The sequence below is a fragment of the Pseudomonas cichorii genome (genome assembly GCF_003700275.1).
GTDB lineage: Bacteria > Pseudomonadota > Gammaproteobacteria > Pseudomonadales > Pseudomonadaceae > Aquipseudomonas > Aquipseudomonas cichorii_B.
This window is the reverse complement of record NZ_RBRE01000039.1, coordinates 112,236-167,642: the sequence shown is the minus strand read 5'-3', so window position 1 is coordinate 167,642 and position 55,407 is coordinate 112,236. Positions and strand designations below refer to the sequence as shown.

58 protein-coding genes and 1 riboswitch (2 of these 59 running past the window's edge) are annotated in these 55,407 nt (G+C 60.1%); of the genes, 26 read left to right on the top strand and 32 right to left on the bottom strand.

All coding sequences use genetic code 11. The features are described 5' to 3' along the window. The 3 genes from ALQ04_RS10520 to ALQ04_RS10510 all read left to right on the top strand — a co-directional run. On the top strand, positions 1 to 183 hold the 3' portion of the coding sequence (locus ALQ04_RS10520; protein WP_122315728.1) for a hypothetical protein. The gene continues 42 nt to the left of window position 1, outside the view; the window shows 183 of its 225 coding nt (coding positions 43-225); the start codon falls outside the window, past its left edge; the stop codon is at positions 181 to 183. A gap of 254 nt (positions 184 to 437) precedes the next feature. After that, positions 438 to 959, top strand: a complete 522-nt coding sequence (locus tag ALQ04_RS10515) for a hypothetical protein (protein ID WP_122315695.1) — start codon at positions 438 to 440, stop codon at positions 957 to 959. Positions 960 to 1,071: 112 nt separating this feature from the next. Next, complete coding sequence (locus tag ALQ04_RS10510; RefSeq protein WP_122315694.1) at positions 1,072 to 2,355, top strand: OmpP1/FadL family transporter; 1,284 nt, start codon at positions 1,072 to 1,074, stop codon at positions 2,353 to 2,355. Positions 2,356 to 2,439: 84 nt separating this feature from the next. On the opposite strand, the gene ALQ04_RS10505 is transcribed toward ALQ04_RS10510, so the two are convergent. The 13 genes from ALQ04_RS10505 to cobO all read right to left on the bottom strand — a co-directional run bounded on the left by ALQ04_RS10505 (position 2,440) and on the right by cobO (position 13,368). Then, positions 2,440 to 2,991: a glutathione peroxidase gene (locus ALQ04_RS10505; RefSeq protein ID WP_122315693.1), complete on the bottom strand. Its 552-nt coding sequence runs from the start codon at positions 2,989 to 2,991 to the stop codon at positions 2,440 to 2,442. A gap of 57 nt (positions 2,992 to 3,048) precedes the next feature. Then, the gene (locus tag ALQ04_RS27240; RefSeq protein ID WP_259644984.1) at positions 3,049 to 3,171 is read right to left on the bottom strand and encodes a hypothetical protein; all 123 of its coding nucleotides are present in this window, start codon (positions 3,169 to 3,171) and stop codon (positions 3,049 to 3,051) included. Further along, positions 3,168 to 4,376, bottom strand: a complete 1,209-nt coding sequence (locus ALQ04_RS10500; protein ID WP_122315692.1) for an MFS transporter — start codon at positions 4,374 to 4,376, stop codon at positions 3,168 to 3,170. Before ALQ04_RS10500 ends, ALQ04_RS27240 begins: the two co-directional genes overlap by 4 nt. A gap of 194 nt (positions 4,377 to 4,570) precedes the next feature. Continuing rightward, positions 4,571 to 5,305 (bottom strand): adenosylcobinamide-GDP ribazoletransferase, encoded by a 735-nt coding sequence (locus tag ALQ04_RS10495; protein WP_122315691.1) that lies wholly within the window; start codon positions 5,303 to 5,305, stop codon positions 4,571 to 4,573. A gap of 1 nt (position 5,306) precedes the next feature. Next, on the bottom strand, positions 5,307 to 5,879 hold the full coding sequence (gene cobC / locus ALQ04_RS10490) for an alpha-ribazole phosphatase family protein (protein WP_122315690.1): 573 nt from the start codon (positions 5,877 to 5,879) through the stop codon (positions 5,307 to 5,309). Next, positions 5,876 to 6,928 carry a nicotinate-nucleotide--dimethylbenzimidazole phosphoribosyltransferase gene (cobT, locus tag ALQ04_RS10485; RefSeq protein ID WP_122315689.1) on the bottom strand — a complete coding sequence of 351 codons (1,053 nt, stop codon included), beginning with the start codon at positions 6,926 to 6,928 and terminating at the stop codon, positions 5,876 to 5,878. The genes cobC and cobT overlap by 4 nt, the downstream gene beginning before the upstream one ends. Beyond that, entirely contained in the window at positions 6,925 to 7,446 is a 522-nt protein-coding gene (gene cobU / locus ALQ04_RS10480; RefSeq protein WP_122315688.1) for a bifunctional adenosylcobinamide kinase/adenosylcobinamide-phosphate guanylyltransferase, read from the bottom strand. Before cobU ends, cobT begins: the two co-directional genes overlap by 4 nt. A 1-nt stretch (position 7,447) precedes the next feature. Then, positions 7,448 to 8,908, bottom strand: a complete 1,461-nt coding sequence (locus ALQ04_RS10475) for a cobyric acid synthase (RefSeq protein WP_122315687.1) — start codon at positions 8,906 to 8,908, stop codon at positions 7,448 to 7,450. Further along, positions 8,905 to 9,906: a threonine-phosphate decarboxylase CobD gene (gene cobD, locus ALQ04_RS10470; RefSeq protein WP_122315686.1), complete on the bottom strand. Its 1,002-nt coding sequence runs from the start codon at positions 9,904 to 9,906 to the stop codon at positions 8,905 to 8,907. The genes ALQ04_RS10475 and cobD overlap by 4 nt, the downstream gene beginning before the upstream one ends. Next, a complete protein-coding gene (gene cbiB / locus ALQ04_RS10465; RefSeq protein ID WP_122315685.1) occupies positions 9,899 to 10,807 on the bottom strand; it encodes an adenosylcobinamide-phosphate synthase CbiB in 909 nt (302 codons plus the stop codon). The genes cobD and cbiB overlap by 8 nt, the downstream gene beginning before the upstream one ends. Then, positions 10,804 to 11,454 carry a 5,6-dimethylbenzimidazole synthase gene (gene bluB / locus ALQ04_RS10460; RefSeq protein ID WP_122315684.1) on the bottom strand — a complete coding sequence of 217 codons (651 nt, stop codon included), beginning with the start codon at positions 11,452 to 11,454 and terminating at the stop codon, positions 10,804 to 10,806. Before bluB ends, cbiB begins: the two co-directional genes overlap by 4 nt. Further along, complete coding sequence (locus ALQ04_RS10455) at positions 11,451 to 12,746, bottom strand: cobyrinate a,c-diamide synthase (protein WP_122315683.1); 1,296 nt, start codon at positions 12,744 to 12,746, stop codon at positions 11,451 to 11,453. Before ALQ04_RS10455 ends, bluB begins: the two co-directional genes overlap by 4 nt. Positions 12,747 to 12,756: 10 nt before the next feature. Beyond that, positions 12,757 to 13,368: a cob(I)yrinic acid a,c-diamide adenosyltransferase gene (gene cobO, locus ALQ04_RS10450; protein WP_122315682.1), complete on the bottom strand. Its 612-nt coding sequence runs from the start codon at positions 13,366 to 13,368 to the stop codon at positions 12,757 to 12,759. 92 nt (positions 13,369 to 13,460) lie between these two features. After that, a riboswitch (cobalamin riboswitch) is annotated at positions 13,461 to 13,682 on the bottom strand. Positions 13,683 to 13,787: 105 nt separating this feature from the next. Between cobO and ALQ04_RS10445 the strand changes: the two genes are divergently transcribed. Continuing rightward, positions 13,788 to 15,107, top strand: coding sequence for a sorbosone dehydrogenase family protein (locus ALQ04_RS10445; RefSeq protein ID WP_122315681.1), 1,320 nt, complete (start codon positions 13,788 to 13,790; stop codon positions 15,105 to 15,107). A gap of 72 nt (positions 15,108 to 15,179) precedes the next feature. Here ALQ04_RS10445 and ALQ04_RS10440 read toward each other — a convergent pair whose 3' ends face one another. From ALQ04_RS10440 to ALQ04_RS10415, 6 genes are all read right to left on the bottom strand, one after another. Further along, positions 15,180 to 15,722, bottom strand: coding sequence for a C40 family peptidase (locus ALQ04_RS10440; protein WP_122315680.1), 543 nt, complete (start codon positions 15,720 to 15,722; stop codon positions 15,180 to 15,182). 84 nt (positions 15,723 to 15,806) lie between these two features. Continuing rightward, positions 15,807 to 16,481: a C40 family peptidase gene (locus ALQ04_RS10435; protein ID WP_122315679.1), complete on the bottom strand. Its 675-nt coding sequence runs from the start codon at positions 16,479 to 16,481 to the stop codon at positions 15,807 to 15,809. A gap of 75 nt (positions 16,482 to 16,556) precedes the next feature. Further along, complete coding sequence (locus ALQ04_RS10430; protein WP_183142151.1) at positions 16,557 to 17,321, bottom strand: NAD-dependent deacylase; 765 nt, start codon at positions 17,319 to 17,321, stop codon at positions 16,557 to 16,559. Further along, on the bottom strand, positions 17,315 to 18,019 hold the full coding sequence (gene hda / locus ALQ04_RS10425; protein WP_122315678.1) for a DnaA regulatory inactivator Hda: 705 nt from the start codon (positions 18,017 to 18,019) through the stop codon (positions 17,315 to 17,317). The genes ALQ04_RS10430 and hda overlap by 7 nt, the downstream gene beginning before the upstream one ends. A gap of 182 nt (positions 18,020 to 18,201) precedes the next feature. Beyond that, positions 18,202 to 19,275, bottom strand: coding sequence for an AI-2E family transporter (locus tag ALQ04_RS10420; RefSeq protein ID WP_122315677.1), 1,074 nt, complete (start codon positions 19,273 to 19,275; stop codon positions 18,202 to 18,204). Positions 19,276 to 19,323: 48 nt separating this feature from the next. Beyond that, a complete protein-coding gene (locus tag ALQ04_RS10415; RefSeq protein WP_122315676.1) occupies positions 19,324 to 20,397 on the bottom strand; it encodes a DUF2066 domain-containing protein in 1,074 nt (357 codons plus the stop codon). Positions 20,398 to 20,451: 54 nt separating this feature from the next. Here ALQ04_RS10415 and ALQ04_RS26715 point away from each other — a divergent pair, with 54 nt between their 5' ends. The 5 genes from ALQ04_RS26715 to ALQ04_RS10395 all read left to right on the top strand — a co-directional run bounded on the left by ALQ04_RS26715 (position 20,452) and on the right by ALQ04_RS10395 (position 23,813). Then, the gene (locus tag ALQ04_RS26715) at positions 20,452 to 20,742 is read left to right on the top strand and encodes a hypothetical protein (protein ID WP_147466580.1); all 291 of its coding nucleotides are present in this window, start codon (positions 20,452 to 20,454) and stop codon (positions 20,740 to 20,742) included. A 128-nt stretch (positions 20,743 to 20,870) separates the two neighbouring features. Then, positions 20,871 to 21,929, top strand: a complete 1,059-nt coding sequence (purM, locus tag ALQ04_RS10410; protein ID WP_122315675.1) for a phosphoribosylformylglycinamidine cyclo-ligase — start codon at positions 20,871 to 20,873, stop codon at positions 21,927 to 21,929. Further along, positions 21,929 to 22,579: a phosphoribosylglycinamide formyltransferase gene (gene purN / locus ALQ04_RS10405; protein ID WP_122315674.1), complete on the top strand. Its 651-nt coding sequence runs from the start codon at positions 21,929 to 21,931 to the stop codon at positions 22,577 to 22,579. Before purM ends, purN begins: the two co-directional genes overlap by 1 nt. An 8-nt stretch (positions 22,580 to 22,587) precedes the next feature. Continuing rightward, positions 22,588 to 23,301 carry a DUF3108 domain-containing protein gene (locus ALQ04_RS10400; protein WP_122315673.1) on the top strand — a complete coding sequence of 238 codons (714 nt, stop codon included), beginning with the start codon at positions 22,588 to 22,590 and terminating at the stop codon, positions 23,299 to 23,301. A 332-nt stretch (positions 23,302 to 23,633) separates the two neighbouring features. After that, complete coding sequence (locus ALQ04_RS10395) at positions 23,634 to 23,813, top strand: hypothetical protein (protein ID WP_122315672.1); 180 nt, start codon at positions 23,634 to 23,636, stop codon at positions 23,811 to 23,813. Positions 23,814 to 23,870: 57 nt separating this feature from the next. Here ALQ04_RS10395 and ALQ04_RS10390 read toward each other — a convergent pair whose 3' ends face one another. The 5 genes from ALQ04_RS10390 to cysM all read right to left on the bottom strand — a co-directional run bounded on the left by ALQ04_RS10390 (position 23,871) and on the right by cysM (position 30,004). Continuing rightward, the gene (locus tag ALQ04_RS10390; RefSeq protein ID WP_122315671.1) at positions 23,871 to 24,410 is read right to left on the bottom strand and encodes a DUF2058 domain-containing protein; all 540 of its coding nucleotides are present in this window, start codon (positions 24,408 to 24,410) and stop codon (positions 23,871 to 23,873) included. A 30-nt stretch (positions 24,411 to 24,440) separates the two neighbouring features. Next, positions 24,441 to 25,274 (bottom strand): nucleoside triphosphate pyrophosphohydrolase, encoded by an 834-nt coding sequence (mazG, locus tag ALQ04_RS10385; RefSeq protein ID WP_122315670.1) that lies wholly within the window; start codon positions 25,272 to 25,274, stop codon positions 24,441 to 24,443. A 74-nt stretch (positions 25,275 to 25,348) separates the two neighbouring features. Beyond that, on the bottom strand, positions 25,349 to 27,589 hold the full coding sequence (relA, locus tag ALQ04_RS10380) for a GTP diphosphokinase (RefSeq protein WP_122315669.1): 2,241 nt from the start codon (positions 27,587 to 27,589) through the stop codon (positions 25,349 to 25,351). A 157-nt stretch (positions 27,590 to 27,746) separates the two neighbouring features. Further along, entirely contained in the window at positions 27,747 to 29,102 is a 1,356-nt protein-coding gene (gene rlmD / locus ALQ04_RS10375) for a 23S rRNA (uracil(1939)-C(5))-methyltransferase RlmD (protein ID WP_122315668.1), read from the bottom strand. Continuing rightward, the gene (gene cysM, locus ALQ04_RS10370; RefSeq protein WP_122315667.1) at positions 29,102 to 30,004 is read right to left on the bottom strand and encodes a cysteine synthase CysM; all 903 of its coding nucleotides are present in this window, start codon (positions 30,002 to 30,004) and stop codon (positions 29,102 to 29,104) included. The genes rlmD and cysM overlap by 1 nt, the downstream gene beginning before the upstream one ends. 269 nt (positions 30,005 to 30,273) lie before the next feature. Between cysM and ALQ04_RS10365 the strand changes: the two genes are divergently transcribed. From ALQ04_RS10365 to ALQ04_RS10350, 4 genes are all read left to right on the top strand, one after another. Then, on the top strand, positions 30,274 to 33,027 hold the full coding sequence (locus ALQ04_RS10365; RefSeq protein WP_122315666.1) for a response regulator: 2,754 nt from the start codon (positions 30,274 to 30,276) through the stop codon (positions 33,025 to 33,027). A 108-nt stretch (positions 33,028 to 33,135) separates the two neighbouring features. Further along, the gene (locus ALQ04_RS10360) at positions 33,136 to 34,131 is read left to right on the top strand and encodes a 2-hydroxyacid dehydrogenase (RefSeq protein ID WP_122315665.1); all 996 of its coding nucleotides are present in this window, start codon (positions 33,136 to 33,138) and stop codon (positions 34,129 to 34,131) included. Positions 34,132 to 34,157: 26 nt separating this feature from the next. Further along, positions 34,158 to 34,595: a hypothetical protein gene (locus tag ALQ04_RS10355; protein ID WP_122315664.1), complete on the top strand. Its 438-nt coding sequence runs from the start codon at positions 34,158 to 34,160 to the stop codon at positions 34,593 to 34,595. Beyond that, positions 34,592 to 34,996: an META domain-containing protein gene (locus ALQ04_RS10350; protein WP_122315663.1), complete on the top strand. Its 405-nt coding sequence runs from the start codon at positions 34,592 to 34,594 to the stop codon at positions 34,994 to 34,996. The genes ALQ04_RS10355 and ALQ04_RS10350 overlap by 4 nt, the downstream gene beginning before the upstream one ends. Positions 34,997 to 35,063: 67 nt before the next feature. Here ALQ04_RS10350 and ALQ04_RS10345 read toward each other — a convergent pair whose 3' ends face one another. Next, positions 35,064 to 35,531: a TlpA disulfide reductase family protein gene (locus ALQ04_RS10345; RefSeq protein ID WP_122315662.1), complete on the bottom strand. Its 468-nt coding sequence runs from the start codon at positions 35,529 to 35,531 to the stop codon at positions 35,064 to 35,066. Between the two features lie 119 nt (positions 35,532 to 35,650). Here ALQ04_RS10345 and arsC point away from each other — a divergent pair, with 119 nt between their 5' ends. From arsC to ALQ04_RS10325, 4 genes are all read left to right on the top strand, one after another. After that, entirely contained in the window at positions 35,651 to 36,004 is a 354-nt protein-coding gene (gene arsC / locus ALQ04_RS10340; protein WP_122315661.1) for an arsenate reductase (glutaredoxin), read from the top strand. After that, a complete protein-coding gene (wrbA, locus tag ALQ04_RS10335; protein WP_122315660.1) occupies positions 36,001 to 36,606 on the top strand; it encodes an NAD(P)H:quinone oxidoreductase in 606 nt (201 codons plus the stop codon). The genes arsC and wrbA overlap by 4 nt, the downstream gene beginning before the upstream one ends. After that, positions 36,599 to 37,009 carry a DUF2069 domain-containing protein gene (locus ALQ04_RS10330; RefSeq protein ID WP_122315659.1) on the top strand — a complete coding sequence of 137 codons (411 nt, stop codon included), beginning with the start codon at positions 36,599 to 36,601 and terminating at the stop codon, positions 37,007 to 37,009. The genes wrbA and ALQ04_RS10330 overlap by 8 nt, the downstream gene beginning before the upstream one ends. 70 nt (positions 37,010 to 37,079) lie before the next feature. Next, positions 37,080 to 37,751 (top strand): DNA-3-methyladenine glycosylase I, encoded by a 672-nt coding sequence (locus ALQ04_RS10325; RefSeq protein WP_122315658.1) that lies wholly within the window; start codon positions 37,080 to 37,082, stop codon positions 37,749 to 37,751. Positions 37,752 to 37,758: 7 nt separating this feature from the next. Here ALQ04_RS10325 and ttcA read toward each other — a convergent pair whose 3' ends face one another. After that, positions 37,759 to 38,583 (bottom strand): tRNA 2-thiocytidine(32) synthetase TtcA, encoded by an 825-nt coding sequence (gene ttcA / locus ALQ04_RS10320; RefSeq protein ID WP_122315726.1) that lies wholly within the window; start codon positions 38,581 to 38,583, stop codon positions 37,759 to 37,761. A 227-nt stretch (positions 38,584 to 38,810) separates the two neighbouring features. On the opposite strand from ttcA, the gene ALQ04_RS10315 reads away from it, so the two are divergent. After that, on the top strand, positions 38,811 to 39,410 hold the full coding sequence (locus ALQ04_RS10315; RefSeq protein WP_122315657.1) for a Yip1 family protein: 600 nt from the start codon (positions 38,811 to 38,813) through the stop codon (positions 39,408 to 39,410). Between the two features lie 122 nt (positions 39,411 to 39,532). Then, the gene (locus tag ALQ04_RS10310) at positions 39,533 to 40,027 is read left to right on the top strand and encodes a SprT family zinc-dependent metalloprotease (RefSeq protein WP_122315656.1); all 495 of its coding nucleotides are present in this window, start codon (positions 39,533 to 39,535) and stop codon (positions 40,025 to 40,027) included. Positions 40,028 to 40,094: 67 nt separating this feature from the next. Here ALQ04_RS10310 and ALQ04_RS10305 read toward each other — a convergent pair whose 3' ends face one another. The 4 genes from ALQ04_RS10305 to ALQ04_RS10290 all read right to left on the bottom strand — a co-directional run bounded on the left by ALQ04_RS10305 (position 40,095) and on the right by ALQ04_RS10290 (position 44,184). Continuing rightward, positions 40,095 to 41,438: a dicarboxylate/amino acid:cation symporter gene (locus ALQ04_RS10305; RefSeq protein ID WP_122315655.1), complete on the bottom strand. Its 1,344-nt coding sequence runs from the start codon at positions 41,436 to 41,438 to the stop codon at positions 40,095 to 40,097. 366 nt (positions 41,439 to 41,804) lie between these two features. Further along, positions 41,805 to 43,148: an ATP-binding protein gene (locus tag ALQ04_RS10300; protein ID WP_122315654.1), complete on the bottom strand. Its 1,344-nt coding sequence runs from the start codon at positions 43,146 to 43,148 to the stop codon at positions 41,805 to 41,807. Continuing rightward, complete coding sequence (locus ALQ04_RS10295) at positions 43,145 to 43,822, bottom strand: response regulator (protein WP_122315653.1); 678 nt, start codon at positions 43,820 to 43,822, stop codon at positions 43,145 to 43,147. The genes ALQ04_RS10300 and ALQ04_RS10295 overlap by 4 nt, the downstream gene beginning before the upstream one ends. Before the next feature lie 11 nt (positions 43,823 to 43,833). Next, positions 43,834 to 44,184: a hypothetical protein gene (locus tag ALQ04_RS10290; protein WP_122315652.1), complete on the bottom strand. Its 351-nt coding sequence runs from the start codon at positions 44,182 to 44,184 to the stop codon at positions 43,834 to 43,836. 165 nt (positions 44,185 to 44,349) lie between these two features. Between ALQ04_RS10290 and ALQ04_RS10285 the strand changes: the two genes are divergently transcribed. Next, entirely contained in the window at positions 44,350 to 45,138 is a 789-nt protein-coding gene (locus ALQ04_RS10285; RefSeq protein WP_122315651.1) for a dienelactone hydrolase family protein, read from the top strand. A gap of 208 nt (positions 45,139 to 45,346) precedes the next feature. Then, on the top strand, positions 45,347 to 46,072 hold the full coding sequence (locus tag ALQ04_RS10280) for a 4'-phosphopantetheinyl transferase (RefSeq protein ID WP_221033397.1): 726 nt from the start codon (positions 45,347 to 45,349) through the stop codon (positions 46,070 to 46,072). A 1-nt stretch (position 46,073) separates the two neighbouring features. Here ALQ04_RS10280 and ALQ04_RS10275 read toward each other — a convergent pair whose 3' ends face one another. Further along, the gene (locus ALQ04_RS10275; protein WP_122315649.1) at positions 46,074 to 47,684 is read right to left on the bottom strand and encodes an ATP-binding protein; all 1,611 of its coding nucleotides are present in this window, start codon (positions 47,682 to 47,684) and stop codon (positions 46,074 to 46,076) included. A gap of 4 nt (positions 47,685 to 47,688) precedes the next feature. After that, entirely contained in the window at positions 47,689 to 48,426 is a 738-nt protein-coding gene (locus ALQ04_RS10270; protein WP_122315648.1) for a response regulator, read from the bottom strand. A gap of 677 nt (positions 48,427 to 49,103) precedes the next feature. On the opposite strand from ALQ04_RS10270, the gene ALQ04_RS10265 reads away from it, so the two are divergent. The 5 genes from ALQ04_RS10265 to ALQ04_RS10245 form a co-directional block, all read left to right on the top strand. Further along, on the top strand, positions 49,104 to 52,016 hold the full coding sequence (locus ALQ04_RS10265) for a ribonucleoside-diphosphate reductase subunit alpha (protein ID WP_122315647.1): 2,913 nt from the start codon (positions 49,104 to 49,106) through the stop codon (positions 52,014 to 52,016). Positions 52,017 to 52,216: 200 nt separating this feature from the next. Beyond that, a complete protein-coding gene (locus ALQ04_RS10260; protein WP_122315646.1) occupies positions 52,217 to 52,387 on the top strand; it encodes a YhfG family protein in 171 nt (56 codons plus the stop codon). Further along, positions 52,387 to 52,986: a putative adenosine monophosphate-protein transferase Fic gene (locus tag ALQ04_RS10255; RefSeq protein WP_122315645.1), complete on the top strand. Its 600-nt coding sequence runs from the start codon at positions 52,387 to 52,389 to the stop codon at positions 52,984 to 52,986. The genes ALQ04_RS10260 and ALQ04_RS10255 overlap by 1 nt, the downstream gene beginning before the upstream one ends. Before the next feature lie 629 nt (positions 52,987 to 53,615). Then, positions 53,616 to 54,863, top strand: a complete 1,248-nt coding sequence (locus tag ALQ04_RS10250; RefSeq protein ID WP_122315644.1) for a ribonucleotide-diphosphate reductase subunit beta — start codon at positions 53,616 to 53,618, stop codon at positions 54,861 to 54,863. Positions 54,864 to 55,039: 176 nt separating this feature from the next. Next, positions 55,040 to 55,407, top strand: partial view of a PAAR domain-containing protein gene (locus ALQ04_RS10245; RefSeq protein ID WP_122315643.1) — the 5' portion only. 148 nt of this gene lie beyond the right edge of the window; 368 of the gene's 516 nt are visible here — the first part of the coding sequence; the start codon lies at positions 55,040 to 55,042; its stop codon lies beyond the right edge, outside the window.

Here is a 55,407-nt window from a genome sequence, read left to right as displayed (position 1 = left end):
ACTCACGCTTTCGCTCCAATGGATTGCCTGATAATGGCGGCCCGAAAAGGCTCCTTCAGCTTTACCATCGTCAATGAGCACGGCATTGCCCGCCATAGCGAACGCCTGTACCCCGATCAGTACTCCAGCGCCGAGCCGCTGCAAGCGGTGATCGAACGAACCCGCCAGGCACTGATCGCCTGAAGCTGCCGGTTGCATCCAAAGCCCTGCCCTGAAAAAGCGGGGCTTTTTAATATCTGCCTGACAGCACTTAATCGCCAACCGTTCTATGCGCCCGGGGTGTAAAACCTAAAACGATGTAAAACATCATTTTACATTCCAAATATGAGACTACACTTCAACTCAAGCGGCCTGCGCCGCTTCCAGCGGACCCGATCCGATTCACCGCTGCCACGCATGAGGGTCCGCTGGTCATTACCTTGCGAGCTGACTGTATTATGGGTATTGCAGCCATAGAATTGTGCCGTCACGTAATTCGCCCCACCCTGATTTACCTGGATCGCCAGAATTCCTGCGCCGAATCCCTGCTTCTGGGCATAGCGGCAAGCCAGTCCTCGCTGGGCGATGCACTGGACAGCAGACGTGGACATGGTTTGTATCGTATTCCCGCCCTGCGCCACCGCCAGCTCTGGGACAACTACCTGGCACTTGATCCGGATCTGGCCAGCCGCGTGCGCGGTCTTGCCAGCCAGCATGCCTTCCTGAGCGGACCGCAGCTGGAACTGACCGTCAACCTGCGCTACGCCACTGCCATCGCCTGGATGATGATCGAAGCCCAGACCACCACCCTGCCGACCCGAGACGATCCATTGGCGATGGCCAGAATCTGGCGGCAGATATTCCAGCCGCAGGGACGATTACGCGACTTCGTGACGACCTGGCATTCCTGCGTCGCCCCTATTTATTTCCCCTCGCAATACCCGACGTTGCGAAAAAGCAAACTTCTGGAAAAATCCTGAAATATTATCGGATTGTCCTACAAAAATAGCTCTAAATCGGGCTATTCAGGCTATAGCGCGTTCTTGAAAATGTTGGTAATTTCCGACCCGTGATCAACAAGGAGTTCTAATAATGAAAATAACGACAAAAGCAATTCACAGGACAACACTGGGTTTAGCCATTGGCCTGGCATCTTCACAAATTTTCGCTGCCGGCTTCGCCATCAACGAACAAAGTATCAGCTCCATGGGTACCGGTTTTGCCGGCCGCTCCTCCTCCGCTGAAGACGCCAGCACGGTATTCGGTAACCCGGCCGGCATGTCCAAGCTCAAGCGCGAACAAGTCAGCGTTGGCGCAGCAGCCATCATCGCCAAGACCGATATCGACAATGGTCGCAGCACCTTCCCCGGTAGCAATGACGGCGACATGGTTCCGGTCGTCGGCGTGCCGATGGGCTACTACGTCAAACCCCTCGATGATCAATGGGCGGTAGGTCTGGGTGTCTATGTGCCTTTCGGTCTGGTCACTGACTATGAAAAAGGCTTCGCCGGCCGCTACTGGGGCGACAAGAGCCACGTACAGGTCGTCACCTTCCAGCCGACCGTCAGCTACGCCTTCAACGACAAGGTTTCCATCGGTTTCGGCCCGACCATCAACCGCATCGAGGGTGAACTGACCTCCGCGACGATCAACGTTGCCACGCAAGGCACCAATGACGGCCAGGTCAAGATCAAGGGCGATGACATCGCGCTGGGCTTCAATGTCGGCATCCTGGTCCAGGCCACCGACACCACTCGCCTGGGCCTGACCTACCACTCGAAGGTCGACTACAAGCTCGAAGGCAAGACCCAGGTCAAAGGCCCGAGCTTCAGCATCTTCAACGGCCAGAAATACGACGCCTCGCTGGACATCAGCACGCCTGAGTCGGTGGACTTCTCCATCACCCAGCAACTGGACGAAAACTGGACCGTCTACGCTGGCAGCACCTGGACACGCTGGAGCCGCCTGAAAGACATCACCGTCACCAACAGCGGCGTGCCGGCCGCTCTGGGTGGTGCCAACGGTGCGATCGGTCGCATTTCCGAAGAGCAGGACTGGCATGACACCTGGGCTCACGCCATCGGCGCTTCGTACAAGATCAACAAGGAGTGGACTCTGCGCACCGGCTACTCGGTCGATCAGTCGCCCACCAACAATGCTCATCGTTCCCCACGCATCCCGACCGGTGATCGTCAGATCATCAGCTTCGGTGCCGGCTGGAGCCCAAGCGACGCAATCACCATCGATGTCGCCTATTCGTACCTGTGGGAAGACGAAGCCAAGATCCGCAACGCCAGTACCACCAAAGGTACCTACAGCGCTGACTACAAGAACAGCGCCCACGGTATCGGTACGTCGCTGACCTATCGCTTCTGATAACACGCCGCAGCAGGTTGAAAAGCCTGCCTGACGGTCATGAAAAAGCCCGCGATCATCACTGATCGCGGGCTTTTTCGTTTCCTAGGGCTTTGAAGCGATAGCCTTCTCGATAGCTGCGATCAACTCCGGATCGTCAGGCTTGGTCATGCTCGAGAAATTGGCGATCACCTTGCCCTGGCGATCGACTACATACTTGTAGAAATTCCAGCGCGGCGCACTGCTCTGTTCAGCCAAAACCCTGAACAGATTGATCGCGTCATCGCCACGCACCGGCTGCGGCTCGGTCATGGTAAAGGTCACGCCATAATTGACGTAGCAGACCTTGGCCGTTTCCTCGCCATCCTTGGACTCCTGCTTGAAGTCATTGGACGGCACGCCCAGCACTTCGAGCCCTTGTGCCTTGTAACGCTGGCTCAACTCTTCAAGCCCCTTGAACTGCGGGGCGAAGCCACAGAAGCTGGCGGTATTGACCACCACCATAGGCTTGCCGGCAAAACGCTGGCAAAGGTCGATATTTTCCTTGGCGCGCAACTTGGGCAATTCGCCCTGCAACAAGGGCGGACAATCGGCAGCCATTGCTGCACCGCTCATGGCGAGCAATAGAACAGGGATAGACATCCAGCGTATTTTCATCAAGGCATCCCTACATTATTTTCTGGCTAGACACGCTACTCCTTGCCGCGCCAGCACTCAACAGGCGCCAAGCCCCAGTTGCAGGGCCGAGAGTCCGACCTGTTGCCAGGCCCACCAAAGCAACGCCAGCACCACGGTGCCGGTCAACAAAGCAGCAAGCAGCGGCCAGGCGCGATTCACGCCACACCACCTTGAGGCTGCAACCGGGCCACCGGCTGCTCGCGCACCGGCCAGTTCAGGGCGGCAGCCATCAGGCTGAGCAGAATCGAAACCTGCCAGATCACATCGTAACTCCCGGTATGGTCATACACGAGGCCGCCCAGCCAGCCACCTAGGAAGGCGCCCAACTGGTGGAACAGGAAAACAATACCACCGAGCATCGACAGATTGCGCACGCCGAACAGCGTCGCCACCGTACCGTTGGTCAGCGGCACCGTGGACAGCCACAACAGGCCCATCGCCACGCCAAACAGATAGGCTGTGGTCTGGCTCAAAGGAACCCAGAGGAACAGCACTATAACCACGGCTCGCAGCAGATACAGCGTCGTCAGCAGACGCGGCTTGGACATACGCCCACCGAGCCAGCCAGCCGTATAGGTACCGAAGATATTGAACAGCCCGATCAGCGCCAGCACCGTGGTCCCGACCTTGGCCGGCAAATGCTGATCCACCAGATACGCGGGCAAGTGAACCCCGATGAACACCACCTGGAAACCACAGACGAAAAAACCCAGGGCCAGCAGCCAGAAGCCGGAGTGCGAACAGGCTTCGCGCAGGGCTTCGCGCAGTGTCTGTTCATTGCCGAGCGAGGCAACCGGGTGGTCCTTGAGCATGCCCACCAGTGGCAGGATAAAGGCCACCATCACGCCCAATACCAGCAAGGCACTCGACCAGCCCAGCCAGCCGATCAGCCCCAATGTACCGGGCAGCATGGCGAACTGGCCGAACGAACCGGCGGCACTGGCGATCCCCATGCCCATGCTGCGTTTCTCGGCAGGCAAGGCGCGTCCGACGACGCCGAGGATGACCGAAAACGATGTTCCGGACAGGCCGATGCCAATCAGGATACCGGCACTCAGGGAAAGACTCGCCGGGCTATCGGCCATGCTCATGCACATCAGGCCCACGGCATACAGCACGCCGCCGATAAACACGACCCTGGCCGCGCCGAAGCGATCCGCCAGTGCACCGGCAAACGGCTGCGCCAGGCCCCACATGAGGTTCTGCAGGGCAATGGCAAAGGCGAACACCTCGCGGCCCCAGCCGAAATCGGCGCTCATGGGCGCCAGAAACAGACCGAAACCATGCCGCGTCCCGAGGGACAGCGCCAGGATCAACGCACTGCCGAGTAAAATCCAACCGCTGGTACGCCAGACCGATGTCATTGTTTTTATTCCCTGTGAGGCTCGACGGCCAAATTGCGTGGATATACCCGCAAATAATTACAACGCGAAATTACGCCTCGCAGGCACAGGATGTCAATCAAGGAAAATACCGGGCCTCTTCGCGAATGAATTCGCCCCCCACCAAGACAGGGGAAGCCTGGCTTGCCTGTGACAACAATCGTTCAGACGATGAATTACAGGGTGATTGCCAGCGCCAGCAGGACTGCCAGTTCCAGCAACTCCAGCAACGCTCCGGCGGTGTCGCCGGTGGTGCCGCCCAGCCGGCGCAGCATCAAGTGGCGCAGCCAGAAGAAGCTGCCGGTTGCGACCAGCAATGCAATCAGTCCAGCCCATCCGGCCAGCATGACGCAAGCGCCCGCGCTGAGCAGCAGTACCCAGCGGGCGCTATGGCGCGGTAAATGATCGGCCAATGCCTGGCCCAATCCGCCTGCCCGGACATAAGGGGTAGTGAGGAACAGCCCCAGCATGGCGCTACGCCCGATCAATGGAGCCAGCAACAACGCGATGCTGTTGTGGGTTTCGATCAAGGCCAGGATCGCGGTGAATTTGAGCAGCAGCACCAGAACCAGCGTCACCACGGCAATCGGCCCGCTGCGCGGATCCTTCATGATGCTCAGGGTGCGCTCACGGTCGCCAAAACCGCCCAGCCAGGCATCGGCGCTGTCTGCCAGGCCGTCCAGATGCAAACCGCCACTGAGCAACACCCAGGCCGTCAGCAGCAAGGCCGCATGCAGCAGGAGCGGCGTGCCGTCGAGCACCGCGTTCAAACCCAGCAACAGCGAACCGAACAGCACACCCACCAGCGGGTAGAACAGCAATGAACGACCCAGTTCCCGAGGCTCGGGCATGCCCGGCAAACGAATCGGCAGGCTGCCGAGAAATTGCAGGGCGATCCAGAACGGCAACATCTCAGGCCTCCGTCAACACGCCGCCAGTGGCGACCTTGATGCTCAACAACGCGCCGTGGCCCACCACGACCTGCAGCAACTGCTCGCGAGGCAGCCCCCGCGCCTGGGCCAGCAACAGACGCATCACTCCGCCATGACTGACCAGCAACAGCCGCTCGCCGGCATAGCGCGACTGCAACGCTTGCACCGCGCCCAGGACCCGCGCCGAAAAGTCCGCCACCCGCTCACCGTTGGGCGGCGTAAAAGCGTAGGGATCGTCCCAGAAATGTCCCAGCCCTGCAGCGTCGGTTTCCATCAACTGCGCTGCGCTACGTCCTTCCCAGTCGCCGAAATGCAGCTCCTGCAAACCAGGCTCCAGATGCAGCGGCAGCTCAAGCCGCTCGGCCAGTTCCTCGCTGAAGCGGGCGCAACGCTGCAAGGGCGAACTGATGATCCGCTGCCATGGCCCGGCCTGCGCAACAGCTTCGCGCATCTGCTGCCAGCCGGTCGCGGTCAAGGCATCGTCGAGGCTGCCGCGCATGCCGCCGCCCAGTTCGGTTTCACCATGACGCAGCAGATCCAGATGCAAGGTCATGCCGGACGATCCGCCACCGCCGCTTCGGCAAAAGTCGCCATGCCGTTGTGCAGTTCACAGGCCAGCCGCACCAGCGGCACCGCCAGGGCTGCGCCGCTGCCTTCACCCAGGCGCAAACCCAGGTCCAGCAGCGGTTCAGCCTGCAAAGCCTCCAGCAGATGGCGATGTCCAGGCTCCGCGCCGCGATGACCGAACAGCAGCCAGTCGCGGCAGGACGGGTTAAGACGCACCGCCACCAGTGCGGCCACGCTGCAGATGAAACCATCCACCAGCACCGCGATGCCTTCCTGGGCACAGGCCAGATAAGCCCCAACCAGCGCGGCAATCTCGAAGCCCCCCAGACAGAACAGGCTGTGCAGCGGATCACCCGCCTGCTCAGCATGCAGCGCCAACGCCCGCTCGATGACTTCGCTCTTGTGCCGGACGCCTTCGGCGTTCAGGCCAGTGCCGGGTCCGACCAGCAATTGCACTGCGCACTCCAGCAACGAACAGGCGACCGCACTGGCTGCAGTGGTATTGCCAATCCCCATCTCGCCGCCAATGAACAGTTCGCTGCCTGCCGCCTTGGCGCGCAGCACACTGTCACGCCCGGCCTGCATCGCCGCCAGGCCCTGCTCGACAGTCATTGCCGGGCCATGGGCGAAATTGGCAGTGCCCGCACCGATGCGCAAATGCCGCACACCGGGAAAGTCCACGGGCGAGACGGTGCCCAGGTCCACCACATCCAGTTGCGCCGACAGTTGCCGGGCCAGCACGCTGATCGCCGCACCACCGTTGACGAAGTTATGCAGCATCTGCCCGGTCACTTCCTGCGGATAAGCCGAAACGCCCTCCGCCACCACTCCGTGATCACCGGCAAAGATCGCGATCCACAACTGGTCGGCCTGGGGCTTGACCCGGCCCTGCAAACCGGCGAGCTGTACCGCCAGACGCTCCAGTTGCGCCAGGGAACCGGCCGGCTTGGTCAATTGCTGCTGACGGGCCAGCGCGGCTTCGCGCATCGGCACATCAATGGCCCGGGCAGGCTTGAGCCACCAGGAAATATTCATAGTGCGGTTCCTTTCAAAGTCAGGGGCAAGCCGGCAACGGTCAACACCACGCGCTGGCAACGTTCGGCCAAGGCTTGATGCAACAAACCCGCTTCATCGACATAGCGGCGGGTCAGCTCACCCAGCGGCACCACGCCCAACCCGGTTTCGTTACTGACAAAAATGATTTCGCCCGGCAAATCGCCCAGGCACTGCAGCAACGCCTCGCGCTCTTGAGCCAGACGCTCGGGAGCGTCGAGCATCAACAGATTGGTCAGCCACAGGGTCAGGCAATCCACCAGCAGACAGTGCCCGGCAGCAGCGTTTTCACGCAGGACCCGCGCCAGCTCGACCGGCTCTTCGACCAGCCCCCAACTGTCGGGGCGACGTTGCCGGTGACTGGCCACGCGCTGACTCATCTCGCCGTCGAGCGGCTGGCTGGTGGCAATATAAATGACCTGCAACGCCGATTCCGCCGCCAGCCTTTCAGCCAGGCGACTCTTGCCGGAGCGGGCACCGCCGAGGATCAATTGCAGCATTTCAACGCGCCTCCAGGCCGCACAGCTCGCGCAGCAACGGGCCATCCAGATGCTTTTCCACCAGATCGGCCAGACGCTCGATATCCCGCTCGCGCAGCGCGTGATAATCGACCTGTTGCACATCGTGCAAACCCGCCCAGCGCAGCAATGCGCTACAGGCCGCAGGCGACTCGAACAGACCATGCAGGTAAGTGCCGAAAATCTGCCCGTCAAGGCTTTGCGCGCCGTCACAACGACCATCGTCCAGATGCACGGCGGCATTTTCCAGTGCTGCGCCGCTGGTCACACCGGCATGGATTTCATAGCCGCTGACTGCGGCATCTTCCAGCGCCAGGCGCCCGCGCACATTGCGCAACTGTTTCTCGGCTTCCAGCACCGTGCTCATCGGCAGCAGCCCAAGGCCAGGGCTGGAACCCGCCGCGCCTTCAAGACCCAGCGGATCGTGCAACTGCTCACCCAGCATCTGCAGGCCGCCGCAAATGCCCAGCAGCTTGCCGCCATAACGCAGGTGCCGGGCAATCGCCGTGTCCCAGCCATTGGCGCGCAGATAAGTCAGGTCGCTGCGCACGCTTTTCGAGCCCGGCAGGATGATCAGGTCAGCGGGAGGTACCGGCTGGCCGGGGCCGATGAACTGCAGGTTGACCTGCGGATGCAGGCGCAGCGGATCGAAATCAGTATGGTTGCTGATGCGCGGCAGGACCGGCACCACGACATTGAGCACCTGCTCGACCTTGTCGGTCTGGCGTTGATCCAGGCCATCCTCGGCCTCCAGATGCAAGTCCATCACATACGGCAATACGCCCACCACCGGCTTGCCGGTGCGTTGCTCAAGCCAGTCCAGGCCGGGTTGCAGCAGTGCAATGTCGCCACGAAACCGGTTGATCACAAAACCCCTGATCCGCGCCTGCTCGCTGGGCGACAGCAACTCCAGCGTCCCGACCAGATGCGCGAACACCCCGCCGCGGTTGATATCGGCAACCAGCAACACCGGGCAGTCCACCGCTTCGGCAAAGCCCATGTTGGCGATGTCGTTGGCGCGCAGGTTGATCTCTGCGGGCGAACCGGCGCCTTCGACCATGATCACCGGATACGTCTCACCCAAGCGCTGATGCGACGCCAGCACCGCCTGCATGGCGATCTCTTTATAGCCGTGATACGCCACCGCATTCATGGTGGTGACGGCGCGGCCATGAATGATGACCTGCGCGCCGGTATCGCTGTTGGGTTTGAGCAGCACCGGATTCATGTCGGTATGCGGTTCCAGCCCGCAAGCCTGGGCCTGTACCGCCTGGGCGCGACCGATTTCCCCGCCGTCGGCCGTCACCGCGCTGTTGAGCGCCATGTTCTGCGGCTTGAACGGCACCACCTTGATGCCCTGCCGGGTCAGCCAGCGACACAAAGCCGTCACCAGCGTGCTCTTGCCGGCATCGGAAGTCGTGCCTTGCACCATCAATGTGGTCATGGGTGTTCCTTGCGGTATTCCAGCAGTACATTTTCCAGGCGCAGCCAATCGGCTTCGTCACAAGGCAGGCCAAAGCGCAGGCTGGCGCCCGAACCTTCATCTGCGAACAGGCGCAGCAACACACCGCGCCGCGCACAAAACTCATAAAGGGCTGGCGCCTGTCCGCTAACTACCCACTGGAACAGCGCACAGCCGCCCTGCGGACTCAGGCCGTGATTGCCCAGCAGGGTCGCCAGACGCTGGCTGGCCTGTTCGCAGCGCACGCGTTGCCGGGCATGACCGGCACGGTCTTCCAGGCACACCTGGCCCAGAATCCGTGTCGGCCCGCTGACCGCCCACGGGCCGATTTCCGCTGCCAGCGACTTGAGCAGGCCCGTTTCAGCCAGCACAAAGCCCAGTCGTACACCGGCCAGACCGAAGAACTTGCCGAACGAACGCAACACGATCAGGCCGGTACGCCAGCTTTCAGCCGCAAGGCTCAGGCCCGGCGTGTTGTCCATGAACGCTTCATCGACCACCAGCCAGCCACCGCGCTCGACCAGCCGGGCATGCCATTCCAGCAAACGCTGTGTGGTCAGGTGCAGGCCGGTGGGATTGTTCGGGTTGACCACGACCAGCACGTCGAGACTGTCGAGGAAGTGTTCCACTTCATGCTCGCGCACTTCGCGTACCAGAAATCCGCTCTTGCGCCAGGCATGAGCGTGCTCGGCATAGCACGGCGACAAGACCCCGACCCGGCACGCACTGCGTATCCGTGGCAACGCCTGGATTGCCGCCTGCGAGCCGGGCACCGGCAACAGATGAGGCACGCCGTAATAGGCGCAGGCCGCGGCTTCCAGACCATCGTCGGTTTCCGGCAAACGCGCCCAGGCTTGCGGCGCAATCTCGGGAATCGGCCACGCCCAGGGCGCAATGCCGGTCGACAGGTCGAGCCAGTCGGCCCGCTCGATAGCGTAATGCTGCGCTGCGGCGCGCAGGCGACCACCGTGCTCAAGCATAGAATTCGGCTCCGATACAGAGAACCAGCAACCACAACCAGACGCCACGCTGCACCAGTTGCCAGCCACGATCGATCGAGTCGGCATCGGCCGCTGCGCCTTCGCCCAGTTGCGGACGCTGATGCACTTCGCCGTGATAGATCGCTGCACCACCCAGTTCAACACCCAGCGCGCCTGCACCTGCAGCCATCACCGGCCCGGCATTGGGGCTGTCCCAGGTTGGGCCTTGAGTACGCCAGCAGCGCAAGGCCAATCGGGTCTTGCCCAGCACCGCGTAGGTCAATGCCACCAGACGTGCCGGAATGTAATTGAGCAGATCGTCGATTCTTGCCGCGGCCCAGCCGAAACGCTCGAAGCGTTCGTTGCGATAGCCCCACATGGCGTCCAGCGTATTGCTCAGGCGATACAACACCACGCCCGGGGCACCAGCCACGGCAAACCAGAACAGCGCGGCAAACACTGCATCGCTGCCGTTTTCCAGCACCGATTCGGTGGCCGCCCGGGCGACTTCGGTTTCGTCCAGTTCGGTAGTCTGGCGACTGACCAGATACCCGACGCGCCGCCGCGCTTCTTCCAGATTGCCAGAGCGCAGGGCCTGGGCCACCGGCTGTACATGTTCGCCAAGGCTGCGCATGCCCAGCGCGCAATACAGCGCGAGGATTTCCACCAGCCAGCCGACATAAGGCAGCCAGCTCAGAATGGTAGCCAGCAGGGTCAAGGGCACTACCGCCAGAAACCAGGCCGTGACGCCGTGGCTGCGCCAGCCGCGACCGCCGGAATTGAAACGCTGTTCGATCCGGTCGGCCAGACGACCGAACGCTACCAGCGGATGTGAGCGTTTCGGCTCGCCAAGCAACGCATCCAGCGCCACTGCGGCAACGCTCAACAGCGCCACACTCATGGACTCACTCCCCATTGGTTTTCGTACAGCAATTCATTGAGTGGCCGCGCCTGCGCCCAACCTTCCAGCACCAGCATCGGTGCCGGGTAAAATTCCTCGACCGGTCCCAGGCACAGAATCGCCAGCGGCTTGGCGCCTTCAGGCATGCCCAGCAGGCAGGCCAGCTCAACCGGATCGAACAGCGATACCCAGCCCATGCCCAGCCCTTCGGCCCGCGAAGCCAGCCACAGGTTCTGGATCGCACAGGACAAGGAAGCCATGTCCATTTCCGGCAAGGTCCGCCTGCCGAAAATATGCTTCTCGCGGTCGTCCATCAGCGCTGCTACCAGCACTTCGGCGCAATCGCTGATGCCTTCGACCTTGAGCTTCATGAACTCATCGGCACGCTCGCCCAGCGCTTCAGCGGTACGCACCCGCTCCGCTTCCACCTGCTGCTGCATCTGCGCCCGCAACGCCGGGTCGCTGATGCGGATGAAACGCCAGGGCTGCATCAGGCCGACACTGGGCGCCTGATGAGCGGCTTCGAGCAAGCGTGCGAGCAGTTCCGGCGCCACGCTGCCGCCACTGAAGTGGCGCATGTCGCGCCGCTCGGCAATCGCCCGATACACCGCAGCCCGCTCCTGGGGATTGAACGCCTGGTCGGTCATGGTTTGAACAGCGCCGCAATCGCCTGGGGACTGGAAGGGAAATAGAAGTGCACGTAGGAAGCCGTCAGGCGTCCATCGCGATACACCGCCTCGGCACCTCGCCCGCCATTGGGGCTGACGCCACGGGCAATCGGTTGTAAATCGGTGCTGGTCAAAGAATGGTGATAGGTGTGCCCGCGCAGCAAGCCTTCAGGCAACTCCACCGCTTGCAGAGCGAGTGCCGCCAGACGCTTTTGCATCACCGCCTCGCCGCTCAGCAGGCCCACCAGTGCTGCACGCTGGCCTTCGACATCGGTCAGGGCATCGAGCAGATACAGCATGCCGCCGCATTCGGCCAGAATCGGCTTGTCGGCCTGATGATGGGCACGAATTGCCGTCAGCATCGAAACGTTTTCGCTCAGGGCGACATGGTGCAACTCGGGATAGCCACCGGGCAGATACAGGCTGTCGGCCTCGGGCAACCGGCTATCGCGGATCGGCGAGAAGAACGACAGTTCAGCGCCCATGGCCCGCAGCAGGTCAAGGCTCGCGCCATAGGCAAAGGCAAAGGCTTCGTCACGGGCCACGGCAATGCGCACCCCGGCCAGACTGCGCTCGACGGACACCGGGTCCGGCGCATTGAAGGTCACCGCTGGCGGCAAGGCCACTTCGCAGGTGCTGGCCAGCGCCTCGGCAGCCGCATCCAGCCGCAGGTCCAGATCGTTCAGTTCGCTGGCCTGCACCAACCCCAGATGCCGGCTTGGCAATTCGATACCGGTTTCCCGGGACAGCGCGCCGTACCAGCGCAAGCCTTCAGTAAGGCTGCCTTCCAGCAACTGCGCGTGACGCACGGTGCCAACCCGGTTGGCCAGCACCCCGGCAAACGGCAGATCCGGCTGATAACGCGCCAGCCCCAGCGCCAGGGCGCCGAAAGTCTGGGCCATGGCGGTGCCATCGATCACGCCCAGCACCGGCACGCCAAAGTGGCGGGCCAGATCGGCACTCGATGGCGTGCCGTCGAACAGGCCCATCACTCCCTCGATCAGGATCAGGTCCGCCTCATCGGCAGCTTCCCACAGCAGGCGACGGCTTTCGTCGGCGCCCACCATCCACAGATCCAGCTGATAGACCGGCGCACCGCTGGCGCGCTCCAGAATCATCGGGTCCAGAAAGTCAGGCCCGCACTTGAATACCCGGACCTTGCGGCCCTGATTGCGGTGCAGGCGTGCCAGCGCAGCGGTGACCGTGGTCTTGCCCTGCCCGGAGGCGGGCGCGGCAATCAATACTGCCGGGCAATGACGCGGCGCTCTCATACAGGGTTACTCACAACTCAATGCCTTTTTGCGCACGAATGCCGGCCTGGAACGCATGCTTGACCACGCCGATCTCGGAAACGGTATCGGACAGGTCGATCAATTCGGGTTTGGCGCCACGCCCGGTCACCACCACATGCTGCATGGGCGGACGGGCCTGCAGGTCGCTCAACACTTGCTCCAGATCCAGATAACCGTGCTTGAGAGCGATGTTCAGCTCATCAAGGATCACCAGACCGATGCTCGGGTCACGAAGCATTTCCCGGGACACTTCCCAGGCGGCTTCGGCGGCCGCGATATCGCGCTGACGGTCCTGGGTTTCCCAGGTGAAGCCTTCGCCCATCACGTGATAACGCACCTGCTCGGGAAAACGCCGGAAGAACAGTTCTTCACCGGTGCTGTTGCGGCCCTTGATGAACTGCACCACGCCGCACTGCATGTCATGGCCCATGGCACGGGCCAGCATGCCGAATGCCGAGCTGCTCTTGCCCTTGCCATTGCCGGTCAGGACCAGCAGCAGGCCACATTCATTGGGTGAGCTGGCAATACGCTCGTCCATTACCGCCTTCTTGCGCTGCATACGCGCCAGATGACGTTCGTCACGTTCGGGGGATTCGTTCATCTCAGCTCTCCGCTTGAGGGCACGCGAAAGCAGACGGAAGGACAGCACTGGACAGCACGGCAAGGCCCTGCGCAGAGCATCGCCCGCCGTGATGCTTGTTGAGTGGATCAGGCCGGTCTCCGGGCTCATGAGCAGGCATCTGCCTGATCTGCGCGCCTTCCCGTGAGTAAAAACACAGTGGCATCCAGCGCAGACTTGACTCATTTACCGTTGCGGGGGCAGCGCCGGGATCGGAGTTATCGCCCTCCTCACCGGCTTCCCTGTTTCACTCTGCCAATCAAGGATTGCAAAGCACCTGAAACAAACCGCGAAGGGTAGAGGGTTGGGCTGGGAGCGTCAATCGACACAACAGGATTGAACCTCGGCAATTCAGGTGTCTCCTATCCTTTGACTGACCACTGACCGCTATGGAGATCGGCATGTTCACACTCAGACCACGGCTTGCCCTGCTGCTTCTGGTTGCAGGAGGCCTTGCTGCCTGCGGCGAATCATCGACCCTGCAGGTTGCAGACGGTACCGGCCCGTCACCCAGGCTGCCGGAGCCGAACAAGACCCTGATCCCTACCGTCAACATCGCCCCCGCCGTGGGCTGGGAAAAGAATGCCAAACCGGTCGCCGCGCCGGGCACTCAGGTTGCGGCGTTTGCCGAAGGCCTGGATCACCCGCGCTGGCTGTATGTGCTGCCCAATGGCGACGTGCTGGTCGCGGAAACCAACTCACCGCCCAAGCCTGACGACTCCAAAGGCGTGCGCGGCTGGATCGCCGATAAAATCATGAGCCGCGCCGGTGCCGGCGTGCCCAGCGCCAACCGTATCAGCCTGCTGCGCGATGCAGACCACGACGGCATTGCCGAGACACGCACGGCTTTCCTGGAAAACCTCAACTCGCCATTCGGCATGACCCTGGTGGGCAACAAGCTGTATGTGGCCGATACCGACCGTCTGATCAGCTTCCCCTATGAGACTGGCCAGACCGCCATCAGCGCCCAGCCGACCAAGGTGGTCGACCTGCCCGGCGGGACGCTCAATCACCACTGGACCAAGAACGTGATTGCCAGCAAGGACGGCAGCAAGCTGTACGTGACGGTCGGCTCCAACAGCAACGTGGGCGAAAACGGCATGGATCAGGAACAGGGTCGTGCGGCGATCTGGGAAGTGGATGCCGCGAGCGGCAAACACCGGATTTTCGCCTCGGGCCTGCGCAATCCCAACGGCATGGACTGGGAACCTGATACCGGCAAGTTGTGGACGGCGGTCAACGAGCGTGACGAGATCGGCAGCGACCTGGTACCGGACTACGTCACCTCGGTACAGGATGGCGGTTTCTATGGCTGGCCCTATAGCTACTATGGCCAGCATGTGGATGAGCGGGTCAAACCGCAGAACCCGGAACTGGTCGCCAAGGCCATCGCTCCCGATTACGCGGTCGGCCCGCACACTGCATCGCTGGGTCTGGTCTTCGCCGACGGCAAGACCCTTGCGGCACCGTTCAACGAAGGCCTGTTCATCGGCCAGCACGGTTCATGGAACCGCAAGCCACACAGCGGCTATAAAGTGGTGTTCATTCCGTTCAGCGGCGGCAAACCCAACGGTGCCCCGATCGACGTGCTGAGCGGTTTCCTGAGCAAGGATGAAAAAGCCCAGGGCCGCCCGGTAGGCGTGGTCAATGACCAGCATGGCGGGCTGTTGGTGGCTGATGATGTGGGCAACAAGATCTGGCGGGTGACGTCAGTGAAGTAAGCATCTCACCTGTGGGAGCGGATTCATCCGCGAAGCTGGTTCGCGAATGAATTCACTCCTGCAGAGTGGTGATTACTGCTGGATATTCTGCGCCAGATTCGAGGGCTGGATCACGCGCTTGGCGTTGAGATAGGCCTTTTGCCAATACGGCTTGTCGAGACTGTCCAGCTTCACCGTGCCACCGGTTGCCGGTGCGTGCACGAAGCGCCCTTCTCCGACATAAATCCCCGCGTGGGAAACCTGCGAGCCGCCAGAAGTGGCGAAGAACACCAGATCACCGGACTGCAGTTGTTCACGCCCGACATTCGGCGCGCCCATCACAATCATGTCGCGGGTAGAGCGCGGCAACGAGATACCGGCCGCATCGCGATAGACATAGCCGATCAAACCGCTGCAATCGAACCCTGAATCAGGCGTGTTGCCGCCCCAGCGATAAGGCGTACCAACCAGCCCGAGCGCACGGAACAGCACGTCTTCGGCAGCCTGGGAGAGAACCTGCGGGGGAGCATAAACCGTCGGACGCTGAACGACCCGAGGCTGAGGAGGCGGTGAGCTGGCACAAGCACCCAGCAACACGGCGAGGGAAATGACCGCCAGACGTAACGTAATCGACATAACCACGACAACCTGATCTGGATGCGGCCTTACGCTGCCGAGAACCTGAAAAAGCAGACAGGCTGATGCCTGTCTGCGTATTTATCATTTATGGCGCTTGATTGTAGTCGATGTCATCGCAGTGGTCTGGACAGGCTCTGCGGAAGGAGCCATTGCCAGGGCACGCTTGGCTTCGATGAAGGTCTTGCTCCAGTAGGCGTCATCGAGGCTGTCGATGCGCACACCACCGCTGCGGCGGCTGCTGGAATGGATGAACTGATCGTCACCCAGATAAATCGCTGCATGGCTTACACGACCACGGCCACGGGTGCTGAAAAACAGCAGATCGCCTGGCTTGAGGTCATTGCGCGCAACCAGAGGTGCATCGACGTTGATCATTTCGCGAGTCGAGCGTGGCAGGCTCATGCCGGCCTCTTCACGAAACAGATAACCGATGAAGCCGCTGCAATCGAACCCTGAAGTAGTCGAGGAACCGCCGAAACGATAGCGAGTACCGATCAGCGACTTGCCACGCTCCAGAATGCTGTCGGCCAGAACCGGCAACTGGTAAGGCTTGTTATCGGCAAAACCGGCCAGCTCTTCTTCGCTGGCCAGTTCCTGCTGCAATACGGCGGCGTCGGCACGACGGGCTGCAGACTGCGAATTGTTGGAACTCTGATACTGCGGTTGCTGCTCTTGAACCGGTAAATTGGCAGAGCAACCAAACAAAAAAGTAACGAGTGCGAGTGGCACGAGGGGTGCGAAGCGAACTACTTGCATGGGCACGACCGTGGCTGGACTTCTAAGAAGGCGAGACTATGCCCGCTATCCATACGATTTGCAAATTCAATCGAGTCAGATGTGACTTATCAGTTTTTCCATGACATGTGCCGCTCGGCACTGCAGAAAAACGTCCATCTGCGCACTGTGATCGGTCGGCGCCGGATTGATTTCTGCGGTAAAGCCCCCGGAAACACGGGTGCGCAGCACAGGTTCGTGGATATAGGGGAAGCTGGCGGTGGTGCCGATACTCAACACCGCATCGAAGCCTTTAGCCATCTCTTCATAGAGTGTTTCTAAAGCTTTCTCCGGCAGCATCTCCTGAAATAGCACGACGGACGGTCGCATAACGCCACTACAGATCCGGCACAACGGCGGCAACGGACGCTGCAGATGTTCACTCAAGTGCAGGTCTTGTGCAGCGCATGACTGGCAAAACAGCGGAGCCATCTGCCCGTGAATTTCGATCAGACGTTCCGGTGGACTGCCCGCCGCACGATGATAGCCATCGACGTTCTGGGTCAGGACCCAACACTCGGGCTTGATTCTCTGCAATTGAGCGATGGCGTAATGCGCAGCGTTGGGCTGACCGCCGAGACAGGCCTTGCCCAGTTCGGCGATGTACTTCCAGCAGAGTTCAGGATCGCGCCGCAGCATCGGCCCCGACAGGGCCACTTCGATCGGCAGGCCATCATCGGTCTTGCCGTTGTACAGCCCGCCGACGCCACGATAGGTCGGCAGCCCCGAATCGGCGGAAAGCCCGGCACCGGTAATCACCAGGATTCGCTGAGCATGGCGCAAGGCTGCCGCCGTCTGCATCAGCAAGGCCTGATCTACCAACCGAGGGTTTCCTTGAGGAAGGGAATGGTCAGCTTGCGCTTTTCCTGGAGAGAGGCCTGATCCAGACGCTCAAGCAACTCGAACAGGGCGCTCATGCTGCGCGTGCCGCGCGTCAGGATGAAATGCCCGACTTCATCGGTCAGGTGCAGGCCGCGCCGTGAAGCGCGCAGTTGCAGGGCACGCAGCTTGTCTTCATCGGACAACGGACGCATCTGGAAAACCAGGGCCATGGTCAGCCGGGACTTGAGATCAGGCAGCTTGACCGGCAACTCACGCGGCGACTTGGAGGCCGCGATCAGCAGGCGACGTCCGCTGTCACGCAGACGGTTGAACAGGTGAAACAGGGCTTCTTCCCACTCCGGCTTGCCGACAACCGCTTGCAGGTCGTCCAGGCAAACCAGTTCGTACTGCTCAAGGTGATCGAACAGCTCAACCCCTTCATCAATCACTTCAGCCAGCGGCAGATAGACAGAAGGCTCGCCCATCTGCTCGAAACGCAGGCACGCCGCCTGCAGCAAATGCGTGCGACCTACGCCATCCTTGCCCCACAGATAGATCAGGCTTTCCGTCCACCCCGCGTCGGCCTCGCACAGTCGCTCGACATAGCCGAGTGCCGCAGCGTTGGCGCCGGGATAGTAATTGATGAAAGTGGCGTCATCGCGCAGACGAACACTCAGGGGCAACTGAATCGGTTTCATGCTGGCTGACACGGTTCAGGCGAACCGTTAAGGGCCTCTGGTAAAGTGCGCAAAGTTTATACCCGTGGCGGCGACGGCACAATGCGCCATACCCCAAGCAAAATCAAAGACTTGCGCTTTGGCAGCGCAAATCTCTGGATTGTCCGGTGGGCGAGCGACAGATTCGGACCTGTATCAACCTTCTATAGATCAGGGTCTTCCATGCCGCTGTAGATTTCAGAGCCTTTATATAGCTCATGGATATGGCGCACCAGCACCATGATCACCGCGGCGACCGGCAGCGCCAGCAGAATTCCGGTAAAGCCGAACAACTCGCCACCCGCAAGGATCGCAAAGATCACCGCCACCGGATGCAGACCGATCCGGTCGCCCACCAGCAATGGCGTGAGCACCATGCCTTCGAGCATCTGACCGATCATGAACACCGCGACGATCCCCAGCATCGGATACAACTCGCCGCCGAACTGGAACAGGCCGGCAACCAGCGCCGCGCCAATGCCGATCACAAACCCCATATAAGGCACGATGGCCGCCAGCCCGGCAATCACGCCGATCAACAGCCCAAGCTCCAGGCCGACCAGCATCAGGCCGGCCGCGTAGATCACGCCCAGGCCGACCATCACCAGCAACTGGCCACGAATGAACGCACCCAGTACTTCATGACATTCACCGGCAAGCTTCACGACCTGCTCTTCGCGATGGCGCGGCAGCAGATTGCGGGTCTTGCCCATCATCAGGTCCCAATCGCGCAGCAGGTAGAAGCACACCACCGGGATCAGCACCAGATTGGTCAGCCAGCCGATCAGCGCCAGGCTTGAAGCGGTAGCTTGCGACAGCACCACACTGACGATATCGCCCGCCTGCCCCATGTGTTCGGAAAGCGCGGTCTTGAGCTTGTCGAACTTCCAGAAACCTTCAGACAGACCGAACTTGGCCTGCACCCACGGCAGCGCCGTGTGTTGCAGCCAGTCGAGAATCTGCGGCGCCAGCTCGTACAGACGAAACAACTGCTTGGCCAGCATCGGCACCAGCACCAGCAGCAGCGCCATCAGCACCAGGGTGAACAGCCCGAAGACCGCCACCACGCCCAGGGTTCTCGACATGCCGAGCCTTTCCAGGCGATCCACCAGCGGATCGCCCATGTAGGCCAGCAACAGCGCGACCAGGAACGGCATCAGAATCGGATGCAGCAGAAAGATGAACGCAGCCAGCAGGGCAATCCCGCCAAACAACAACCAACGCCTTGTATCAGTCATCAATGACCCCAACCCCAAATGAAAACGTAATCCGGCACCCTTGCCGGACTACCAGCGGAAATACAGTTGCGGCGCGGACACCGGCACAGTCAATGGCGTAGCGGCAGGTGCCGGGGTCGCAGCGGCATCGACCGGCGCGGCCGGCGGCGGTACAGCGGCGGCCGCCTCGCTGGCTGGCACTTCCTGCAATTTGGCCAGGGACAATTGCGAGCGTAGCTGATCGGCGCTGCTCATGACCTCAAAAGTCACCCGGTCAGCCTCGACCGACTGGAGCCGACCACCCAGGGGTTCGAGCAGATTCAGCAGTTGCGCATAACGCTCCAGAGTCATGCCCTGCACTTGCACCACCAGACCGCTGGCCGCGCCCGGCTTGGCGACGAAGCGTGGCGCCAGTCGCTGGCTGACTGCCAATAGAACCGCATCGGCCAGCGCCTCGGAGTTGGCGCCGGTAGCCGTGCCCTGTTCGCGCTGATCGCCCAGCCACAGCCGCCACTTGCCTTGCCACTGCCCGGCTTCTTCACGGGCATGCACGGCCAGGATCGCGTCGGCGCCATAGCGCTCGGAAGCTTCCTTCAATGGCGTGGCATCGGTGCCTTCAAGGTTTTTCGCGGTGCCAACACCCTGCTCGCTCAAGTCAGCCAGCGGCAGGCGCAATGGCAGGCCGCGATGCTGGGCGGCACGCCGCAGGGGTTCGGCAGAGGCCTGGCCATCGCCGACCAGATTGGAGCCTTCAGTGGAATCGAGCAGCCACCAGCCCAGAATCGACGGACGATTGCTGCCCCAGATCGCCAGACCGGCCTGACGCAGGGAACGCTCGGTGGTGCCCGGATCGAAATCCACCAGCAGCGTCTCCGGCGGGCCGGCTTCATAGCCGTACTGGCTGATGATCTGTTGCGGGTCCTTGCGCAGGCCGGCCAGTGCCGAACCTTGCGCGGCCTTGGCATCGCCGGTCAGGCGCACGACCAGTGTTTCAAGAGCAGCTTGAGTGGCGCGGGTACGCTCCTCGGGCGACTGGCCGCTGACCGGCTCGCGGACCTGATACAAATTGCTGACGGTCTCGGCAAGGCCGGGCAGGCTGAACAGGGACAGGCAGCCGACGAAAAGGAATCTAGAAAAACGCATGGACAGTTCCCGAACGGAAAAAACGGTATTGAAAACCGTGTAAAGGTGTTCAACATGCCTGAGACAGCAGGTCCTTGCCAATCATTCACATTAAATTACCCAGACTGCGTGAAAACTACTGCGCTCGATCATGCTGCGTTGAAAGCAGGCTCAGAATGCTCATTTACAACACGTAAAGTCGAGCGCGACTCCGACCGTTCCTCGCCTGCTTTCGCCTGCCTGACCTTCGCTCGCTACGCTTTCACACAATCTGAAAGCTTGTTTATATGGGCGACCCGGATTTTATTTTTGCCTGATAGCGCCCTGCCCGTCGGCCCAAGGATGGCTCATGCGCAGCAAGCCTGATAAAATCGCGCGCCTTCGCAGACTGGCGATGGTGGTGGCCGAAACGGCACTGCGCGAAAGCGCTGCCTTGAACTGGCCCCGCCGCAGCGGTCGATACCCCCGAATCCCCCCTAAAGGCCTGGATTTTTATGAGCAAGCAACCCTCCCTGAGCTACAAAGACGCCGGTGTAGACATCGACGCCGGTGAAGCATTGGTCGAACGCATCAAGAGCGTCGCCAAGCGCACCAAGCGTCCGGAAGTCATGGGCGGCCTGGGAGGTTTCGGCGCCCTTTGCGAAATCCCGGCCGGCTACAAGCAACCGGTTCTGGTTTCCGGCACCGACGGCGTCGGCACCAAGCTGCGCCTGGCCCTGAACCTGAACAAGCACGACAGCATCGGCATCGACCTGGTCGCCATGTGCGTCAACGATCTGGTGGTCTGTGGCGCAGAGCCGCTGTTCTTCCTCGACTACTACGCCACCGGCAAGCTCAACGTCGACACCGCCGCCCAGGTCGTGACCGGCATCGGTGCCGGCTGCGAGCTGGCAGGCTGCTCGCTGGTAGGTGGTGAAACCGCCGAAATGCCGGGCATGTACGAAGGCGAAGACTACGACCTGGCCGGTTTCTGCGTCGGCGTGGTGGAAAAGGCCGAAATCATTGACGGCTCGAAAGTCGCTGCCGGTGATGCACTGCTTGCCCTGCCGTCTTCCGGCCCGCACTCCAATGGCTACTCACTGATCCGCAAGATCATCGAAGTTGCCGGTGCCGATATCGAAAGCATCCAGCTCGACGGCCAGCCACTGACCGACCTGCTGATGGCGCCAACCCGCATCTACGTCAAGCCGCTGCTCAAGCTCATCAAGGAAACCGGCGCGGTCAAGGCCATGGCCCACATCACCGGTGGCGGCCTGCTGGACAACATCCCGCGTGTACTGCCAAAAGGCGCGCAGGCAGTGGTCGACGTCGCCAGCTGGCAGCGTCCTGCGGTTTTCGACTGGCTGCAACAGCAAGGCAACGTGGAAGAAAACGAAATGCACCGCGTGCTGAACTGCGGCGTCGGCATGGTGATCTGTGTTGCCCAGAAGCACGTTGAAACGGCCCTGAACGTACTGCGCGAAGCTGGCGAGCAACCTTGGGTCATCGGCCAGATCGCCACCGCCGCCGAAGGCGCAGCACAAGTCGAGCTGAAGAACCTCAAGGCCCATTGATGTCTGCCACCTGTGATGTCGTGGTGCTGCTTTCCGGCACCGGTGGCAACCTGCAAGCCATGATCGACAGCTTCAAGGACGGGGCCAGCCCCGTCCGGATCCGGGCCGTCATTTCCAACCGGGACGATGCGTTCGGTCTGCAACGCGCCAGGGACGCAGGTATCGAAGCCTGCGTCCTGGATCACAAGGCCTACGAAGGCCGCGAGGCCTTCGACAGCGCCCTGATGCAACTGATCGACACCTTCCAGCCACAGCTGGTGGTACTGGCCGGATTCATGCGCATCCTGACTGCGGACTTCGTGCGCCACTATCAGGGTCGCCTGCTCAATATCCACCCTTCCCTGCTGCCTCGTTACAAAGGTTTACATACCCATCAACGGGCTCTGGAAGCCGGGGATAGCGAGCACGGCTGCAGTGTGCATTTCGTCACCGAGGAACTCGATGGCGGACCACTGGTCGTACAGGCTGTGATTTCGGTAGAGTTGCAAGACTCGCCAGCCACACTTGCGCAACGAGTCCACGTACAGGAACACCGTATCTACCCGTTGGCCATACGCTGGTTCGCCGAAGGCCGGTTGCGTCTTGGCGATAAAGGTTCACTACTGGATGGCAAGCTACTTCCGCCTACCGGTCACTTGATTCAAGACTAGGAGACACCATGCGTCGTGCACTGCTCTTCGCTTTCGCTCTGTTCGCACTGCCTGCGGCACATGCAGCAGATCTTCAACCCTTCTCCGCAAGCTACACCGCCGACTGGAAGCAGCTTCCCATGAGCGGTACGGCCGAACGCAGTCTCGAGGCAGGCGCCAACGGCACCTGGACCCTCAACTTCAAGGCATCGATGATGATCGCCAGCCTGACCGAAGTCAGCACGCTGAAGATCGACAAGGACGTGCTGCTGCCACAGACCTACAACTTCGAGCGCAGCGGCCTGGGCAAGTCCAAGAAGGTTGATCTGGCCTTCGACTGGAACACCAAGTTCGTGACCGGCAGCGACCGTGGCGACGCGATCAAGCTGCCGCTCAACCGTGGCGTTCTCGACAAGTCCACCTATCAACTGGCGCTGCAACATGACGTGGCTGCCGGCAAGAAGAGCATGAGCTATCAGGTCGTCGATGGTGACGAAGTGGATACTTATGACTTCCGCGTGCTGGGTTCGGAAAAAGTCGCCACCAAGGCTGGCCAGGTCGATGCGATCAAGGTCGAGCGCGTACGTGATCCGACGCAAAGCAAGCGCACCACCGTCCTGTGGTTCGCCAAGGACTGGGACTACCTGCTGGTCCGCCTGCAACAGGTTGAAACCGACGGCAAGGAATACAACATCATGCTGTTGGACGGCACCGTCAACGGCAAGGCAGTGAAAGGCAGCTAAGCCTTTTGTGGGAGGCAGCTTGCTGGCGACTTTAACGGACAGACGCAGAATATCTGTCGGTTCTCAGGTCTTTTCGCCAGCAAGCTGCCTCCAACAAACCTTGTTTGGCTTCCCTCCACAGGAGCCAATTCCTTCGCGAACCCCTTCATGAAGAATCCTTCATCTACCCCGCGAAAAACCTGAAAGCCCCGCCATTCAAAGCCTCCAGCCACGCAAAAAGTTCAATGGGCCTGTCGCGCAAAAACTGCCTGTTTACTTAGCAAGCGAACCGATTCTATAAAAGAGTCCTGCGACACATCGCCGCAGTTTTTTAGAGTCAGGAGTTTATCAATATGACCGTAAAAGTTACTGAGCGCGACGAAGCCCACCTTTCCCATGAAGCTGTTGCCGACGGCATTCAGATCTGGGACGTCTACCAACAGGACCAGTTGGTCGGGATGTTTCACGTAGAGTCGGACGCCTATAGCTACAAGGCGGAACTGGAAGAGCAGGAAAGCCAGCGCACTCATTAAGAATCCGCAACAAAACAAAACCCGCCTTGAGCGGGTTTTGTTTTGTTTGATGAAGCCTTACCACATCAGGTCGTCAGGCACCTGATAGGCCGCATACGGATCATCGGCATCCGGCGCTTCGGTCGGGGTGTTGAGCAATACGATACGGCGCGGATCACGCTCCTGGATCTTCAGGGCTGCTTCACGCGGGATGATCTCGTAACCGCCGCCATGATGCACGATGGCCAGCGAACCACTGCTCAGCTTGTTACGCACCAGGGCGTTGACCGAGATGCGCTTGACCTTCTTGTCATCGACGAAGTTGTAGTAGTCCTCGGTGGTCAGCTTGGGCAGGCGCGAGACTTCGATCAGTTGCTTGATCTGCGCGGTGCGGGCCTTGGCCTCGACCTTCTCCTGCTGCTGACGATTGAGCTCCTGATCGCGCTTGGCCTTTTCGGCCATGGCGTCCTGGGCCGCACGTTTTTGCGAGTCGTCGATCTGGATCTGGCCCTTGTGCGCCAGACGCTGTTCTTTCTGCTTGTCTTTGCCGACCTGCTTGGCCTGCTTTTGGTTGACCAGACCTGCCTTGAGCAACTGGTCGCGAAGGGAAAGGCTCATTGTCTACTCGCTTATGCAGATACCACACGCTCAGCCACAGCTGGGCGCGTTCTTTTCCTGACGTTTGGCTTCGCCCCACAGAGCGTCCATTTCTTCGAGAGTGCAATCTTCGATGGGACGCCCGGTCTGGCGCAATGCCTGTTCAATAAATCGGAAGCGCCGGTCGAACTTGCCATTGGCCGAGCGTAGCGCAGTTTCCGGGTCAACTTTAAGATGCCGTGCCAGATTGACGACCACGAACAGCAAATCGCCGATTTCCTCGGCCATGCCTTCGGCATCGTTTTCGGCCATGGCTTCGAGCACTTCATCCAGCTCTTCACGAACCTTGTCGACCACCGGCAAGGCCGCGGGCCAGTCGAAACCGACCTGCGCGGCGCGCTTTTGCAGCTTGCTCGCCCGTGACAAGGCAGGCAGCGCCGTGGGCACATCGTCGAGCAAGGAAAGCTGCTCGGGCGCTCCAGACTTCTCGGCGCGCTCCTGAGCCTTGATCTCCTCCCAGCGCCGGTTGACCTGCTCGTCGCTCAGGCGCGGCGTCTCCAGCGGCGCATACAGCTCGCCGGTCGGGAACACATGGGGATGACGACGCAACAGTTTGCGGACGATACCGTCCACAACCCCGTCGAACTCGAAACGGCCCTCTTCCTTCGCCAACTGGGCGTAGAAGACCACCTGAAACAGCAAGTCACCCAACTCGCCGGGAAGATGCTCGAAATCGCCATGCTCGATGGCATCCGCCACTTCGTAGGCCTCTTCCAGCGTATGCGGCACGATACTGGCGTAAGTCTGCTGCAGATCCCACGGACACCCGTACTGCGGATCACGCAGCCGGGCCATGAGATTGAGCAGATCGTTGATTGAATACATGGGTGATCCAGTCTGGAGCCTTCGCGGCTAAATCCGCTCCTGCGGCAGGAGCGAATTCATTCGCGAAGACATTATCAGGGCGTTCTGTTGCGCCGCGTCTCGATGATGTTCGGCAACTGGGCAATTCTTCCCAGCAGCCGCCCCAGCGCATCCAGACCCGGAATCTCGATGGTCAGCGACATCAACGCGGTGTTGTCTTCCTTGTTCGAGCGGGTGTTGACCGCCAGAACGTTGATCCGCTCGTTGAGCAGGACCTGGGTGACATCACGCAGCAGACCGGAGCGGTCGTAGGCGCGGATGATGATGTCCACCGGATAGGTGAGTACCGGCACCGGCCCCCAGCTGACCTGGATGATCCGCTCGGGTTCGCGGCCGCCCAGTTGCAGCACCGAGGCGCAATCCTGACGGTGAATGCTCACGCCGCGGCCCTGGGTGATATAACCGACAATCGCATCGCCAGGCAGCGGCTGGCAGCAGCCAGCCATTTGCGTCATCAGGTTGCCGACGCCCTGGATCTGGATATCGCCGCGCTTGCCCGGCTTGTAACCGGTGGCCTTGCGGGGAATCAGTTCGACATCGTTGATACGCTCCGGCTCGACCTGCTGCTGGGCCAGATTGACCAGTTGCGCCAGACGCAGGTCGCCCGCGCCAAGCGCCGCGAACATGTCTTCGGCGGTCTTGTGGTTGGCCTTTTCCGCGAGTTTTTCAAAATCGACCAGCGACAAGGCCAGACGGGCCAGCTCGCGCTCGAACAAGGTTTTGCCCGCCGCAACGTTCTGGTCCCGGGCCTGCAACTTGAACCAGTGGACAATCTTGGCCCGCGCCCTGGAAGTGGTGATGTAGCCCAGGTTCGAGTTCAGCCAGTCGCGGCTTGGGGTGCCGTGCTTGCTGGTGATGATCTCGACCTGCTCACCGGTCTGCAGGCTGTAGTTGAGCGGCACGATCCGGCCATTGATCTTCGCGCCACGGCAGTTGTGGCCGATTTCGGTGTGTACCCGATAAGCGAAGTCCAGTGGCGTCGAGCCCTTGGGCAAGTCGATAGCGTGACCGTCCGGGGTAAAGACGTAGACACGATCCGGCTCGATATCGACCCGCAGCTGCTCCGCCAGACCACCGATGTCGCCCAGCTCTTCATGCCACTCGAGCACCTGACGCAGCCAGGAGATTTTCTCTTCGTAGTGATTGGAGCCGGATTTGACGTCGGTGCCCTTGTAGCGCCAGTGTGCGCAAACACCCAGCTCGGCTTCCTCGTGCATCGAATGGGTGCGGATCTGCACTTCCAGTACCTTGCCTTCCGGCCCGATAACGGCAGTGTGCAGCGAGCGATAACCGTTTTCCTTGGGGTTGGCGATGTAGTCGTCGAACTCCTTGGGAATGTGCCGCCACAAGGTATGCACGATCCCCAGCGCGGTATAGCAGTCGCGCATTTCCGGAACCAGCACCCGCACCGCACGCACGTCGTAGATCTGGCTGAACGCCAGACCCTTGCGCTGCATTTTGCGCCAGATGGAGTAGATGTGCTTGGCACGGCCGCTGATATCGGCCTTGACGCCGGTAGCCAGCAGCTCGTTTTCCAGTTGCGACATAACATCGCTGATGAAGCGCTCGCGATCCAGGCGCCGCTCGTGCAACAGCTTGGCGATCTGTTTGTATTGGTCAGGCTCCAGGTAGCGGAAAGACAGGTCTTCCAGCTCCCACTTGATATGACCGATACCCAGGCGATGCGCCAGCGGGGCATAGATATCGAAGACTTCGCGGGCCACACGGTTGCGCTTTTCGTCGTCGGCATTCTTGACCGCACGAATCGCGCAGGTACGTTCGGCCAGCTTGATCAGCGCCACGCGCACGTCATCGACCATCGCCACCAGCATCTTGCGCAGGTTTTCCACCTGCGCCTGACTGCCCAACACCAGAGACTGGCGCGGGCTGAGGCTGGCACTGATCGCCGCCATGCGCAGCACGCCATCGATCAGCTTGGCGACCGTCGGCCCAAAGTGCAGTTCGACATCCTGCAAGGGAATCACGCCTTCGCGCACGCCCCGGTAAATGACCGCTGCAATCAGCGAGTCCTGATCGAGCTTGAGGTCAGCCAGGATTTCCGCGATTTCCAGACCGGTCTGGAAACTGGAAGTACCGTCTGCCCAGTGATTCTTTAAAGCCTTGTCCTTCTGCTCGGCTTGCCGGGCAAATTCGCAGGCCGCTTTCATGGCCTCCCGGTCAAGGACCAGATCGACGCTGACAATATGGTCGAGCCATGCGTCGAGGTTGATACTGCCGTCTGTGTTTATCGGCTGGTGCGCTCTCACCTGTACCATGCTGCTTACCTTCCCTAAGGCGCGATGAATAGCGCCATCAGTCGCCAGCCTTCTAAGCGAATGCCACTTGCCGGGCAAGCAAGGACCGGCATTCGCGGGCCAGTCGGATTAAACGAGATTCCCTGTCAGCAGCTGACTCGATCCAATGAACCGCTGCTCACTTACTCGCTTCAAATAAAGCCATCGCCTCGACATGGGCCGTCTGGGGAAACATATCGAGAATTCCGGCACGTTTTAATCGGTAGCCCTGATTGACCAATTCGACCGTATCGCGAGCCAAAGTTGCCGGGTTGCATGAAACATAAACCAACCGTTTGGCGCCTGACTTTCCAATCTGGCGCACCACTTCCAAAGCTCCGTCGCGCGGTGGGTCCAAGAGTACCGCAGAAAATCCATCAGCGGCCCAGTTTGCTTGCGTCAGCGGCTGGGAAAGATCCGCCTGAAAAAACTCTACATTGTGCAGATCATTACTCATTGCATTGGCAGAGGCACGCTCGACCATGGTCGCAACCCCTTCGACCGCAACCACTTGCTTGGCGATCCCTGCCAGCGGCAAGGCAAAGTTGCCCAGGCCACAGAACAGGTCCATCACCCGCTCGTCATTCTGCGGAGCCAGCCACTGCAAGGCCTGCTCGATCATCGCGGTATTCACCGCCGCGTTGACCTGGATGAAATCTCCCGGCCGCCAGGCCAGTTGCAGGTTCCAGGGTTCCAGATCATAGCCCAGGCTGCGGGTCGGATCTGCCGGTTGCGGCTCGCCTTCACCGTGCAGCCAGAGTTGCGCCTCGTGCCTGTCACAGAACGCCTGCAAGGCAATCAGATCGGCATCGGCCAGAGGCGCGACATGCCGCAGCAACACGGCAATCGACGAACCGCTGAACAACTCAACGTGACCCAGCGTCTGCGGTTTACTGAAGCTTTTCAATAGCTCGGGCAACTGCGTCATGATCGGTTGCAAGGCCTGTACCAGCACCGGGCAATGCTTGATGTTGACGATGTCCTGGCTGGCTGCCGCACGGAAGCCCACCGCCAGTTGCCGGGCCTTTGAATCCCAGCGCACGGCAACGCGCGCGCGCCTGCGGTAGGCCAGTTCGGAACCGAAAAGCGGAACTGCCCATTCCTGCGGCTCGACATTGGCGACCCGCTGCAACTGCTCGGCGAGCATGCGCTGTTTCAGGGCAAGCTGTTCGTCGTGGGGCACATGCTGGACACTGCAGCCGCCACAACGGCCAAAATGCTCGCAGGCGGGCGAACGGCGCATGGCACTGGCCTGCAACACTCGCTCGGTACGCGCCTCGACAATCTTGCCGTGGGCATTGAGCACCCGCGCCTCGACCTCTTCACCGGCCAGGCTGCCGGCCACGAACCAGGTCTTGCCGTCGAGAAAAGCGATGCCGCGTCCGTCGCTGGACAGGCGTTCGATCGTCAGCCGCTGTTTCTTGCCTGCAGGGATCTGCGCGGCCTTGACGCCTCCAGCGGGTTGGAAGCGTAGCCCTCTTGGTTGCTTGGCCATCAGTTGGGCGCGTCGTAGACGCCGGTCGACAGATAACGGTCGCCCCGGTCACAGATGATAGCGACCATGACCGCATTTTCGACTTCACGGGACAGACGCAGCATGCCGGCAACCGCGCCACCGGAAGAGACACCACAGAAGATGCCTTCTTCACGGGCCAGTCGACGCATGGTGTCTTCGGCCTCAAGCTGAGCCATGTCGATGATCCGATCAATACGATCGGCCTGATAGATACGCGGCAGGTATTCATGCGGCCAGCGGCGGATCCCGGGAATCGCCGCGCCTTCCATCGGTTGCAGACCGACGATCTGCACGTCCGGGTTCTGCTCCTTGAGGTAGCGCGAGGTGCCCATGATGGTCCCCGTGGTGCCCATGGAACTGACGAAATGGGTAATGGTGCCGCCGGTCTGCTGCCAGATTTCCGGACCGGTGCTGGTGTAATGCGCTTCGGGATTGTCACCGTTGGCGAATTGATCGAGCACCTTGCCACGGCCTTCGGCCTGCATGCGTTCAGCCAGGTCTCGGGCGCCTTCCATGCCCTCCTCCTTGCTGACCAGAATCAGCTCTGCGCCATAGGCGGTCATCGCCGCCTTGCGCTCGGCACTGGAGTTGTCCGGCATGATCAGGATCATCCGGTAACCCTTGATCGCCGCAGCCATGGCCAGGGCGATACCGGTATTGCCGGACGTCGCTTCGATCAGTGTGTCACCCGCCTGGATCTGGCCGCGCAATTCGGCGCGGGTAATCATCGACAGCGCCGGGCGGTCTTTTACCGAGCCAGCCGGGTTGTTACCTTCGAGCTTGAGCAGGAGGGTATTGCTGGTATTGCCCGCGATGCGTTGCAGGCGCACAAGCGGGGTGTTGCCGACGCAATCGGCAATGGTTTGATACTGCAAGGTCATGGCGTATTCGCGATCCAGACTGCGGGGGTGACTATCATAACGGCAAACGCCCAAACCCCATATCACGCAAAGTGCGCTCCTTATCACCAAAAGGAATAAGGCGGATTTTTACTCTTGTTTGCCCAAGCCTTGACCTCCCGCAACTTCAGAAACATATGGGCATGTAATATGCCCCTATATAGAAGTAAATGACTAAACTGCTGCCTTGAACCGATCGGGCAGCAACGCTTGATATCGACGGACTGAATCTGAGTGGCTGGAGAAATGCTGTGCTGACCAAACTGGGTATAAAAGGCCGTGTCGTGCTGCTGACCATTTTGCCGGCCAGCCTGATCGCGCTGATGATGGGCAGTTACTTCACCCTGATGCAGTTGCACGAATTGCAGGGGCAACTGCTGCAACGCGGTGAAATGATCGCTCAGGAGCTGGCGCCGCTGTCCGCTCCCGCACTGGGACGCCAGGACAGGACACTGCTGAGCCGCATCGCCTCGCAGACCCTTGAGCAGGCCGACGTGCGCTCGGTGTCCTTTCTCGATCCCGAACGCAATACCCTGGCCCATGCCGGTCCCAGCATGATTGCCCCGTCGCCGATCGGGAACAGCACCCAGTTGCTCAACAGCACGGCCAACGATGCGACCCGCTATCTGCTGCCCGTATTTGGCCATCAACGCCACCTGACCAGCGAAATCATTCCCGCTGAAGCCGACCGCCTGCTGGGCTGGGTCGAACTGGAGATTTCCCACAACGGCACCCTGCTGCGCGGCTATCGCAGTCTGTTCGTCAGCACGCTGCTGATCGCCTTCGGCCTGGCGCTCACCGCCATTCTGGCCGTGCGCATGAGCCGCACCATCAATGCGCCGCTGAGCCAGATCAAGCAGGCCGTGTCGCAACTCAAGGATGGCAACCTCGAAGCCCGCGTGCCGCCGCTGGGCAGCGTCGAGCTGGACATGCTCGCGTCGGGCATCAATCGCATGGCCGCGAGCCTGCAGAACGCCCAGGAAGAATTGCAGCACAGCGTCGATCAGGCCACCGAAGACGTCAGGCAAAACCTGGAAACCATCGAGATCCAGAACATCGAGCTGGATCTGGCCCGCAAGGAAGCACTGGAAGCCAGCCGGATCAAATCCGAATTCCTGGCCAACATGAGCCATGAAATCCGCACGCCGCTCAATGGCATCCTGGGCTTTACCCACTTGCTGCAAAAAAGCGAGCTGACCCCGCGCCAGCGCGATTACATGAGCACCATCGAGAAATCGGCCGACAGCCTGCTGAGCATCATCAACGAGATTCTCGACTTTTCCAAAATCGAAGCGGGCAAGCTGGTTCTGGAGAATGTACCGTTCAACCTGCGCGACCTGTTGCAGGACACCATGACCATCCTGGCGCCTGCGGCCCATGCCAAGCAGCTTGAACTGGTCAGCCTGGTGTACCGCGACACGCCCTTGTCCCTGTCCGGCGACCCGCTGCGCCTCAAGCAGATTCTGACCAACCTGGTCAGCAACGCGATCAAGTTCACCCGCGAAGGCACCATCGTCGCCCGGGCCATGCTCGAAGACGAAACGGATGAACACGCGCAATTGCGCATCAGCGTACAGGACACCGGCATCGGCCTGTCCAGCCAGGATGTGCGCGCCCTGTTCCAGGCGTTCAGTCAGGCAGACAACTCATTGTCCCGGCAACCGGGCGGCACCGGCCTTGGGCTGGTGATTTCCAAGCGCCTTATCGAACAGATGGGCGGCGAGATTGGCGTGGACAGCACGCCGGGAATCGGCTCGGAATTCTGGATTACCCTGAACCTGCCCAAGGCCCGGGATGAAGTCGATGAACTGACGCACAAACCGCTGGCCGGGGTTCGGGCGGCAGTGCTTGAACAGCATGAACTGGCCCGCCAGGCACTGGAGCATCAACTGGAAGACTGCGGGCTTGAAACGCTGATCTTCAATAATCTGGAAAACCTGCTCAACGGCGTCACGGCCGCACACCAGACCCCGACCGCGATCGATCTGGCGGTGCTGGGCGTCACAGCCCACGAGATTCCGCCAGAGCGGCTGCGCCAGCACATATGGGATCTGGAGAATCTTGGCTGCAAGGTATTGGTGTTGTGCCCGACCACCGAACAGTCGCTGTTCCAGTTGTCGGTACCGGATGTCTACAACCAGTTGCAGGCCAAGCCCGCCTGCACCCGCAAGCTGCACAAAGCCCTGTCGGAGCTGATTGCCCCGAAAGTGGTGCGCACCGACGTCGTTCAGCCCTTGTCCAGCCGGCCACCGAAAGTGCTGTGCGTGGACGACAACCCCGCCAACCTGTTGCTGGTCCAGACCCTGCTCGAAGACATGGGCTCACTGGTGGTCGCGGTCGACAGCGGTTATGCGGCGCTGCATTGCGTGCAGACCGAAACCTTCGATCTGGTGCTGATGGACGTACAGATGCCCGGCATGGACGGACGTCAGGCCACCGAAGCGATTCGCCTCTGGGAGCTGGAACGCCAGTGCACCGCGCTGCCTATCGTCGCCCTGACCGCCCACGCCATGGCCAATGAAAAACGCTCGCTGCTGCAAAGCGGCATGGACGATTACCTGACCAAGCCGATCAGCGAGCGGCAACTGGCGCAAGTGGTGCTCAAATGGACAGGGCTGGCACTGCGCCCGCCGCTGCCGGAGCGCCCGTCGGATATCCAGCAGGGCAGTGCCGGCCCGCTGGTGCTCGATCACGAGGAAGGCCTGCGCCTGGCAGCCGGCAAACCCGATCTGGCGACCGACATGCTGGCCATGCTCCTCGCGTCGCTGGATGCCGACCGCGAAGCCATCCGTCTGGCCCGCGCCGCTGAAGACATTCAGGGGCTTATCGAGCGCGTCCATCGGCTGCATGGTGCCACTCGCTATTGCGGCGTTCCACAGTTGCGCGCCGCCTGTCAGCGGGCCGAAACCCTGCTCAAGCAGGACGCCCCTCAGGCGGGCGATGCACTGGATGATCTGGACAAGGCGATTACCCGGCTCGCCGTAGAGGCACGTGTGACGGCGTGAGGCTGTAATTTTTTCGCGGATCAATCCGCTCCCACAGGCTGTATTGATCCTGTGGGATTCATCCGCGAAAAGTCCGCTTCAAAAATCCCCCAAGGAAGAATCACAACCATGCGCACCCTGATTTTCAGCAGTCAGACCTATGACAAGGAAAGCTTCCTGGCTGCCAAGGCCCCAAGCGGTCTGGAGCTGCATTTCCAGCCAGCCCGGCTGACCCTTGAAACCGCCACGCTGGCCAATAACTATCCGGTGGTCTGCGCCTTCATCAATGATGACCTCAGCGCACCGGTGCTGGAGCGTCTGGCCGCAGGCGGTACAAGGCTGATCGCCCTGCGCTCTGCGGGTTACAACCATGTCGACCTGCCAGCTGCCGAGCGCCTGGGCATGACCGTGGTGCGGGTTCCGGCCTATTCGCCGCATGCCGTGGCCGAACACGCCGTAGCCTTGATCCTGGCCCTCAACCGGCACCTGAATCGTGCCTATAACCGCACCCGCGAAGGCGATTTCAGCCTGCATGGCCTGACCGGCTTCGATCTGGTCGGCAAGACGGTCGGCGTGGTCGGTACCGGGCAGATCGGCGCAACCTTCGCCAAAATCATGTCCGGTTTCGGTTGCAAGCTGCTGGCCTACGATCCGTACCCAAATCCGCAAGTCCTGGCACTCGGCGCCGAATACCTGAGCCTGCCGGCCCTGCTGGAACAGGCACAGATCATCAGCCTGCATTGCCCGCTCACCGAACAGACCCGCCACATGATCAACGAGCAATCCCTGGCGACCCTGCAACCGGGCGCCATGCTGATCAACACCGGGCGCGGCGCACTGGTGGAAACACCGGCGCTGATCGACGCGCTCAAGAGCGGGCGACTGGGCTATCTGGGGCTGGATGTCTACGAAGAAGAAGCGCAGCTGTTCTTCGCCGACCGCTCGGACCTGCCTTTGCAGGACGATGTGCTGGCGCGCCTGCTGACCTTCCCCAACGTCATCATCACCGCGCATCAGGCCTTTCTGACCCAGGAAGCGCTGGGGGCGATTGCCCGGACAACTCTGGACAACATTGCCGCCTGGAATGCCGGCACTGCGCAAAACCGGGTTGAAGTTCAGGCGTGATAAGATGCGCGGAATTTGGAGGACCCATGGTCGAACACGATTTCCGCTACAGCATGCTCAACCCGCAACACACTCTCATCGAGTGCCGTACGCTGGGCCCTGGCCGCTATCAAGTCACCGGTAACGGTGGCTCGATCCATAACGATGACCAATTGCTGGTCACCATCAAGGGCAGCAAAAGCCTTTACATGCGTCTGGCCGTCGAGAAAGTCCGGCACCTGATCAACCCGCCCGGCCAATGGGTCGCAGTGGCCAATGGCCCGGCATTTGATGAATTGTCGATCCACCAGTGGAAAGTCAATTGCGACAGCTGCTCTGCCGAGCTGGACTTCGAGTTCATGGTCGAGAGCAAACTGGGCACCAAGGCGCAGAAGCCCGCTGCCGTTGCGCGCATTGCCGAGCTGGGCTGGAAGACCGAAGGTGAAAAACACACATGCAGAAAATGTCAGGAGAAAGCCGCATGAAACACCTGGCTTTACTGAGCCTGATCGGCAGTGCCTTGCTGGTCGGCTGTGCGAGCGAGCCAAAACCCATCGAACAGGATCAGAGCTACGTGCTGGAGTGGATCGGCGAACGTCCGCTGATCGACAGCAGCCGCCTGACCATGACTCTCGGCGCCGATGGCCGCGCCTACGGCAACGCAGGCTGCAACCACTGGTTCGCGCCCTACACGCTGAGCGGCCAGACCATCAGCTTCGGCCCTATCGGCAATACCCGAAAGATATGCGTACCGCCGCTGATGGAACAGGAACAGCGTTTCCTCAAGGAACTGGGCAAGGTGCAGCGCTGGGATATTTCACCCATCGAGCAATTGCGCCTGTGGCCTGCGGAAGGCAAGCCGCTGCGGTTCTGGCCCGAGGATTGAGTCGGGGCTTTCGCGAATGAACTCGTTCCTACGGTAGCGAGTTCATTCGTGAAGAATCAAACGCCACTCACCCTTCCCCGCGCAGCACCTTGATCTTGTCGGCCACGCCCTGTGCGGTCTGCTCGCCCAGCAACTGTTCACGCATCTTGCCTTTGTCATCGATGATGTAGGTCACCGGAAGCGCTTCGGAAGGCGGCAGGTTGTAGCGTTCGGCAGGATCCTGTGCCAGTACGGTGAATTTGATCCCCAGGGCATTGGAGGCATTTTTCAGATCGTCGCCCTGCAGGTTGTCGAAATTGACCCCCAGCACACTGACCTTCTTGTCCTTGAGCTGCTCGGACAAGTGATTGAATTCGGGAATCTCGGTACGGCACGGGCCACACCACTCAGCCCAATAGTTAATCACCAGCCAGTGATTGTCGATCCGCTCGCTGGCAACCTTCTGGCCGTTCTGGTCAGTGCCCAGATCCGCGCCACAGCCGCTCAACAGCAAACTGCCGACAAACATCGCTACCGCTGCCAATCGCCTCGCCATCTGTCCTTCCTTCCTCGTCTTTCTCTATGAACGGTTGACTGGATATGCGCCTGATCATGTCGACCTGCGCCATCGCACAGGTAGAATACGCGCCACTCTAGGCAAGATGCGACCTGCAAATGACTGATCTGACGCTTTATCACAACCCGCGCTGCTCGAAATCCCGCGGCGCGCTGGAACTGCTGCAGGCCCGTGGCCTGACTCCCGAAATCGTCCTGTATCTGGAAAATCCGCCCGATGCCGACCGGTTGCGCGAGCTGCTGGGCAAGCTGGGCATCGGCGCCCGGCAACTGCTGCGCAGTGGCGAAGATGACTACAAGACCCTGAACCTGGCGGACCCGAGCCTTGGCGACGAGCAGTTGATCGCGGCCATGGCGGCCCATCCGAAACTGATCGAGCGGCCGATCCTGGTCGCTGGCGACAAGGCCGTCATCGGTCGTCCGCCCGAGAACATACTGGAGCTATTACCGTGAACACGCCTTACATTCTGGTCCTGTTCTATAGCCGTAACGGTTCGACCAGCGAAATGGCCCGCCAGATCGCTCGCGGTATCGAAATGGGCGGTATGGAAGCGCGCCTGCGCACCGTGCCGGCGATTTCTGCCGACTGTGAAGCCACTGCGCCGCAGATTCCGGAAAACGGTGCGCTGTATGCCACGCTGGACGACCTGAAGAACTGCTCCGGCCTGGCTCTGGGCAGCCCGACGCGGTTCGGCAACATGGCTGCGCCGCTCAAGTACTTTCTGGATGGCACCAGCAACCTGTGGCTGACTGGCGCGCTGGTGGGCAAACCGGCCAGTGTGTTTACCTCCACCGCCAGCCTGCATGGCGGCCAGGAAACCACGCTGATGTCGATGCTGCTGCCTTTGCTGCATCACGGCATGCTGGTCATGGGCCTGCCTTACAGCGAATCCGCACTGCTGGAAACTGCGGGTGGCGGCACGCCTTATGGCGCCAGTCACCATGCTGGCCCGGACGGCAAGCGGCCGCTGGATCGTCATGAAACCGAACTGTGCCGCGCCCTGGGCCAACGCCTGGCGAAAACCGCGTTGCAACTGGAGACGCCACGTGGCTAAAAAGCCCAAGGTGTTGCCGTCCAGGGAATGGCTGGAACCACGGGTGCGCTTCAGTCGGGCCGCGAGCCTGATCTGCTTTCTGGGCATGATCGTCCTGCTGTCGGTGTATTACCTGTTTATCGCCGACCTGCATGGCGCCCGTCCCGGTGTGATCCTGGCCATCGAACTGCTGCCCTTGTTGTTGCTGGCACCGGGCATGCTGCTGGGCAAACCGCACGGGCATTCCTGGACCTGCTTTGTGATCAATCTGTATTTCATCAAAGGCGCCCTCGCCGCCTTCGACCCGAACCGCTGGCTGTTCGGCGTGCTGGAAATGCTCGTCAGCGTGGCAGTGTTCAGCAGTGCCTTGCTGTATGTTCGCTGGCGTTCGCAGCTGGATCGCCAATGCAATCTTCACGAATGAATCCGCTCATACACAGGGCATATGAGAGCGAATACATTCGCGAAAAGGGTCACAATTTTCTGGAGAACCGATGCACGACTACAAATGGCTGAACGAATACTGCCTTAACCGTTTCGGCTCTGCCAGGGCACTTGAAGCACTGCTGCCGGTGCCCGATACGCCGAAGCAACTGGCGGCCATCAGCGATGATCGCTACCTGTCGACCATGGCCTTGCGGGTGTTTCGGGCTGGTCTGAAACACAGTCTGGTGGATGCCAAGTGGCCGGCGTTCGAGGAAGTGTTCTTTCGTTTCGATCCGGAAAAGGTGGTGCTGATGGGCGCCGATCATCTGGAGCGGCTGATGCAGGACACCCGCATCATTCGCCATCTGGGCAAGCTCAAGAGCGTGCCACGCAACGCGCAGCTGATTCTCGACATTGCCCAGGAACATGGCAGCTTCGCGCAGTTCATCGCCCAATGGCCGGTCGATGACATCACCGGGCTCTGGCAATACCTGGCCAGGCACGGCAACCAGATGGGCGGACTGTCGGCACCGCGTTTCCTGCGCATGGTCGGCAAGGACACCTTTATCCCTAGCCAGGACGTGGTCGCAGCGCTGAACGCGCAGAACATCGTCGACAGAGTACCGACCAGCAAGCGCGATCAGGCCATCGTGCAGGACGCTTTCAATCAGTGGCAGGCCGAAAGCGGCCGACCGTTGTGCCAGCTTTCAGCCATGCTGGCGTTTACCGTCAACCACTGAGTGCGGGTTAGATATTCACCACATTGACGAACCGCGAGGCAGCGGTTTCGTCCATGCGCAGGCTGGTGAAGTCGAACAGGTTGCGGTCGGCCAGTTGCGAAGGCTGAACGTTCTGCAGGGCGCGGAAGATGCTTTCGGTACGGCCCGGCGTCTTGCGCTCCCAATCAACGAGCATTTCCTTGACCACCTGACGCTGCAGGTTTTCCTGCGAGCCGCACAGGTTGCACGGAATGATCGGGAATTGCTTGAAGTCCGAATAGGCCTGGATGTCCTTCTCATGGCAGTAGGCAAGCGGGCGAATCACCACGTTGCGGCCATCGTCGGAACGCAGCTTGGGCGGCATGGCCTTGAGCGATCCGTTGAAGAACATGTTGAGAAAGAAGGTTTCGACGATATCGTCGCGGTGATGCCCCAGCGCCATCTTGGTGGCGCCGATCTCATCGGCGAAGGTGTACAAGGTGCCGCGACGCAGGCGCGAGCACAGCGAGCAGGTGGTCTTGCCTTCCGGCACCAGCTCCTTGACCACCGAATAGGTGTCCTTTTCGACGATGTGGTACTCGATGCCCAGCGTCGCCAGATAGGCCGGCAGCACGTGCTCGGGGAAGCCCGGCTGCTTCTGGTCCATGTTCACGGCCACGATCTCGAACTTGATCGGCGCGACCTTCTGCAGGTGCATCAGCACATCGAGCATGGTGTAGCTGTCCTTGCCACCGGAGAGGCAGACCATCACCTTGTCGCCATCCTCAATCATGTTGAAGTCGGCAACCGCTTCGCCGGCCAGCCGACGCAGGCGTTTCTGCAGTTTGTTCTGATTGACTGAAAGGGTGCCCATGATGCTGGTGATATCCGCTGGTGACTTCGGGGAAAGGGCAGCCATTTTACGCACAACCTGCGCCGGGTTAAACATCCACCGTATCGAAGCAGCGGCTATTAACAGGTGCGGGCAAATCGCCAAACACTCTAAGCCCGCCATTCCTGCACGGTGCACGCTTTCTATACTGCCTGATGAGGTCGCATTCAGGCTTGTGGCCTCTACCCACGAGATGAAGGAGTCACCCTATGATCCATCACGTATGGGGGCTGTTCACGCATCCCGACCAGGAATGGAAGCAGATACGTGGCGAAGAAGAAAGCATTGGCCACATGTACCTCACTCACACCCTGATCCTGGCCGCAGTCCCGGCAATTTCCGCATATATAGGCACTACCCAGATCGGCTGGGTCATCGGTGATCGACCGCCCGTGATGCTCACCCATGGCAGCGCCATATGGATGACGCTCATGTCCTACGTCTCCATGCTGCTCGGCGTCGCCGTAATGGGTGGCTTCATTCACTGGATGGCCCGTACTTACGACGCCACGCCAACCCTGGCGCAGTGCATCGCTTTTGCTACCTATACCGCCACGCCGCTGTTCATCGGCGGGCTGGCGGCGCTCTATCCGCATATGTGGCTGGGCATGCTGGTGGGTACCGCAGCGATCTGCTACACGGTCTACCTGCTGTATGTCGGCCTGCCGACCTTCATGGACATTCCTTCCGATGAAGGCTTCATGTTTTCCAGCTCGGTGCTGGCAGTCGGCCTGGTGGTGCTGGTCGCGATCATGGCATTTACCGTGGTGCTGTGGGGCGTCGGGATCGGCCCGGAATACACCAGTTGAACCACCGCCCGGCGGGTTGCAGCCCCATGCGACCCGCCGCTGCGAGCGACCATCGGGCAGTTGGGGTTTTCAGCCCGCCCCCGCATTACGGCATACTTGGCGCATCTGGAGAGCCACACAGCATGCCCGAGCAACTCAATTCCCGCGTCGAAACCTGTTACCAACAAGCCGAAGCCTTTTTCAAACGCACCTTCAAACGCCCGGTGGTCAGCCTCAAGCTGCGCGGTCAGAAAGCGGGCGTCGCCCACCTGCACGAGAACATGCTGCGCTTCAACCCGAAGCTGTACCGGGAGAACAGCGAGGACTTCCTGCGCCAGACCGTCCCCCATGAAGTGGCGCACATGATCGCCCACCAGTTGTTCGGCGACCGTATCCAGCCCCATGGCGAAGAGTGGCAACTGATCATGCGTGGCGTGTACGAACTGCCACCCAATCGCTGCCATACCTATGCCATCGAACGCCGCAGCGTGACCCGCTACATCTATCGCTGCCCGTGCGCCGACAGCGATTTCCCGTTCACAGCCCAGCGCCACAGCATGGTTTCCAAAGGTCGACGCTACCTGTGCCGTCGCTGCCGCCAGACGCTGGTATTCAGCGGCGAGACGCGGGTCGAGTAATCCCCCGGCAAGAAACTCAGGCATAAAAAAACCCATCCGAAGATGGGTTTTTTTCATTCAGCGCTTATCAGACCGTTTTACCGGTGTTGACAGGAGCCGGGCCTTCGGCAACACCCAGGTCATCTTCATGACGGGTTTCAACGATGGCGGAACCACCGGAAGCCAGTTCGGCGTCCAGCTTGTTGGTGTCCAGCTCACCGACCCACTTGGCAACAACCACGGTGGCAACGGCGTTACCAACCAGGTTGGTCAGGGCGCGGGCTTCAGACATGAAGCGGTCGATACCCAGGATCAGCGCCAGACCGGCAACCGGCAGGTGGCCTACGGCCGACAGGGTTGCAGCCAGAACGATGAAGCCGCTACCGGTCACGCCAGCAGCACCTTTGGAGGACAGCAACAGTACCAGCAGCAGAGTGATCTGATGGGTAATGTCCATGTGGGTGTTGGTCGCCTGAGCGATGAACACGGCCGCCATGGTCAGGTAGATCGAAGTACCGTCCAGGTTGAAGGAGTAACCGGTAGGAATGACCAGGCCGACAACCGACTTCTGTGCACCCAGGCGCTCCATCTTGATCAGCATGCGAGGCAGTGCCGATTCCGACGAGGAAGTACCCAGAACGATCAGCAGTTCTTCACGGATGTAACGTACCAGCTTCAGGATGCTGAAGCCGTGAGCGCGGCAGATGGCGCCCAGTACCAGAACCACGAACAGGAAGCAGGTGATGTAGAAGCACAGCATCAACTGACCCAGTTGCACCAGCGAGCTGACACCGTAGGCGCCGATGGTGAAAGCCATCGCACCGAAAGCACCGATCGGAGCAAGCTTCATGATCATGTTGATGATGTTGAACATCACGTGCGCGAAACGATCGATGAAGTCCAGAACCGGACGACCGTAGGCACCCAGGCGATGCAGGGCGAAGCCGAAGATCACCGAGAACATCAGGACTTGCAGGATGTCGCCAGTGGCGAACGCGCCGACGATGGTGTTCGGGATCACATTGAGGATAAAGCCGACGATGCTCTGATCCTTGCTCGCTGTTACATAAGCAGCGATCTTGGAGGCGTCGAGGGTGCTGACGTCGATGTTCATGCCGACACCCGGCTGAACCACGTTGACCACAACCAGACCGATGACCAGGGCCAGGGTCGAAACGATTTCAAAGTACAGCAGCGCGTAACCGCCAGTCTTGCCGACCGACTTCATGTTCTGCATGCCAGCGATACCACTGACGACCGTACAGAAGATGATCGGGGCGATGACCATCTTGATCAGTTTGATGAACCCGTCACCCAGCGGCTTCAAGGCCTTGCCGGTGTCCGGATAGAAGTGACCGATCAGGATACCGATAACAATCGCTACGATTACCTGAAAATAGAGTGTTTTGTAGAAGGGCTGACGAGTCGTCATTGCAGTTATCCTCAAGGGCGTCGTCGGCATCTCACCTGATGCACGCGAAACCTATAAAGCGCTAACCCTCCTGCACTGGAGGGATTTGTTGTGTCGAGCTGCGCAAGGCAGGCCTCTACGACGACAAGTAGCAAGCTGCGTGCCACTCCTGAAAAAAACCTTCCTGAGCCCGACTTTCAAGGCGTCGTGGAATAAACACTAGTATGAAAGTGCCATTATGGTGGCGGTTTTCCGCCGATAGCCCATAAAAAAATCAGCAGGGTGGCGGGTATCCGCCTCTCCATCGTCGCCGCATTGTCGCGCAGCAAACCGTGGGACCGGATTTATCCGGGAAGAGGGCCGTACATTCACAGCATGCAAACACCATCAGGCCAGAAAATGAATCCTGAACACTGCGCCACCCAAGGGCGAATCGCCCAGGGTCAGGCGGGCGCCGTAGCTTTCGATGATGTCCTTGACCACTGCCAGACCGATGCCCTGACCGGGATTCTGGCGGTCCAGGCGCTCGCCACGCTCCAGAATGCGCGCTCTCTGGCGCAGCGGAATGCCGGGACCGTCGTCCTCGACGCACAGCTCGTCACCCGTTGCAGATGACTGAAAACTGACTCGGACTTCGCCAAGACACAGCCGGTAAGCGTTTTCCAGCAGATTGCCGAGCATTTCCAGCAAGGCGCCCTCTTCCATCGGCACCTGGCATTGCTCGGGAAGGTCGAGGGTGACCTTGACCTGCTTGTCGCGGTACACCTTCTCCAGGGTATTGCACAGGCTTTCGACCACCGGCCGCAGCATCACGTGATGACGAACCAGCCCGCTCTTGCGCAGGCTGGCGCGCTGCAACTGGTAGCCGATCTGCTGGCTCATGCGCTCGATCTGCGATTGCAGGACGCGCGCCTGTTCAACGTCTTCAGGACGCTTGGCGATGTTCTCGCTGACGCCCTGCAAGACCGCCAGCGGGGTTTTCAGGCTGTGGGCCAGATCGCCGAGGGAATCGCGGTAACGAATGCGCTGCTCACGCTCGCTGCGCAACAGGCGATTCAGGGAGTCGGTCAGGCGCAACAGTTCGCTGGGGTGTTTTTCGCTAAGGCTGTCGCGGGCACCGGCTTCCACCTGATCCAGTTCCTGACTCAAGCCCTTGAGCGCTCGCAGGCCCCATGTCAAACCCAGCCACAGTAGGCCCAGCAACACCAGCAAGGCGCCGCCAAAGCCCAGATAAAGTTTTTGCCGCAGACCGGCGATGGTTTCCTGATAGTCGCGCAAGGGTTGCAGGGCCACGATACTGAACGCCGCATTGCGACCGCCCAACAGGCGGATCTCGGCGTCATAGACGAAATACTCGTCGCCGTTGGCTTCCTTGATCTTGGAAAACTGACTGCCCTGCCCGTCATAGTGCGGGTGGTATTTGATGTTTTCGCCTTCGGTGCCCAGCGAGCGCCAGACCAGTTGCCCCTGCAGGTTATATATGTAGCCCAACAGGCGACTGCCCGGCAGATTGAACTGCTCGCCGGGCAACAGCGACGGCATCAGCAGGCGACCGTCTTCGACCCGCGCTGCGGAAATCATGGTCGTCACATCCGACGCCAGGCGTTGTTCGATAGCGCCACGCAGTGCCAGGCTGAACGCACCCTGCAAGGCAGGCAGCATCAGCAGCATGAAGATCACCGCCAGTGTCGCGGCGGCCAGCATCAAGCGCAGGCGCAGCGAACGAATCATGTACAGCGCTCAGTGAACAGATAGCCCATGCCACGCACGGTATCGATGGGTTTGAATGCCACGGCCCCTTCCAGCTTGCGGCGCAGACGTCCGACCAGCACTTCGATCACGTTCGGATCGCGCTCATCGTCGTCGGGATACAACTGCTCCATCAGGCGTTCCTTGGGCACCACTTGCTGATGATGCAGCATCAGGTATTCGAGAATCCGGTATTCATAGGCCGTCAGCGCCAAGGGCTGCTCGGACAGCGCGGCCTGCTTGCGATTGAGGTCCAGCAGCAGCGGCCCGGCAGTGATGGTCGACTGGATGAAACCGCTGGAACGGCGCAACAGGGCATTGAGCCGCGCTTCCAGCTCCTCGAACTGAAACGGCTTGACCACGTAGTCGTCGGCACCGGCGGCCAGCCCTTCGACCTTGTCCTGCCAGTTGCCACGGGCGGTGAGGATCAGGACCGGAAACGCCTTGCCCTGGGCACGCAACTGGCGGATGAGGTCCAGGCCGCCGATACCCGGCAGGCCAAGATCGATCACCGCCAGATCGTGATTGAACTGCCCGACCTGATACAGCGCCTCCTCGGCATTGGCCACCGCTTCCACCACATGGCCCGCTTCGGTCAAGCGGGTCCACAAGTGATGACGTAGCAGCGCCTCATCCTCGACCACCAACAACTTCATGCAGCTCTCCCTTAAGAAAAAGAATGAAACGACATCGTCGAATCGTTACTCGACAGCCTGGCGCTCAAGGGCACGCCCTGTTTTACATCGTATTCGCCCAGCAGGACTTCCCGGCTGACCACTACGCCATTGTAGGTGCCAGAAAGACTGCCATAAATAGCCGGTGAATAAAGCGCCCCGCTTGAAGAGGCCAACGGTCCCCGCTGATCCAGCCCATGACTCCAGCTGTTGGCTTCGTCGAGCCGCTTGCTGGTCTTGCCGAACTCGATACGTGCCGGCTCCAGCCGACCATCACTGGCCTGTGCTGCAGCACTGCCACCCAGAAAAGCCAACGCCAGGAAAAACTTGTTGATATTCAACATGAGGACTCCTTTTGCGCTCGGGGACGCTGTCAAAGTACGATTTCACAGTAGTCTGCGTGTCCTGAACTGTTACTGAACGCGCTCTGAACCTGTGCTGAACAGGCTAACAAGGCGGGATCGACTAAGCTTTGCCCTCTTCTCCCCCCAAACTGGAAGGAACTGAACATGCGTGTGTGGATTGCGGCAATCATGATGAGCCTCACCGGACTGGCCCAGGCGGCGATCAAGACCGAACAGATCGACTATAAAAGTGCCGACGGGACAAAACTGGTGGGTTATTACGCCTACGACGATGCCATCAAGGGCCAGCGTCCCGGAATTCTGGTGGTTCACGAATGGTGGGGGCTGAACGATTACGCCAAGCGTCGCGCCCGCGATCTGGCGGCACTGGGTTACAGCGCCATGGCCATCGACATGTACGGCGAAGGCAAGAACACCGAGCATCCAAAAGACGCCATGGCCTTCATGCAGGCCGCCCTCAAGGACAGTGATGCGGCCAACAAGCGTTTCGACGCCGGCCTTGAGCAACTGAAGAAACAGGCCCAGACCAACCCGGACAAGATCGCCGCCATCGGCTACTGCTTCGGCGGCAAGATCGTGCTCGACGCGGCACGTCGCGGCGAACCGCTGGCGGGTGTGGTGAGTTTCCATGGCGCGCTGGTGACCAATACTCCGGCCAAACCGGGCATCAAGGTGCCGATGCTGGTCGAGCATGGCGCCAAGGACAGCATGGTCACGCCCGAGAACGTCACCGCCTTCAAGAAGGAAATGGACGACGCCAAGGCTGACTACAAGTTCGTCAGCATCGAAGGCGCGAAACACGGCTTCACCAACCCCGACGCCGACCGCCTGAGCCACGGCGAACATGGCGGCCCGGACATCGGTTATGACAAGGCTGCCGACCAGAGTTCGTGGGCGGATATGCAGGCGTTCTTCAAGAAGATATTTGGCTGATTCTGTGTGCAAGTCTTTTCGCGAATGAATTCGCTCCCACTCAGACTTCAAACCTGCTCGGACTGTGTGGGACCGGATTTATCCGGGAAGGCGGCACTTCTAACGATAGAACTTTACTGGATGCAGTTTTTTCGCGAATGAATCAGCTCCCACACCTGGGAGCAAATTCATTCGCGAACAGCTTTCCACATCCGGCACAATGCCGCTCATGACTCGACTCCAGACACTCCCCGCCTGCTGTTCCGAACCCAGCCAACACTGGCCGCTGCCTCATGCAGTACCGGGTGCGGTGTTGGTCAGCAGTTATTTCGATCCGCAGAAACTGGTCGACGGTGATTTTCAGCGTTGCGCCATTGCGCCTCCGGCCAGCATTCAACGCTCGGTCGCCAAACGTCAGGCCGAATTCCTTGCCGGGCGGCTCTGTGCCCGTGAAGCCTTGCGCCAACTCGACGAACGTTTGTACGTCCCGGCAATTGGCGAGGATCGTGCGCCGATCTGGCCGGAGGATATCTGCGGCTCGATCACCCACAGCACCGGCTGGGCCGCCGCCATCGTTGCGCCCAGACAACAATGGCGCGGGCTGGGGCTAGATACCGAAAACATGTTGAGCAGCGAGCGCGCCACACGTCTGGCCGGGGAAATCCTCACCGCCGACGAACTGGCCGCCATGGCTGCCGGTCCCGAAGAACAGATCGCCTTGCGCGTCACCCTGACCTTCTCGATCAAGGAAGCATTGTTCAAGGCGCTCTACCCCATCGTGCAGAAACGCTTCTACTTTGAAGACGCGCAACTGCTGGAATGGTCAGCAGACGGCAGCGTGCGCCTGCGCCTGCTGATGGACCTGTCCAGCGAATGGCACAGCGGCAAGGAACTGGAAGGCCAGTTCAGCCTGCACGATGACCATCTGTTGAGCCTGGTCAGCATCGCCGGCTGAATCATCGTGGTTCCTGGGTTCGCGGCCAGACCAGCGTAAAACAGGCGCCACCCAGGCGGGCGCTACGGTCGATTGAAGCACGACCTTCATGCCAGTTGATGATCCGCCGCACGATGGACAACCCCAAACCGTGCCCGCCGGATGCCCGGGTGCGGCTGTCGTCCAGGCGCATGAACGGCGTGAATATCTGCTCCCAGGCACTTTGCGGAACGCCGGGGCCGTCGTCTTCCACATCGAGACGGCAACAGCCCGGCTCCAGTCGGTAACTGATGCTGACCTGCGACTCGGCATGGCGCAGGGCGTTGCTCACCAGATTCTGCACGGCCCGATGCATATAGCGCGGCTCGGCATCGACCCAGGCCGATTCGCCTTCGCCGGTGGTCACGCATTCGCCACGCGCCACCCGGACATTGGCGCGCAACGGAGCCAGTTCAGCGATGACCTGATTGATCAGTACATCCAGATCGATGCGCTGGAAATTCAGGGTCGGCGCGCCCTGCTCCAGCCGTGCATAAGTCAGCATCTCGTCGACCAGCTTGTCGAGATCCTGGATATCGTTGTCCATACCGGTCATGTATTTGTTGCGCGCTTCAGGCGTGGTGGCGTCGCGGATCATCTCCAGGCCGAACCGCAGGCGCGACACCGGCGTGCGCAGCTCATGGGAGACTGCCCGCACCAGTTCACGCTGAATCATCAGTGAACGTTGCAAGTGCTCGGCCATGCTGTTGAATGCCGTCGCCAGCCGGCCGATCGAATCGCTGCCCTCGGTGGGCACCCGGGTTTGCAGGCTGCCTTTGGCGATCAGGGAAGCAGCCGCCTCCAGCGCCTGCACCCGCCGTTCAAGAGGCCGCACCAGCAGGTAAACCACCACGCCGATGAAACACAGCCCGAGCAATGCAATCAGCACCAGCAGTTGCGGCGGATAAGGATTCATCTGATACAGCGGGCCGATTTCCAGCACCCAGTTGGTGTCGACGATCCCGGACAGCACGCGGATGGAGTCACCGCCCTTGCCCAGCGCCATGACCGTGTCGCCTTCGTAGACCCGCCGGCGCTGATCGTCATCCAGGTCGGCCTGATCCAGGGCAATCAGATTCAGGTCGAAACCAAACCCCTTGCTGACCCGCAAGGCTTGCAGCCGTGCCGGTTGTTCATCGACGGGCAAGCGCACCAGTTCGTCGATCAACAGATAAATAGTCGCCCGCGCCAGCTGTTCGGTGATCTGCTGTACCTCACCGGTCAGCAACAATGGCTCCTGATCGCTGAGCTGGCGGTAAACCCTGGCCGCATGCGGGCCGATCTGCTCGACCACCACCTGACCGCGCTGCAAGCGGCTGCGGGCGCTGCTGTCCAGGTGCGCCTGCTCGACGCTCTGCAGGCTCAGCGGAATACCCAGCAAGCGCTCCCAGACCGCCAGGGCGCGGCGCCGCTCGATATCGTTCAGCGGAATCAGGTTATCGGCCATCACGGTAAAGGTGCCGTGGGCCAGCCGCTCGCGGTATTGCCCGCTGCGCTCCTGATTGAGCAGATGCAGCGCCAGCACACCGAGCAGCGCCACCAACACCAGCACGCCGAGCATGCCGCCATAGATGCGCAGGAAAATGGAATTCATGGGGTCAGCCGTTCAGGACAAAGCTGTTCATGTCCTGCGCCGCTTCGGGCACAAACAGATAGCCCTTGCTGCGCACCGTCTTGATCAGGCGCGGATGAATCGGATCGTCGCCAATTCTGGGGCGTATGCGCGAGATACGCACATCAATGGAGCGATCCTGGCCGTCATAACCGACCCCGCGCAAGGCGGTAAAGATTTCTTCTCGGGACAGAATGCGCCCGGCATTGGCAACCAAAAGCCACAGCAGATCGAACTCGGCGCCGGTCAGCTCGATGCTCTGCTCGCGCAGCCAGGCCTCGCGCAGGGCGTTGTCCACCACCAGCGGGCCGAATACCAGGCGCCGTAGCTCGGCGGCCGGCACTTGCGGGGCTTCACTACGGCGCAGCAAGGCATGGATCCGCGCCAGCAACACCCGCGGATGCACCGGCTTGCAGACAAAATCGTCCGCGCCGCTATCCAGGCCCTGGATCTGATCGGAGTCGTCGGTGCGGGCGGTGAGCATCAGGATTGCGCCGTCATAACGACCGCGCACCTTGCGACAGATGCTCAGGCCATCTTCGCCGGGCAGCATCAGGTCGAGGATCACCAGATCCGGCTGCTCATCGATGATCCGCGCCGCGGCCAGCGCGCCGTTGCTTTCGATGCTCACACTCAGGCCGTTGCCCTGCAGATAATCGCAGGTCAGCTCGGCCAATCGCTGATCATCCTCGACGATCAGCACCTGCCAGTTTTCTTGCTCCACAAGCGGCCTCCGGATTGTTGTTATGCAAGGCGTTTTCCAGCGCATCGGTGCGGGCGATTGTAGCAACCACCAGGGCAAGCACACGACATGCCAGAGCGGCCTTGCACGATATGTTTTTTGTGATAGGGTTCGCGCCCGCAAAAATCCGCTTCGAGTCGCCGACAGATGTAAAAAACAATGACAGACGGTCCGACTCAGTAGTTATGCGGCCTACACGCGATATGGGCGATTCATACACAAAATACGCACAAGCTTATCCACAGGCTGTGCGTTGCAATTGATGTCCAAAACGCATTATCTTGTAGCCCGATCCGAAGCGACACCCTACATGTAGGGTTTTGCGGAGAAAAGCCAACACGACTCAATCGAGAAATTCAAGCATTTTTCTTGAGCCTGCAAGGTTGAACTTTACGACGTGTTCAATAGCCCAACCGACCGCGCCAGCCTCTGGCCAACCGGTACACGTTTTGCAACATCAAACGAGCACTCTTCATCAGATTTTCAAGGGATCGGTCATGTACCGGTCCTTTCTGGCTTCAAAGCCGGGGAGCGGCATCCAGCCCTCCTTGCTCCGTTTTGAAGTCACTTACAGCCGCCCCTTTGGCGGCTGAATGCCTCAAGACGGATCGGTGGGCGGTTGTACAGCCCGAACAAACTTAAAGAACGTGGAGACACCCATGCAAACAGACACAACTCGCGAGAACTCGCCGACCAACGCGCCGAAAGCCAGCCAGGGTCAACAGGACCTGTCAGCGACCGCGCCTGGTCAACTGCGCGTGATCAAGCGTAACGGCACTGTTGTTGCTTACACCGACGACAAGATCACCGTTGCCATCACCAAAGCGTTTCTTGCAGTTGAGGGTGGCAACGCTGCCGCCTCGTCGCGTATCCACGATACCGTTGCACGCCTGACCGAACAGGTCACCGCGACCTTCAAGCGTCGCATGCCATCGGGCGGCACCATCCACATCGAAGAAATCCAGGACCAGGTCGAACTGGCCCTGATGCGTGCCGGTGAGCAGAAAGTCGCTCGCGACTACGTCATCTACCGTGACTCGCGTGCCAAGGAGCGTGCCGGTCGCGCAACCGACAGCGAAGTCCTGGCTCACCCATCGATCCGCATCACCCGCGCCGACGGCAGCCTTGCGCCGCTGGACATGGGTCGTCTGAACACCATCGTTACCGAAGCGTGCGAAGGCTTGGCTGAAGTCGACGCCAACCTGATCCAGACCGAAACCCTGAAAAACCTGTACGACGGCGTTGCGCTCAAAGACGTCAACACCGCACTGGTGATGACTGCGCGTACGCTGGTCGAGCGTGAGCCGAACTACTCGTTCGTCACCGCCCGCCTGCTGATGGACACCCTGCGCGCCGAAGGCCTGGGCTTCCTGGAAGTGGCCGAGAGCGCCACTCACCACGAAATGGCCGACCTGTACGCCAAGGCCCTGCCGGCCTACGTCGCCACCGGCATCAAGTACGAACTGCTCAACCCTGTGCTGGCCGACTTCGACCTGGTCAAGCTGGGCAAGGCGATCAACCACGAGCGCGATCAGCAGTTCACTTACCTGGGCCTGCAGACCCTCTACGACCGTTATTTCATCCACAAGGATGGCGTGCGTTTCGAGCTGCCGCAGATCTTCTTCATGCGCGTGGCCATGGGCCTGGCGATCGAAGAGAAAGCCCGTGAAGATCGCGCCATCGAGTTCTACAACCTGCTGTCGTCCTTCGACTACATGTCGTCGACGCCAACCCTGTTCAACGCCGGCACCCTGCGTCCACAGCTGTCCAGCTGCTACCTGACCACCGTGCCGGATGACCTGTCGGGCATCTACCACGCGATCCACGACAACGCCATGCTGTCCAAATTCGCAGGCGGCCTGGGCAACGACTGGACGCCGGTTCGTGCGCTGGGTTCCTACATCAAGGGCACCAACGGCAAGTCGCAAGGCGTCGTGCCGTTCCTGAAAGTGGTCAACGACACCGCCGTTGCGGTCAACCAGGGCGGCAAGCGCAAAGGCGCTGTCTGTGCCTACCTGGAAACCTGGCACATGGACATTGAAGAGTTCATCGAGCTGCGCAAGAACACCGGTGATGATCGTCGTCGTACCCACGACATGAACACCGCCAACTGGATCCCTGACCTGTTCATGAAGCGCGTCTTCGACGACGGCAAGTGGACCCTGTTCTCGCCATCCGAAGTGCCGGACCTGCATGACCTGACCGGCAAGGCCTTTGAAGAGCGTTACGAGTACTACGAAGCGCTGACCGAATACCCGGGCAAGGTCAAACTGTTCAAGACCATCCAGGCCAAGGATCTGTGGCGCAAGATGCTCTCGATGCTGTTCGAGACCGGCCACCCATGGCTGACCTTCAAGGACCCGTGCAACCTGCGCAGCCCGCAGCAGCACGTGGGCGTGGTCCACAGCTCGAACCTGTGCACCGAGATCACCCTGAACACCAACAAGGACGAGATCGCGGTCTGCAACCTGGGCTCGATCAACCTGCCGAACCACATCGTCAACGGCAAGCTGGACACCGACAAGCTCAAGCGCACCGTCGATGTAGCCGTACGCATGCTCGATAACGTGATCGACATCAACTACTACTCGGTACCGCAGGCCAAAAACTCCAACCTGCGCCACCGTCCGGTCGGTCTGGGCATCATGGGCTTCCAGGATGCGCTGTACCTGCAACACATCCCGTACGGTTCCGATGCTGCCGTGCAGTTCGCCGACACTTCCATGGAAGCGGTCAGCTACTACGCCATCCAGGCTTCCTGTGATCTGGCCGACGAGCGCGGCGCCTACGAGACGTTCCAGGGTTCGCTGTGGTCCAAAGGCATCCTGCCGCTGGATTCGCAACAGATCCTGATCGAAGCACGTGGCCAGAAGTACATCGATGTCGACCTGAAGGAAACCCTGGACTGGGCGCCGGTTCGTGCCCGCGTACAGAAAGGCATCCGTAACTCGAACATCATGGCCATCGCTCCGACCGCGACCATCGCCAACATCACCGGCGTATCGCAGTCGATCGAACCGACCTACCAGAACCTGTACGTGAAATCGAACCTGTCGGGCGAATTCACCGTGATCAACCCGTACCTGGTTCGCGACCTCAAGGCCCGCGACCTGTGGGACTCGGTCATGATCAACGACCTGAAGTACTACGACGGTTCGGTACAACAGATCGAGCGCATTCCGCAGGAGCTCAAAGAGCTTTACGCCACCGCGTTCGAAGTGGAAACCAAGTGGATCGTCGACGCCGCCAGCCGCCGTCAGAAGTGGATCGACCAGGCTCAGTCGCTGAACCTGTACATCGCTGGCGCTTCGGGCAAGAAACTGGACGTAACCTACCGCATGGCGTGGTTCCGTGGCCTGAAAACCACCTACTACCTCCGTGCCCTGGCCGCGACCAGCACCGAGAAGTCGACCATCAACACCGGCAAGCTCAACGCAGTATCGAGCGGCGGCCACGGCCCGGACGACTCCGCGATCAGCGCGCCACGTCCGACCGAAGCAGCACCGGCCGGTCCAGCTCCAGTACCAAAGGCTTGTGCAATTGACGAGCCGGATTGCGAGGCTTGCCAGTAAACCCGGCAAGGCTGTAATCCCGGTCTTCGCGGATAAATCCGCTCCTACACTCACCCTGTAGGAGCGAATTCATTCGCGAAAGGCCCTTCCTACATTCACCCCGTAGGAGCGAATTCATTCGCGAAAGGCCGCACCGTCCTCTCCAAAATCTTCCAGTTTTTAGCTACACTTACGCCTTTGAAACACCGGAGGCGGCAAACATGCCAACCCTTTCCCTTCAGGCCAAAAAAGCCTACTGCGCCAAAACGCGCAAATCCAACTACTCGGCAAGCCTGCGCCTGGAAGGTTTCGACATTACGCCCCTTGATGCTGAGCGCCCTCTTCTGTCTCGTGAAGAGTTGCTGAAAACCTACCGCAACAAACAGGCCTGATGCTCGATAAATATGGCACAGGGCAAGATCCGTATTGCATCCCAGGTACATCGGTTCTACGTAACCGCTTGGGCTTCACCAGCGACAGGCTTCTGGCTCAAGCAGAACGAGCACTTTCTGAAGTTGCCGCAAGCTCTATCGAGTTTGCCCCTCCGCCTTACGACCTCCTCTACCTAAAAAACATCCACTCTCGTTTGTTTTCAGATATCTACGAATGGGCCGGAGAGCTACGAAGCGTTGACATCTCCAAAGGCTCTACCCATTTTTGCACGTGCAGCCGTATCGAGCCTGAAGCTCAAAAGCTGCTTTCATCCCTCGCCAAAGCCGATTGGCTTCAGAACCTGGACCGAGACGCACTGGTGCTTGCCAGCGCAGAGCTATTCGGCGATTTGAATGTTGTGCATCCTTTTCGGGACGGCAATGGCAGAGCCCAACGAATCCTGTTTGAACACATCATTGTTAATGCTGGATATGAGATCAGCTGGTGGGAGGTTGATGTGCAGGAATGGACGCAGGCAAATATTGATGCCGTCGTGTGCGATTACACAGCACTGACCAAGGTGTTTGCGAAGTGCATTGGACAGCCAATCAGCATCTAAGCCCCATCTTCCACACTTCGTGATGAGGGTTGCCATTCGTCGATTGCCTGGCTGAAAAAATGGCCGCTCTCACGCGCATAAAATTTTCGCATTCCCCCAGAAGCCACAATCTACGGCACGTGCAACTCTTGACCTGTGTCATGCTCTAAACAAACGCCCAAAAACGCATCCAACGAATCATTGCCGGAAAAGCCAAGGCACTATATCCTGCGTTTCCAATTGTAAAAAACACTACATAAGGTGTTTTCGCTGCGTTTGACGCTCATTTTCGGTGCAATGAAAATTAACGCCGAAGCATGAAAAAAAAGCGAAAAATCACACCGCTATTTCAATCACGGATGAACAAGCTCCGGGGAAAAATCTGTATACTCCCGCGCTTGCTCCAGGGTACTCAAATGACCATTTGCAAATGCAAAGTTGGCTCACCTGAAAGCAACCCCAGACACCCGTATTGCTCGCTTGTGTCTCAACGACACCGGCTCACTGAACGACCGACAATTTCATAGATCGGCGATCCGAGTAAACCTCGAAAATTTACTGCCAGCGTGCTTGCTGCACGCCGGTATTCGACACTTTAAAATCCAATCGCGGTTGCCTCAGGCACCCTCAAGCACAGGAGCTTTACCACCATGCTGAGCTGGGACGAATTCGACAAAGACGAAGGCGAAGTAGCCGCCAAACCCAACCAGGCTGCACAGGCTCACGAAGCCACGATGGACCGCCTGGACAGCGCCGGTGGTGCTGCCGCCCAGGAAGCACGCGCCATTACCGCCAACGACTCCGCAGCCCTGATCCGCGCCAAGAAAGCGCTGGACGCTCTGGACGTTGCCGAAGGTCTGGCTGAACTGGAAGGTGCTTCGGCGCGTGTTGCGGTCGATGAAAAGCGCATGATCAACTGCCGCGCCGACCTCAACCAGCTCGTCCCGTTCAAGTACGACTGGGCCTGGCAGAAGTACCTGGACGGCTGCGCAAACCACTGGATGCCGCAAGAAGTCAACATGACCGCCGACATCGCCCTCTGGAAAAACCCGGAAGGCCTGACCGACGACGAGCGCCGCATCGTCATGCGCAACCTGGGCTTCTTCTCCACAGCCGACTCGCTGGTTGCCAACAACCTCGTACTGGCCGTGTACCGCCTGATCACCAACCCCGAGTGCCGCCAGTACATCCTGCGCCAGGCTTTCGAGGAAGCGATCCACACCCACGCTTACCAGTACTGCATCGAATCGCTGGCCATGGATGAAGGCGAGATCTTCAACATGTACCACGAGATTCCATCGGTCGCAAAAAAGGCAGCCTGGGGCCTGAAATACACCCGCTCGATCTCCGATCCGAAGTTCGAGACCGGCACCGTCGAAACCGACAAGGAACTGCTGCGCAACCTGATCGCCTACTACTGCGTTCTGGAAGGCATCTTCTTCTATTGCGGCTTCACCCAGATCCTCTCCATGGGCCGCCGCAACAAGATGACCGGCGTTGCCGAGCAGTTCCAGTACATCCTGCGTGACGAATCCATGCACCTGAACTTCGGCATCGACGTGATCAACCAGATCAAGATCGAAAACCCGCACCTGTGGGATGCCGAGATGAAGGAAGAAGCCATGCAGATGATTCTGCAAGGCACCCAGCTGGAAATCGAATACGCCCGCGATACCATGCCACGCGGCGTACTGGGCATGAACGCGGCAATGATGGAGGACTACCTCAAATTCATCGCCAACCGTCGCCTGTCGCAGATCGGCCTGAAGGAAGAGTACCCAGGTACCACCAACCCGTTCCCATGGATGAGCGAAATCATGGACTTGAAGAAAGAGAAAAACTTCTTCGAGACTCGGGTTATCGAGTATCAGACTGGTGGGGCGTTGAGCTGGGATTGATGATTGGGGCTGTGTAGCTCTGATTTGAAATGAGAAAGCCAGGGGGCGAGAGCTTCCTGGCTTTTTTGTGGGTACGAAATGGTGCCTAGCGGCTAGTGAAAAGTCTGGAGGGAACATAACCCTGTCGATTCTGATAAAGTCCGAAATCGTCAAAATCTGCTGACAGGAAGTCAAGCATGGCAAAACCAGCCGCCCGCATAACAGATCCGACCAGTTGCCCAATGCCTGGGCATGGCACCAAAGCGATTGCCTCAGGATCTCCAGACGTATTCTTCGATGGGCTCGCCGCAGCCCGCCAAGGTGATACCTGTACCTGTGGCAGTGCCCTGGCTTCGGCTGTATCTGCGACTGTATTTATCAATGGTAAAAACGCCGCATTGGTCGGCACCACGGGGACACACGGAGATGTCGTGATTGGCGGGTCCGGGACAGTGATTATTGGTGATTCGCATACACCTGCCCCGTTTATCCCTATTACCCCCCTGAACATCAACAAAACCCCGTATTCCGGACGCTTCCAGCTCATCGATCAGGCTACCGGCAA

What these genes read in the sequence shown, in the direction of transcription:
- cobU (WP_122315688.1), bottom strand. Translation starts at nt 7,446, where the DNA reads ATGCTGCAATTGATCCTCGGCGGTGCCCGCTCCGGCAAGAGTCGCCTG.
- cobD (WP_122315686.1), bottom strand. Translation starts at nt 9,906, where the DNA reads ATGCTTGAGCACGGTGGTCGCCTGCGCGCCGCAGCGCAGCATTACGCT.
- mazG (WP_122315670.1), bottom strand. Translation starts at nt 25,274, where the DNA reads ATGTATTCAATCAACGATCTGCTCAATCTCATGGCCCGGCTGCGTGAT.
- ALQ04_RS10475 (WP_122315687.1), bottom strand. Translation starts at nt 8,908, where the DNA reads ATGACCACATTGATGGTGCAAGGCACGACTTCCGATGCCGGCAAGAGC.
- cobT (WP_122315689.1), bottom strand. Translation starts at nt 6,928, where the DNA reads ATGAATATTTCCTGGTGGCTCAAGCCTGCCCGGGCCATTGATGTGCCG.
- ALQ04_RS10310 (WP_122315656.1), top strand. Translation starts at nt 39,533, where the DNA reads ATGCCCGAGCAACTCAATTCCCGCGTCGAAACCTGTTACCAACAAGCC.
- hda (WP_122315678.1), bottom strand. Translation starts at nt 18,019, where the DNA reads ATGAAACCGATTCAGTTGCCCCTGAGTGTTCGTCTGCGCGATGACGCC.
- ALQ04_RS10400 (WP_122315673.1), top strand. Translation starts at nt 22,588, where the DNA reads ATGCGTCGTGCACTGCTCTTCGCTTTCGCTCTGTTCGCACTGCCTGCG.
- arsC (WP_122315661.1), top strand. Translation starts at nt 35,651, where the DNA reads ATGACTGATCTGACGCTTTATCACAACCCGCGCTGCTCGAAATCCCGC.
- ALQ04_RS26715 (WP_147466580.1), top strand. Translation starts at nt 20,452, where the DNA reads ATGCCTGAGACAGCAGGTCCTTGCCAATCATTCACATTAAATTACCCA.
- ALQ04_RS10355 (WP_122315664.1), top strand. Translation starts at nt 34,158, where the DNA reads ATGGTCGAACACGATTTCCGCTACAGCATGCTCAACCCGCAACACACT.
- ALQ04_RS10515 (WP_122315695.1), top strand. Translation starts at nt 438, where the DNA reads ATGGGTATTGCAGCCATAGAATTGTGCCGTCACGTAATTCGCCCCACC.
- ALQ04_RS10415 (WP_122315676.1), bottom strand. Translation starts at nt 20,397, where the DNA reads ATGCGTTTTTCTAGATTCCTTTTCGTCGGCTGCCTGTCCCTGTTCAGC.
- ALQ04_RS10390 (WP_122315671.1), bottom strand. Translation starts at nt 24,410, where the DNA reads ATGAGCCTTTCCCTTCGCGACCAGTTGCTCAAGGCAGGTCTGGTCAAC.
- ALQ04_RS10510 (WP_122315694.1), top strand. Translation starts at nt 1,072, where the DNA reads ATGAAAATAACGACAAAAGCAATTCACAGGACAACACTGGGTTTAGCC.
- ALQ04_RS10420 (WP_122315677.1), bottom strand. Translation starts at nt 19,275, where the DNA reads ATGACTGATACAAGGCGTTGGTTGTTGTTTGGCGGGATTGCCCTGCTG.
- ALQ04_RS10435 (WP_122315679.1), bottom strand. Translation starts at nt 16,481, where the DNA reads ATGCAAGTAGTTCGCTTCGCACCCCTCGTGCCACTCGCACTCGTTACT.
- purM (WP_122315675.1), top strand. Translation starts at nt 20,871, where the DNA reads ATGAGCAAGCAACCCTCCCTGAGCTACAAAGACGCCGGTGTAGACATC.
- ALQ04_RS10360 (WP_122315665.1), top strand. Translation starts at nt 33,136, where the DNA reads ATGCGCACCCTGATTTTCAGCAGTCAGACCTATGACAAGGAAAGCTTC.
- cbiB (WP_122315685.1), bottom strand. Translation starts at nt 10,807, where the DNA reads ATGAGTGTGGCGCTGTTGAGCGTTGCCGCAGTGGCGCTGGATGCGTTG.
- ALQ04_RS10305 (WP_122315655.1), bottom strand. Translation starts at nt 41,438, where the DNA reads ATGACGACTCGTCAGCCCTTCTACAAAACACTCTATTTTCAGGTAATC.
- ALQ04_RS10345 (WP_122315662.1), bottom strand. Translation starts at nt 35,531, where the DNA reads ATGGCGAGGCGATTGGCAGCGGTAGCGATGTTTGTCGGCAGTTTGCTG.
- ALQ04_RS10455 (WP_122315683.1), bottom strand. Translation starts at nt 12,746, where the DNA reads ATGAGAGCGCCGCGTCATTGCCCGGCAGTATTGATTGCCGCGCCCGCC.
- ALQ04_RS10440 (WP_122315680.1), bottom strand. Translation starts at nt 15,722, where the DNA reads ATGTCGATTACGTTACGTCTGGCGGTCATTTCCCTCGCCGTGTTGCTG.
- cysM (WP_122315667.1), bottom strand. Translation starts at nt 30,004, where the DNA reads ATGACCTTGCAGTATCAAACCATTGCCGATTGCGTCGGCAACACCCCG.
- ALQ04_RS10315 (WP_122315657.1), top strand. Translation starts at nt 38,811, where the DNA reads ATGATCCATCACGTATGGGGGCTGTTCACGCATCCCGACCAGGAATGG.
- ALQ04_RS10495 (WP_122315691.1), bottom strand. Translation starts at nt 5,305, where the DNA reads ATGTTGCCGTTCTGGATCGCCCTGCAATTTCTCGGCAGCCTGCCGATT.
- cobC (WP_122315690.1), bottom strand. Translation starts at nt 5,879, where the DNA reads ATGACCTTGCATCTGGATCTGCTGCGTCATGGTGAAACCGAACTGGGC.
- rlmD (WP_122315668.1), bottom strand. Translation starts at nt 29,102, where the DNA reads ATGGCCAAGCAACCAAGAGGGCTACGCTTCCAACCCGCTGGAGGCGTC.
- ALQ04_RS10275 (WP_122315649.1), bottom strand. Translation starts at nt 47,684, where the DNA reads ATGAATTCCATTTTCCTGCGCATCTATGGCGGCATGCTCGGCGTGCTG.
- ALQ04_RS10250 (WP_122315644.1), top strand. Translation starts at nt 53,616, where the DNA reads ATGCTGAGCTGGGACGAATTCGACAAAGACGAAGGCGAAGTAGCCGCC.
- ALQ04_RS10325 (WP_122315658.1), top strand. Translation starts at nt 37,080, where the DNA reads ATGCACGACTACAAATGGCTGAACGAATACTGCCTTAACCGTTTCGGC.
- ALQ04_RS10265 (WP_122315647.1), top strand. Translation starts at nt 49,104, where the DNA reads ATGCAAACAGACACAACTCGCGAGAACTCGCCGACCAACGCGCCGAAA.
- ALQ04_RS10505 (WP_122315693.1), bottom strand. Translation starts at nt 2,991, where the DNA reads ATGAAAATACGCTGGATGTCTATCCCTGTTCTATTGCTCGCCATGAGC.
- relA (WP_122315669.1), bottom strand. Translation starts at nt 27,589, where the DNA reads ATGGTACAGGTGAGAGCGCACCAGCCGATAAACACAGACGGCAGTATC.
- ALQ04_RS10260 (WP_122315646.1), top strand. Translation starts at nt 52,217, where the DNA reads ATGCCAACCCTTTCCCTTCAGGCCAAAAAAGCCTACTGCGCCAAAACG.
- ALQ04_RS10280 (WP_221033397.1), top strand. Translation starts at nt 45,347, where the DNA reads ATGACTCGACTCCAGACACTCCCCGCCTGCTGTTCCGAACCCAGCCAA.
- bluB (WP_122315684.1), bottom strand. Translation starts at nt 11,454, where the DNA reads ATGACCGACCAGGCGTTCAATCCCCAGGAGCGGGCTGCGGTGTATCGG.
- cobO (WP_122315682.1), bottom strand. Translation starts at nt 13,368, where the DNA reads ATGAACGAATCCCCCGAACGTGACGAACGTCATCTGGCGCGTATGCAG.
- ALQ04_RS10295 (WP_122315653.1), bottom strand. Translation starts at nt 43,822, where the DNA reads ATGAAGTTGTTGGTGGTCGAGGATGAGGCGCTGCTACGTCATCACTTG.
- ALQ04_RS10300 (WP_122315654.1), bottom strand. Translation starts at nt 43,148, where the DNA reads ATGATTCGTTCGCTGCGCCTGCGCTTGATGCTGGCCGCCGCGACACTG.
- ttcA (WP_122315726.1), bottom strand. Translation starts at nt 38,583, where the DNA reads ATGGGCACCCTTTCAGTCAATCAGAACAAACTGCAGAAACGCCTGCGT.
- ALQ04_RS10290 (WP_122315652.1), bottom strand. Translation starts at nt 44,184, where the DNA reads ATGTTGAATATCAACAAGTTTTTCCTGGCGTTGGCTTTTCTGGGTGGC.
- purN (WP_122315674.1), top strand. Translation starts at nt 21,929, where the DNA reads ATGTCTGCCACCTGTGATGTCGTGGTGCTGCTTTCCGGCACCGGTGGC.
- ALQ04_RS10255 (WP_122315645.1), top strand. Translation starts at nt 52,387, where the DNA reads ATGCTCGATAAATATGGCACAGGGCAAGATCCGTATTGCATCCCAGGT.
- ALQ04_RS10395 (WP_122315672.1), top strand. Translation starts at nt 23,634, where the DNA reads ATGACCGTAAAAGTTACTGAGCGCGACGAAGCCCACCTTTCCCATGAA.
- ALQ04_RS10350 (WP_122315663.1), top strand. Translation starts at nt 34,592, where the DNA reads ATGAAACACCTGGCTTTACTGAGCCTGATCGGCAGTGCCTTGCTGGTC.
- ALQ04_RS10500 (WP_122315692.1), bottom strand. Translation starts at nt 4,376, where the DNA reads ATGACATCGGTCTGGCGTACCAGCGGTTGGATTTTACTCGGCAGTGCG.
- ALQ04_RS10445 (WP_122315681.1), top strand. Translation starts at nt 13,788, where the DNA reads ATGTTCACACTCAGACCACGGCTTGCCCTGCTGCTTCTGGTTGCAGGA.
- ALQ04_RS10285 (WP_122315651.1), top strand. Translation starts at nt 44,350, where the DNA reads ATGCGTGTGTGGATTGCGGCAATCATGATGAGCCTCACCGGACTGGCC.